Origin of the sequence: Streptomyces sp. NPDC047108 (assembly GCF_040643575.1) — a bacterium.
Taxonomy (GTDB): Bacteria; Actinomycetota; Actinomycetes; order Streptomycetales; family Streptomycetaceae; genus Streptomyces.
The window spans coordinates 281,316-329,154 of record NZ_JBEYUP010000008.1 but is presented as its reverse complement, the minus strand read 5'-3'; the positions used below and the strand labels follow the sequence as shown (position 1 = coordinate 329,154).

The 47,839-nt window shown below is 71.9% G+C and carries 44 protein-coding genes and 3 pseudogenes (1 of these 47 running past the window's edge); 23 read left to right on the top strand and 24 right to left on the bottom strand.

All coding sequences use genetic code 11. The features are described from left to right. Positions 1 to 259: 259 nt before the first annotated feature. Positions 260 to 997 carry a hypothetical protein gene (locus ABZ822_RS19385; RefSeq protein ID WP_360855065.1) on the bottom strand — a complete coding sequence of 246 codons (738 nt, stop codon included), beginning with the start codon at positions 995 to 997 and terminating at the stop codon, positions 260 to 262. Positions 998 to 1,336: 339 nt separating this feature from the next. Between ABZ822_RS19385 and ABZ822_RS19380 the strand changes: the two genes are divergently transcribed. Further along, positions 1,337 to 2,005: a CHAP domain-containing protein gene (locus ABZ822_RS19380; RefSeq protein ID WP_360855062.1), complete on the top strand. Its 669-nt coding sequence runs from the start codon at positions 1,337 to 1,339 to the stop codon at positions 2,003 to 2,005. A 182-nt stretch (positions 2,006 to 2,187) separates the two neighbouring features. Here ABZ822_RS19380 and ABZ822_RS19375 read toward each other — a convergent pair whose 3' ends face one another. The 4 genes from ABZ822_RS19375 to ABZ822_RS19360 form a co-directional block, all read right to left on the bottom strand. Further along, a complete protein-coding gene (locus tag ABZ822_RS19375; protein ID WP_360855059.1) occupies positions 2,188 to 3,249 on the bottom strand; it encodes a hypothetical protein in 1,062 nt (353 codons plus the stop codon). Between the two features lie 334 nt (positions 3,250 to 3,583). Further along, positions 3,584 to 3,985 carry an SgcJ/EcaC family oxidoreductase gene (locus ABZ822_RS19370; protein WP_360855056.1) on the bottom strand — a complete coding sequence of 134 codons (402 nt, stop codon included), beginning with the start codon at positions 3,983 to 3,985 and terminating at the stop codon, positions 3,584 to 3,586. Positions 3,986 to 4,206: 221 nt separating this feature from the next. Further along, on the bottom strand, positions 4,207 to 4,728 hold the full coding sequence (locus ABZ822_RS19365) for a GNAT family N-acetyltransferase (RefSeq protein WP_360855053.1): 522 nt from the start codon (positions 4,726 to 4,728) through the stop codon (positions 4,207 to 4,209). A gap of 159 nt (positions 4,729 to 4,887) precedes the next feature. Further along, entirely contained in the window at positions 4,888 to 5,589 is a 702-nt protein-coding gene (locus ABZ822_RS19360) for a FadR/GntR family transcriptional regulator (protein WP_360855050.1), read from the bottom strand. 658 nt (positions 5,590 to 6,247) lie between these two features. Here ABZ822_RS19360 and ABZ822_RS19355 point away from each other — a divergent pair. The 3 genes from ABZ822_RS19355 to sph all read left to right on the top strand — a co-directional run bounded on the left by ABZ822_RS19355 (position 6,248) and on the right by sph (position 13,107). After that, positions 6,248 to 8,872 (top strand): LuxR C-terminal-related transcriptional regulator, encoded by a 2,625-nt coding sequence (locus ABZ822_RS19355; protein WP_360855047.1) that lies wholly within the window; start codon positions 6,248 to 6,250, stop codon positions 8,870 to 8,872. Positions 8,873 to 9,198: 326 nt separating this feature from the next. Then, on the top strand, positions 9,199 to 12,018 hold the full coding sequence (locus ABZ822_RS19350) for an AAA family ATPase (RefSeq protein ID WP_360855044.1): 2,820 nt from the start codon (positions 9,199 to 9,201) through the stop codon (positions 12,016 to 12,018). 99 nt (positions 12,019 to 12,117) lie between these two features. Then, positions 12,118 to 13,107 (top strand): sphingomyelin phosphodiesterase, encoded by a 990-nt coding sequence (sph, locus tag ABZ822_RS19345; RefSeq protein WP_360855041.1) that lies wholly within the window; start codon positions 12,118 to 12,120, stop codon positions 13,105 to 13,107. A gap of 291 nt (positions 13,108 to 13,398) precedes the next feature. Here the strand turns inward: sph and ABZ822_RS19340 are convergent, their stop codons facing one another. The 3 genes from ABZ822_RS19340 to ABZ822_RS19330 all read right to left on the bottom strand — a co-directional run bounded on the left by ABZ822_RS19340 (position 13,399) and on the right by ABZ822_RS19330 (position 16,160). After that, the gene (locus tag ABZ822_RS19340) at positions 13,399 to 14,241 is read right to left on the bottom strand and encodes a MerR family transcriptional regulator (RefSeq protein WP_360855038.1); all 843 of its coding nucleotides are present in this window, start codon (positions 14,239 to 14,241) and stop codon (positions 13,399 to 13,401) included. A gap of 174 nt (positions 14,242 to 14,415) precedes the next feature. Beyond that, entirely contained in the window at positions 14,416 to 15,453 is a 1,038-nt protein-coding gene (locus ABZ822_RS19335; RefSeq protein ID WP_360855035.1) for a hypothetical protein, read from the bottom strand. A 239-nt stretch (positions 15,454 to 15,692) separates the two neighbouring features. Further along, the gene (locus ABZ822_RS19330; RefSeq protein ID WP_360855032.1) at positions 15,693 to 16,160 is read right to left on the bottom strand and encodes a lamin tail domain-containing protein; all 468 of its coding nucleotides are present in this window, start codon (positions 16,158 to 16,160) and stop codon (positions 15,693 to 15,695) included. Between the two features lie 580 nt (positions 16,161 to 16,740). Here ABZ822_RS19330 and ABZ822_RS19325 point away from each other — a divergent pair. The 4 genes and pseudogenes from ABZ822_RS19325 to ABZ822_RS19310 all read left to right on the top strand — a co-directional run. Continuing rightward, positions 16,741 to 17,727: an aminoglycoside phosphotransferase family protein gene (locus ABZ822_RS19325; RefSeq protein WP_360855029.1), complete on the top strand. Its 987-nt coding sequence runs from the start codon at positions 16,741 to 16,743 to the stop codon at positions 17,725 to 17,727. A gap of 88 nt (positions 17,728 to 17,815) precedes the next feature. After that, positions 17,816 to 18,460 (top strand): GNAT family N-acetyltransferase, encoded by a 645-nt coding sequence (locus ABZ822_RS19320; protein WP_360855026.1) that lies wholly within the window; start codon positions 17,816 to 17,818, stop codon positions 18,458 to 18,460. A gap of 165 nt (positions 18,461 to 18,625) precedes the next feature. Further along, a complete protein-coding gene (locus tag ABZ822_RS19315; protein ID WP_360855023.1) occupies positions 18,626 to 19,057 on the top strand; it encodes a protein phosphatase in 432 nt (143 codons plus the stop codon). A gap of 36 nt (positions 19,058 to 19,093) precedes the next feature. Continuing rightward, positions 19,094 to 19,384, top strand: a pseudogene (locus ABZ822_RS19310) (MFS transporter); the annotation flags it as partial. An 83-nt stretch (positions 19,385 to 19,467) separates the two neighbouring features. Here the strand turns inward: ABZ822_RS19310 and ABZ822_RS19305 are convergent. Then, positions 19,468 to 20,088, bottom strand: coding sequence for a TetR/AcrR family transcriptional regulator (locus tag ABZ822_RS19305; RefSeq protein WP_360855020.1), 621 nt, complete (start codon positions 20,086 to 20,088; stop codon positions 19,468 to 19,470). Between the two features lie 262 nt (positions 20,089 to 20,350). Between ABZ822_RS19305 and ABZ822_RS19300 the strand changes: the two genes are divergently transcribed. Continuing rightward, positions 20,351 to 21,340 carry an agmatine deiminase family protein gene (locus ABZ822_RS19300; protein WP_360855017.1) on the top strand — a complete coding sequence of 330 codons (990 nt, stop codon included), beginning with the start codon at positions 20,351 to 20,353 and terminating at the stop codon, positions 21,338 to 21,340. 221 nt (positions 21,341 to 21,561) lie between these two features. Here ABZ822_RS19300 and ABZ822_RS19295 read toward each other — a convergent pair whose 3' ends face one another. Both ABZ822_RS19295 and ABZ822_RS19290 read right to left on the bottom strand, forming a co-directional pair. After that, entirely contained in the window at positions 21,562 to 22,518 is a 957-nt protein-coding gene (locus ABZ822_RS19295; protein ID WP_360855015.1) for a M28 family metallopeptidase, read from the bottom strand. A gap of 398 nt (positions 22,519 to 22,916) precedes the next feature. Beyond that, positions 22,917 to 23,708, bottom strand: coding sequence for an inositol monophosphatase family protein (locus tag ABZ822_RS19290; protein ID WP_360855012.1), 792 nt, complete (start codon positions 23,706 to 23,708; stop codon positions 22,917 to 22,919). A 68-nt stretch (positions 23,709 to 23,776) separates the two neighbouring features. Between ABZ822_RS19290 and ABZ822_RS19285 the strand changes: the two genes are divergently transcribed. Next, on the top strand, positions 23,777 to 24,397 hold the full coding sequence (locus ABZ822_RS19285) for a GNAT family protein (RefSeq protein ID WP_360855009.1): 621 nt from the start codon (positions 23,777 to 23,779) through the stop codon (positions 24,395 to 24,397). On the opposite strand, the gene ABZ822_RS19280 is transcribed toward ABZ822_RS19285, so the two are convergent. Continuing rightward, positions 24,394 to 24,834, bottom strand: coding sequence for a thioesterase family protein (locus ABZ822_RS19280; RefSeq protein WP_360855006.1), 441 nt, complete (start codon positions 24,832 to 24,834; stop codon positions 24,394 to 24,396). The genes ABZ822_RS19285 and ABZ822_RS19280 overlap by 4 nt on opposite strands. 180 nt (positions 24,835 to 25,014) lie before the next feature. Between ABZ822_RS19280 and ABZ822_RS19275 the strand changes: the two genes are divergently transcribed. From ABZ822_RS19275 to ABZ822_RS19240, 8 genes and pseudogenes are all read left to right on the top strand, one after another. Beyond that, a complete protein-coding gene (locus ABZ822_RS19275; RefSeq protein ID WP_360855003.1) occupies positions 25,015 to 25,977 on the top strand; it encodes an alpha/beta hydrolase in 963 nt (320 codons plus the stop codon). Positions 25,978 to 25,987: 10 nt separating this feature from the next. Next, complete coding sequence (locus ABZ822_RS19270; RefSeq protein WP_360855000.1) at positions 25,988 to 26,530, top strand: hypothetical protein; 543 nt, start codon at positions 25,988 to 25,990, stop codon at positions 26,528 to 26,530. A 96-nt stretch (positions 26,531 to 26,626) separates the two neighbouring features. Then, positions 26,627 to 26,761: pseudogene (locus ABZ822_RS19265) on the top strand (LLM class flavin-dependent oxidoreductase); the annotation flags it as partial. Between the two features lie 363 nt (positions 26,762 to 27,124). Beyond that, positions 27,125 to 28,783: an FAD-binding oxidoreductase gene (locus tag ABZ822_RS19260; RefSeq protein WP_360854997.1), complete on the top strand. Its 1,659-nt coding sequence runs from the start codon at positions 27,125 to 27,127 to the stop codon at positions 28,781 to 28,783. 256 nt (positions 28,784 to 29,039) lie between these two features. Next, positions 29,040 to 29,360, top strand: coding sequence for a GNAT family N-acetyltransferase (locus ABZ822_RS19255; protein ID WP_360854994.1), 321 nt, complete (start codon positions 29,040 to 29,042; stop codon positions 29,358 to 29,360). Positions 29,361 to 29,379: 19 nt separating this feature from the next. Continuing rightward, complete coding sequence (locus ABZ822_RS19250) at positions 29,380 to 30,993, top strand: MFS transporter (protein ID WP_360854991.1); 1,614 nt, start codon at positions 29,380 to 29,382, stop codon at positions 30,991 to 30,993. 286 nt (positions 30,994 to 31,279) lie between these two features. Continuing rightward, the gene (locus tag ABZ822_RS19245; protein ID WP_360854988.1) at positions 31,280 to 31,942 is read left to right on the top strand and encodes an ATP-binding protein; all 663 of its coding nucleotides are present in this window, start codon (positions 31,280 to 31,282) and stop codon (positions 31,940 to 31,942) included. Beyond that, positions 31,939 to 32,655 (top strand): NAD(P)H-dependent oxidoreductase, encoded by a 717-nt coding sequence (locus tag ABZ822_RS19240; RefSeq protein WP_360854985.1) that lies wholly within the window; start codon positions 31,939 to 31,941, stop codon positions 32,653 to 32,655. Before ABZ822_RS19245 ends, ABZ822_RS19240 begins: the two co-directional genes overlap by 4 nt. 67 nt (positions 32,656 to 32,722) lie before the next feature. On the opposite strand, the gene ABZ822_RS19235 is transcribed toward ABZ822_RS19240, so the two are convergent. Together ABZ822_RS19235 and ABZ822_RS19230 are read right to left on the bottom strand one after the other, a co-directional pair. Next, entirely contained in the window at positions 32,723 to 33,160 is a 438-nt protein-coding gene (locus tag ABZ822_RS19235; RefSeq protein ID WP_360854982.1) for a (4Fe-4S)-binding protein, read from the bottom strand. A 113-nt stretch (positions 33,161 to 33,273) separates the two neighbouring features. Further along, positions 33,274 to 33,669, bottom strand: a complete 396-nt coding sequence (locus tag ABZ822_RS19230) for a VOC family protein (RefSeq protein ID WP_360854979.1) — start codon at positions 33,667 to 33,669, stop codon at positions 33,274 to 33,276. A gap of 184 nt (positions 33,670 to 33,853) precedes the next feature. Between ABZ822_RS19230 and ABZ822_RS19225 the strand changes: the two genes are divergently transcribed. After that, the gene (locus tag ABZ822_RS19225) at positions 33,854 to 34,015 is read left to right on the top strand and encodes a CsbD family protein (protein WP_360854977.1); all 162 of its coding nucleotides are present in this window, start codon (positions 33,854 to 33,856) and stop codon (positions 34,013 to 34,015) included. A 319-nt stretch (positions 34,016 to 34,334) separates the two neighbouring features. Here the strand turns inward: ABZ822_RS19225 and ABZ822_RS19220 are convergent, their stop codons facing one another. After that, positions 34,335 to 34,793 (bottom strand): SRPBCC family protein, encoded by a 459-nt coding sequence (locus ABZ822_RS19220; protein WP_360854974.1) that lies wholly within the window; start codon positions 34,791 to 34,793, stop codon positions 34,335 to 34,337. Between the two features lie 394 nt (positions 34,794 to 35,187). Between ABZ822_RS19220 and ABZ822_RS19215 the strand changes: the two genes are divergently transcribed. The 3 genes and pseudogenes from ABZ822_RS19215 to ABZ822_RS19205 all read left to right on the top strand — a co-directional run. Next, on the top strand, positions 35,188 to 35,952 hold the full coding sequence (locus tag ABZ822_RS19215; RefSeq protein ID WP_360854971.1) for an N-acetyltransferase: 765 nt from the start codon (positions 35,188 to 35,190) through the stop codon (positions 35,950 to 35,952). A 153-nt stretch (positions 35,953 to 36,105) separates the two neighbouring features. Next, on the top strand, positions 36,106 to 36,600 hold the full coding sequence (locus tag ABZ822_RS19210; protein ID WP_360854968.1) for a GNAT family N-acetyltransferase: 495 nt from the start codon (positions 36,106 to 36,108) through the stop codon (positions 36,598 to 36,600). A gap of 291 nt (positions 36,601 to 36,891) precedes the next feature. Further along, positions 36,892 to 37,206: pseudogene (locus tag ABZ822_RS19205) on the top strand (serine hydrolase domain-containing protein); the annotation flags it as partial. Between the two features lie 128 nt (positions 37,207 to 37,334). Here ABZ822_RS19205 and ABZ822_RS19200 read toward each other — a convergent pair. Then, complete coding sequence (locus tag ABZ822_RS19200; protein WP_360854965.1) at positions 37,335 to 38,168, bottom strand: endonuclease/exonuclease/phosphatase family protein; 834 nt, start codon at positions 38,166 to 38,168, stop codon at positions 37,335 to 37,337. A gap of 253 nt (positions 38,169 to 38,421) precedes the next feature. On the opposite strand from ABZ822_RS19200, the gene ABZ822_RS19195 reads away from it, so the two are divergent. Then, the gene (locus ABZ822_RS19195) at positions 38,422 to 39,330 is read left to right on the top strand and encodes a putative protein N(5)-glutamine methyltransferase (protein WP_360854962.1); all 909 of its coding nucleotides are present in this window, start codon (positions 38,422 to 38,424) and stop codon (positions 39,328 to 39,330) included. A gap of 136 nt (positions 39,331 to 39,466) precedes the next feature. Here ABZ822_RS19195 and ABZ822_RS19190 read toward each other — a convergent pair whose 3' ends face one another. From ABZ822_RS19190 to ABZ822_RS19155, 8 genes are all read right to left on the bottom strand, one after another. Next, positions 39,467 to 39,901: a GNAT family N-acetyltransferase gene (locus ABZ822_RS19190; protein WP_360855112.1), complete on the bottom strand. Its 435-nt coding sequence runs from the start codon at positions 39,899 to 39,901 to the stop codon at positions 39,467 to 39,469. A 56-nt stretch (positions 39,902 to 39,957) separates the two neighbouring features. After that, positions 39,958 to 41,979: an NADPH-dependent 2,4-dienoyl-CoA reductase gene (locus ABZ822_RS19185; protein WP_360854959.1), complete on the bottom strand. Its 2,022-nt coding sequence runs from the start codon at positions 41,977 to 41,979 to the stop codon at positions 39,958 to 39,960. Positions 41,980 to 42,184: 205 nt separating this feature from the next. Then, positions 42,185 to 42,754, bottom strand: a complete 570-nt coding sequence (locus ABZ822_RS19180) for a PadR family transcriptional regulator (protein WP_360854956.1) — start codon at positions 42,752 to 42,754, stop codon at positions 42,185 to 42,187. A 311-nt stretch (positions 42,755 to 43,065) separates the two neighbouring features. Beyond that, positions 43,066 to 43,680: an LAETG motif-containing sortase-dependent surface protein gene (locus tag ABZ822_RS19175; protein ID WP_360854953.1), complete on the bottom strand. Its 615-nt coding sequence runs from the start codon at positions 43,678 to 43,680 to the stop codon at positions 43,066 to 43,068. A gap of 194 nt (positions 43,681 to 43,874) precedes the next feature. Next, the gene (locus tag ABZ822_RS19170) at positions 43,875 to 44,300 is read right to left on the bottom strand and encodes a MazG nucleotide pyrophosphohydrolase domain-containing protein (protein ID WP_360854950.1); all 426 of its coding nucleotides are present in this window, start codon (positions 44,298 to 44,300) and stop codon (positions 43,875 to 43,877) included. A 111-nt stretch (positions 44,301 to 44,411) separates the two neighbouring features. Further along, the gene (locus ABZ822_RS19165) at positions 44,412 to 45,785 is read right to left on the bottom strand and encodes an FAD-binding oxidoreductase (protein WP_360854947.1); all 1,374 of its coding nucleotides are present in this window, start codon (positions 45,783 to 45,785) and stop codon (positions 44,412 to 44,414) included. A gap of 329 nt (positions 45,786 to 46,114) precedes the next feature. Next, a complete protein-coding gene (locus ABZ822_RS19160; protein ID WP_360854944.1) occupies positions 46,115 to 47,380 on the bottom strand; it encodes a cysteine desulfurase-like protein in 1,266 nt (421 codons plus the stop codon). A gap of 58 nt (positions 47,381 to 47,438) precedes the next feature. Then, positions 47,439 to 47,839 carry the end of a sugar isomerase gene (locus ABZ822_RS19155; protein ID WP_360854941.1) on the bottom strand. It continues 547 nt past the right edge of the window, so the window shows 401 of its 948 coding nt (coding positions 548-948); its start codon lies off the right edge, out of view; the stop codon is at positions 47,439 to 47,441.

The following is a 47,839-nucleotide window of genomic DNA, read 5'->3' as shown; positions in this document are numbered from 1 at the left end:
GGGGGGGGGGGGGGCGGCGGGGGGGGGGGGGGGGGGCCCCCGCCCCCCCCCCCCCCCGCGGGGGGGGGGGGGGGCGCGCGGGGCGGGGGCCCCGGGGGGGCCGGCGGGGGGGGGCGGGCCCACCCCTCCGTGGTGGCACGGCCCCCGGGACGCGCACGATGACGCGTGATCCCGGTCCGGCCCGGGGGCAGCCGGGGCCGGACCGGACTCGCCGCCGCTGTCCGGACCGGACATCACGACCAGGTGTCCGGTCCGGGTCCTACAGCGGCGAGGCCAGTGCCACGGCCACGTTGTCGCGGCCGATGGTGAGCTTGCTCTGCGGAAGGTTGCTGGCGTAGCAGCTGTACTGGGCGAAGCACAGGTTCACCGACCGCGCCATGTGCGAGTAGTACGGCGATCCCGCACCCGTGGTGTTGAGGCCGATCGGCCCGCCCGCCGGGGCGAAGACCGCGTCGGTGAGGAGTCCCTGGGGATAGGCGACCGAGGACTTGTCGGTGAAGTAGTCGCTCCGGTTGTACGGGGCGGCGGAGACGACCCGCGTGGCCTCCGCGCCCGGGACCGTGTTCGCGGTGCACCACGAGAACGCGTGGTGCCAGGTGTAGATCGTGGAGCCGAGGTAGCTCGTGAGCGTCAGCGGGTAGTCCACCGACCGGCAGAGCTGGTCCGCCGAGGCGGCCGCGTCGGCTCCCGCCTTCGCCGAGGTCCGCGCCCCCTGCGCGGACTTCCCGGCCGGCGGGGCCGCCTTGCCGTAGACGGGCTTGCCGACCTTCACGCGTACCGGCACAGTACGGGCCAGCACGGGATCGTTCTTGATCACGGCGAGGTCCGCCGTGGTCGCCTTGCCCGCGATCGCGTGCCGGATCGCGGTGTCGACGCGCTGTCGGCCGGGCTGGTCGGTGACGGGCTTCTCCGCCGCCGACGCGACTCCGGGATGACCCAGGATCATCAGGGCGGCGGCCGCACCGGCCGCGCCCAGAGTGATACTGCGTCTGTTCATGGTTCCCCCCTCGGGAAGCCGGGAGCCTGGTCTCGACCCCCGACCAAATGCGGATCTGATGGAAAAGATCATCACTTTTCGCGAGCTCCGGACGAGAGAGCAGCCACTACTCAACTCACCTGCGGGGACGTTCCCTTGAACTGCGGCGGCGGGGACGGGATCGAGGCCGCGTTCGAGGTGAGTAGTCCCGACTCACGCTCCGGCGGGTACCGGATCACTACGTTCCGTGTCGCGGGGGCCACGCGCTCGCTCGGCGGCGGCGGCGCGACGCAGCACGCACCCATCGGCCTGTGCGGGGCTCCCTGCGATGCCTTCTCCCCCCACAACGAAGGGCGACTCGTGTTCTCCACACCCCTGCACAGCCGGCTGACGACCCTCGGATGTGTCGTCGTCCTCTGCGCCACCGCGGCTCCGGTCGCGATGGCGACGCAGCCGCGGACCGAGGTCCATGCGACGGCGCCATCGGTGTCCGCCGACGAGCAGGAGGACGAGCGGGCGGCGATCGCGGATCGGGCCCAGGCCGCCTTGACGACCCCCCAGGACTTCCGTCTCACGGCGGAGGGCCAGACCCTGCAGAGCCGGCCGGGCGATCCGCAGGACACCAACTACCTGGGCCAGGACGGCAGCAACGCCGACCGCAACGAGTACAACGACTTCAACGGCCTGGCCTGGTGCGGCTACTTCGCCGCGGCGATGTGGGACCACCAGGACGTCCCGGACCACTACCCCGGCTCGCAGTCCTGGCGTACGAGTCTGGGCGAGCGCTTCCACGCGTACTCCGCCGATGAGCTGCCGCAGGTCGGGGACGTCCTGGTGTGGACGAACCAGGACAACGCCGCCCACGGCCACGTGGGCGTGGTGACCGAGGTCTCCGGCACGTCGGTCACGACCGTCGAGGGCAACACGGGCCACAACAGCGACAGCGTCGCGGAGCGCACCTACGAGTGGAGCGGCGCGGGCCCGGTCCACGGGGACAAGCTGTTCCGCGGTTTCGCCTCGCGCTTCTGAACCGCTCCGCGTGCGTCCCGGCGCACTCCTCGGCATGACGAAGCCCGCCCGTCCTCCCCTCGCTCCTGGGGCGGACGGGCGGGCCTTCGTGCCCGGTCATCAGGGACGGCTGCGACCGGGCGTCAGCGGCTGCGAGGCATGGTGGCCGGTCCTCACAGCCGCCGAGTCCACGTCGGCGGGCCTCAGCCCACGCGGCCGGAGTCGTCGTCGGTCTTGAGCCCGGAGGCGTCGACCGCCTCGAAGTCCGAACCCTTCAGGTCCTTCAGGGCGTTGAGCTGCTCGTTGTCCCAGCGGTCGTCCTGGTCGCCGGACAGGTACCAGGAGGAGCCGTTGTCGGCGACGATCGCGCCGTACTTCTTCAGTGCCTCCGCGACGACACGGGCCTGCTTGGGCATGCCCGAGGTGTCGACGCCGTCCTTGAGGCGCAGTCGCAGGCCCATGGGCGGCAGGTTCTTGTTGTCCTCGGCGCCGGCCTGGTGGCGGGCGGGCCAGATGTACGAGCGGTCCGACTCCGGCACGGTCATGCGGATCGCGTGGTCGATCCGGCCCGAAGCCACCTCGTCGTACCGGACGAGCCCGGGGAGGATCGCGAGTCCGGCGGCGTCGGCCGAGGTCCAGCCGTCCGGGCGGAGCTTGTGGTCCTTGAGGTCGAAGACGGCGCCCGAGCCGGCGTGCCAGGAGCCGTTGCCGCCCCGCTTGGCGTCGTACAGCTCGTACGCGTTGCAGCGGTGCTTGTCCCAGACGATCACGTGCCGGTCGCCGTCGCCGTTGGCGCCGCCCTCGACCCTGGCGTCGTTCGGGATGCGGTAGCCGGACTTGTCGCTCTCGTCGGCGTAGTCGAAGGACACCTTCGCCGCGGCGACGTCCTCGTCGACGGTCGTGACGGGGATGCCGAACGGCTTGCCGTCGATGAGTCCGGAGCCGAAGTCGGGGTGGACGTTGTCGCCGGGGCCGATCGCCGACACGTACGCGGAGGACTTCGCGTGCACGGGGAGGCCTGCGGCCTGGGCGCGCCAGAAGCTGTCGCCGAGCGAGGTCGCGCACGCGCCGTCGGCCGCGGCGGCCGCCGCGGGCTTCTTCGCGGGCTTGGCCTTGGGCTTGGCCTTGGGCTTCGCGGACGGCTTCGTGCTCTTGGCCGCCTTTGTCTCCTTGGCTTCCCGGGTCGGGGACGGGGAGGCCGCGGGACGCTCCTCCGCCGCGCTCGCGGCGTCTTCGGCGCAGCCGGTCAGAAGCGTCAGCGCCATCGCTCCGACGGCCGTGCTCGCTATCAGAGGCCGACGGTGTGTCGCTGCTCTGCGCATGCTTCTCCTCGGGATCCGGTTGGGGGCCGCGCCGGGCGGTACATCTCCTGGCCCGGGCGCTGGTCGGCCCGGACCGGCCACACCCTCCCGGCGGCCGGCCCGGACGCCACCGAGGTTATTGCCGCCGGTGCGCCCGCACGGTCCGCTATGCGGGTGGGGAGGAGACTTGAGCAGTACTTGCTCAGGCGGCCGTCCCGAAGCGCGCCGCGCACGAGGTCGCCAGCGGGGTCGGACGCGCGCGCCGGGGCGGTTCTCCGTGATCCCGGGGGTCGTTACGTCAGGTCTTGTCCGGGAACGAGTGGTGTTCGTGCGTCACGGTCCAGCGCCCGTTGTCCTTGCGCAGTCCGACGGTCAGGCGCAGCCGGTTCGCCGGGTCCTCCTCCAGTTCCTTCGGCGTACCGCAGCGCAGCAGCGCATGGGCGAAGGCGACGTCGCCCCCGGCGGTCACGTCGAGCGAGAGGATCTCGAAGGCGGCGCCCTGGCGCTGCCATTCGAAGAACGGCGGCCAGCTCTTGCGGTAGGCGTCGATGCCCCGCACGCCGTCCTCGGGCGGCGGGACGTCGAACATCACGATGTCGTCGGCGTGATCGGCGAGCACGGTGTCGAGGTCGCCCTCGTGCACGGCCACCGCCCAGCGCTCGATCAGGGTCCGGATCTGTGTCGCGTCGTCGTCGGCCACGATGGCGTCCCTTCCACGATGCCGCCCACCGGCGGGGGCCGCCGGTGGCCGTAGGTGTCCTGTCGGTCCTGTCGTCACACCAGTGAGGACCGTGGGCGCACCCGTAATTCATCGGTACCGCGCGGACGCCCCGATGGCGCGGCGAGGCCCGCAGGGCGAGACCGAAACGTCCGCTCTACGGGACGGGCGCCGGGACGAGGCGCCGTCGTGGGCATCCGGCGTCAGCGGAGTTCGCCTTCCAGCAGGCCCATCGTGAACATGTCGTACCACTGTCCGTCGCGCCGAAAGGACTCGCGCAGCCTGCCCTCCTCCACGAAGCCGACCTTCCGGTAGACGTGGTGGGCGGCGTGGTTCTCGGTCACGACGGTGAGCTTGATCTTGTGGAGCCGCATCTTCTCGAAGCCGTAGCGGCAAGCGGTGCGCATCGCGTCTGTGGCGTATCCGCGCCCCCAGTACTCCTTCTCACCGAGGTAGATGTCCAGCTCGGCGCAGCCGGTCTCCGGCTCGGCGCCGTGCATGCGGACCAGGCCGATCAGGGTGCCGCCGCTGCGCACCTCGATCGCGAAGAGGACGTCGTCGTACGCGTTGCGTGGACGGTCCTGCAGCCACTTGGCGACCTGGTCGCGGGTGTCCGGGTACCCGTCGCTCAGCCAGCGCATGACCTCGGGGTCGCTGTTCCAGCGCCACAGCGCCTCGGCGTCCCCCGCGTCCATGGCCCGCAGTTTCACCAGATCTCCGAACACCGTGCCTCCCCAGCCCCTCGTCCGTCGTCACGATCGGCGATCGCGAACGGGGACATGGGTAACACGGTGCGCGCCCTGTTCACCACGTGATATTTCCGGTCTCAGCCGATGAACGGCCTCAGGAGTTGCGCGGCGACCGGGCCGCGCACCGGAACGGCGTCAGTCGCGCGACGGGATGGCCGCCATCATGATGCGCTCGGTTTCGGCCATATAGGTCTCCGACGCCTTGCGTGCCGCGTCCGCGTCACCCGTACACACCGCCTCCGCGATCGGGCGCAGACGCCCCGCCGCAACCTCCGGGTCGCGGAACGGATCGGCGAGCAACTGCCGTACGGGCATATAGGAGTTGAGGAAGGTATTGGTGAGCAGGGTGTAGACGCGGTTGTGGGACGCCACCGCCAGGATGCGGTGGAAATCCGCGTCCGAGAGCTGGACGTCGTCGACGTCCTTCCCGGCCGCGACGAGCTCCACCTGATCACGCAGCGCCCTGCGGTCCTCGTCGCCGCAGTGGTGTGCGGCACGCACGGCGATCAGGGCGCCGACACTCTGCCTGACCTCGAACACCTCGGCCATCCAGCCCGGGTACTTCACGACGAGCGCGGGCAGCAGATCCACGCTGCCGACCCGCATGAAATCCCGCACCCGCGTGCCGATGCCGTGACGCGTTTCGACCAGTCCGGAATGCACGAGCCGGACGAAGGCGTGCTTGAGTGTGGTCCGGTTGACGCCATAGCGTGCCGCGAGTTCGCGTTCCGGGGGCAGCAGGCTGCCGACGGCGTACCGGCCGTCGAGAATGTCGTCACGCAGGTGCCGTTCCAGCGCGTCCACCGCGGTATCACGCGGTATGGGTTCCACTGCCACCGCTGCCCTCAGCCCCTTCGCTCCGCATGTCGGACACCGATTCTCGCAGTGGCTCAGTCACTGCACAAGCAACGTCCGAGGCGGGAAGGATGTCCCACATCTGATCATGCACGAATCTTGACGCTTAATAGTGAGGTGTGCATGACTTGGGCAGTCACCAAGTGGCTGGACCACTGAGCCACTAGCACGATACGGATTCGCAGCACGGAGGAGTTCAATCATGTCCTTGTGCTCGGGGTTCCTCCCGGCATCGGACACCTGGGGACAATGCGCCGTATCCCGTCCCTGGCGTGCTCCGGTCCTCGAAACGATGGCCTTCCGGTACGCGATCGGCTGGGTCTAGCTGCGCTGCCCCCTCCGACGGGTGCCGCGCCCCCACGAGCCTGAACCAGGCCACCGACGGCCCTCCGGACCACCGGACGACCACGGCCGCACCGCACGCACCCGCCGCCGGCCCGCGTACGACGGGACCCGCACGCCGGGTCCGCCGCGGACCGCACCTCCGACCCCACCCGCCGGGCGCCGCCCGGCAGGCCTCATTGCCCCCACTCGCTGCGCCGCTCCCCACAGCCCTCGCACACACCCCCCACCGATGTGATCGGGCGTCAGGAACGTGCACCACCCGTCGTCCGTCCACCGCAGAGGGAGAACTGCCCCCATGACCACCCGCTCCTGCCCCCCGGAGTGGCCGCTCGTCGGACGGGCGGACGAACTCGCCACGGCCACCCGGCTCCTGACCGCTCCCGATGCCCGCGGCATCGTCGTCACCGGACCCCCCGGCGCCGGCAAGACCCGGCTCGCGCACGAATGCTGGAAACGCGCCGTGCAGCGGGGCCACCCCGGCGTCCGCACCGCGGCCACCCGCGCCTCCCGGTCCGTCCCGCTCGGCGCTCTGGCGCCCCTGCTGACCCCGCGCGCACACGGCCGCGGCACCTCGCTGCACTTCCGGCAGCCGCGGGTACGCGGCGCGCGCCGGCTGCCCACGGTGCTGCTCATCGACGACGTCGACCTGCTGGACGACGCGTCCGTCGACCTGCTCCGGCCCCTGCTGGCCTCCCGGGAGCTGCTGCTCATCGGGACGGCGAGCGACGAGGGAACGGCTGCCGGACCCGGTTCCGCCGTCGTGGAGGACCTCCTCCCCGTACCCGTACGGCCACTCTCCGTGGCCGCCGTCGGGCGACTGCTGGAGCAGGTGCTGCGCGGTCCCGTCGAACGCCGCACCCTGCGCGGGCTCCACACGGTCGGCGGCGGTCGGCCGCTCTACCTCCGCGAGCTCGTCAGCGGTGCGCTGGCCGGCGGCGAGCTGGTCTGCGAGACCGGTCTGTGGCGGCTCACCGGCGACCCCGCCCCGCCCCAGCGCCTGGTCGAACTCGTCCGGTACCGGCTCTCGGCCGTCCCCGAACAGGACAGCGCCGTCCTGGAGGACCTGGCCCTCTGCGGTCCCGAGGACCCGGAGCTCCTGCCCGCCGAGAGCCTGGCGCGGCTGAGGGCGGAGGGCCTGGTCCGCACCCAGCGCGAGGGCGAGCGGCGCATGGCCGCGGTCGCCGACCCGCTGCACGCCGAGGTCCTGCGCACGACCGTGCCCGTCCAGCGTGCGCGGCGGATCCTGCTGTCCCGCGCCGAGCGCACCGAGGCCCGCAGCGGCATCGGGGACGACGCCCGCCTGCGGTGCACGCTCTGGCGGGTCGAGGCGGCCGACGCCGTACCGGCCGAGCGGCTGGCCGAGGCGGTCGAGCTGGCGCGCGCCGACCACGACTTCCCCGCGGCGCTCGGTCTCGCCGAGGCCCTGGTGCGGGCGCGCGCGGACGCCCACTCGTACCTGCTGCTGGGAGAGTTCCGGCACGCCTGCGGCCGCCCGCAGGAGGCCGAGCAGGCGCTCGCCCGGGCCTTGGAGCTCGCCACGACCGACGACGAGCGGCTGTTCGGCGTCGTCCTGCGGACCCAGAACCTCGCGCAGGGCCTGCTGCGCCTCGGTGAGGCCTTCGACGTCAACGCGGCCGAGGTCCGCGGTTCCACGGACACCGAGATCCAGGCCGTGCTGCGGGCGAACGAGGCGGCGCTGTGGACGCTGGCCGGCGACGTCGACCGCGCGAGCGCCCGTCTGGAGAGCGCCATGGCGCACGAGTCGGACCGCCCGGCGATCGTCGCCGCGGTGCCGTCGGTGTACTGCCTCACCGAGTCGGGGCGGTCGGACGAGGCGCTGGCCGTCATGGCCGAGCACGCGGAGCGGCCCCCCTGCACCCGCGCCAACAGCATCGCCCACCCCTCGCGCCTGCTCACCGCCGGAGCCCGCGCCCTCGCCGAGTCCGGACGGCTCGACGAGGCCGAGCGCATGGCCCACGAGGCGTACGACAGCGCCGTCGACAGCCGGGCCGGCTCCGCGCAGATCCGTGCCGCGACCGACCTGGGCTGGATCTGCTACCTGCGCGGCCACATGGTGCAGGCACGCTGCTGGTTCGCCTCCGTCGTCTCCGTCTCGCGCGAGCACGGCTACCTCTCCGGCCTCTGGGCCGGACTGGCCGGACGCGCCCTGGTGGACGCCGTGACCGGCGACCTCGAGTCCTCCGACGAGTCCTGGGCTGCGGCGCGGGCGCTGCGGCGCGACGCCTGGCTGCGGCCCGAGGCGCAGCTCGTCCAGGCATGGCGGAGCGCCGCCCTGGGGCGGGTCAGCCAGGCCCGCTCGCTGCTGCTGGGCGGGGCCCGGTCGGCGGCCCGTACGGGACTGCTCGTGCTGCGGTCGCACCTGCTGTTCGACGTCGCCCGGCTCGGCGACCCGCACGCCGTGCACGAGCAGCTCGCCCAGCTCGCCCTCCTCTCCACCAACCCCTGCGTGGCGCTGCGGGCCCGGACCGCCGGTGCTCTCGCGGCGGGCAGCGGCGAGGAGTTGGAGCGCCTCTCGGGCGAGTGGGAGGAGATCGGCGCGCTGCTGATCGCGGCGGAGACCCGTACGGCGGCGGCCGGTGCCCAGCGAGGCCCCGGCGCGCACCGCCGGTCCGCCCGGTGCCGGGAGGAGGCCGAGCGGCTCGCCGCGCTGTGCGACGGCGCCAGAACGCCGGGGCTGACGCCGCACACGGTGCGCGACAGCCTCACCGGCCGGGAGATGGAGATCGCCCTGCTCGCCGCCAACGGGCTGGGCAACGCACAGATCGCCGAGCAACTGCTGCTGTCCGTCCGCACGGTCGGGAACCACCTGCAGCGCGTCTATTCCAAGATCGGCATACGGGACCGGCGGCTCCTGCGCGACGCCCTGCGGCGCGAGCCCCTCGTCCCGGGCCGGGCGTGAGCGCCACGGGCGGGGGGTGAGGTCCGGGCAGGGCGCGAGCCACCGGAGGGGCGCGGCCGGACCATGAGCCGCGCCGTGCTCCTCACTGCTCACGGACGCCGGCCGAAGGGGCCGGGCCTCGAGGGATCCGGTCGGCTCCCCGGCACCGTACTGCCTGCTGAGGTCGCGTCCGGCGCGCCTTTTCGGACGAGCAACGCCCCCGCGGGCCTGGATGAGTAAGGACTGCTCATGCGCACAGGCATTCCGGACCATCAAGCTCTGCAAGGGTTGGCAGTAGTCGTACGGTGCGGCGCTCACCCGCGTATCGCGCCGGCCTGGAGCAGCACGTGAAGCCCACCCCACGCACGTACACGAGGCCCGCGAGAATCCCCGCGAGCCGCCCCGTCGGGGCCCAGCCCTCCGGCCGTGAACGCTGGCCGTTCACCGCCCGGGACACGGAGCTCGATGCCGTGTCCGCCTGCCTCGACGAGCCGTCCACCACCGCCGTCCTCATCCACGGGGAAGCGGGAGTGGGCAAGAGCCGTCTCGCCCATGAAGCACTGCGGCTGGCGGCCCGTAAGGGGCACCGTGTCGAGCGGGCGGTCGCGACCTCGTCCGCGGCCGCCCTGCCGCTCGGCGCGCTCGCCCATCTGCTGCCGCCCGACGCCGTCGCCCATGACCCCGTCACCGCTTTCCACGCCGCGGCCAAGGCGTTCGGGATGCGCGCGGAGGGCGGCGCCGACGGAAGGTCACCGGAACGCAGGACGGTGCTCCTGCTGGACGACCTGCATCTGCTGGACAACGCGTCGGCGGTGCTCCTCGGCCATCTCCTGTGGGCACGGGCCGTGTTCCTCATCGCCACCGTGCGCGACGGGGCTCCCCCGTCGGACGCGGTCGCGGCGCTCGACCGCGCGGAGACGACCCGCCGTATCGCGCTGCGCCCCTTCAGCCGGTTCCAGGTGCGCGAAGTGCTGCGCCGCCGCCTGGACCACAGGATCGAACACGCGGCGCTGGACGCCCTGTTCACCTGGTCCCGGGGCAACGCCCTGTTCCTGTACGAGCTGGTCACCGGCGCCGTCGACGACGGAACCCTGCAACTGGGCGACGGGCTGTGGCGGTTGACCGGCAAGCCCACCGGCACTCGCCGGCTCACCGCCATCGTCCGTCAGCGGTTGCAGGGCCTGACGCCCGCCCGGGAGGCCCTGGTCGAACTCGTCGCCCTGTGCGAGCCCCTGCCGATGGGCGCCCTCCGCTCCACCGTCTCCGACACCACGGATCTGGAGTGGCTGGAGAAACGCGGCCTGATCCAGCTCCACACCGCGGGCCGCAGGACGTACTACACGCTCGGACACCCCCTGTACGGCGAGGTGGTCCGTCACCGCATCGCCCCCGAGCGCCGCCGCGAGATCTACACCTCGCAGGTCAGATCCCTGGAGAAGCACGGGGTCCGGCGCCGCGAGGACGCGCTGCGCCTGGCCTCCTGGCAGCTCGCCGCCGAACTGCCCGTGGAGCACGCGCTGCTGGTGTCCGCGGCCGCGATGGCCCGTCACGTACGGGACTTCCCCACGGTGCTGGAGCTGCTGTCCGGTCTGCCGGAGCGCTCGGAGTCCTTCGAGGTGTGGCTGATGCGCGGTGAGGCGTACCACCACACCGCGCAGTGGGAGCGCGCCGAGGAGTGCCTGCTCCACGCCGAGGAAGTCGCGCAGGGCGACCGCGAGATCCTGACGGCCACCATGGAACGCACCCAGAACCTCTTCTGGGGGTACGGGGACATGGCGCGCACCCTGGCGGTCAACAGCGCGGCCAGTGCGCGGCTCGGGGACAGCGGACGCCAGGTCCTGCGCATCAACGAGGCCGGGTACCGCATGTACTGCGACGACATCCGCGCCGTCCTGGAGCTGCTCGACGACGCCGAAGAGGTGCCGGTGCCGCGGCTGCGGATGTGGGGTCAGCTCCAGCGGTCGCTGGCGCTGTCCTACCTCGGACGGACCCGGGACGCGGCCGAGCTGAGCCGTCGCGTCCACGAGGAGATGAAGGAGGCCGACCGGGGAGAAGGCCGGTCGGATCCTTCGTCGCACTGCAGCGGTCCGGCGATCTACCGCGTCGTGGCGCTCTCCGAGGCGGGGCGGACCAACGAGGCGCGGGTGGTGGGTGACGACGCCTTCGCGTGTGCCGTGGCCGCCCAGGCTGTGCATCTGCAGGCGTGGATCGCCACGCACATGGGGCGCTGCGAACTGATGGCGGGGCGCCTGGAACAGGCCCGCGACTGGTTCGCCGAGGCCGTCTCGCTCGCCCGCGCCCACGCCTTCTCCCGCCCGCTGGCGTTCAGTTGCGCGGGGCTCGCCGCCGTGCACGCGCAGCGGGGGTCGCTCGGTGACGCCCGGAAAGCGCTGGAGGCGGCCCGCGAGGCGCCGCCGGACCAGCAACAGGCGGTCGGTCTCATCACGAGTCTGGCGGCGGCCTGGGTCGAGGCCGCGGCCGGCGGCACGGCCAAGGCGCGCTCGATGCTGTCGGAGACGGCGCGCCGGGCGCGGGGCATGAGCATGCACAGCTACGAGGCGTGGCTGCTGAGCGACTTGGCCCGCCTCGGCGGTGCCGCGGAGGCGCACGAGCGCCTGGCGGAGCTCGCGAACGCGAGCGACAGCGAACTCACCCGCGCCAGGGCGGACTCCGCCCGCGCGTACGTCACGGGCTCCGCCGCCGAACTCCGTGTCGCGGCCGACCTGTGCCTGCTCGCCGGGGCGGAACTCCTCGCCGCCGAGACCGCCTGCGAGGCGTCGAGGGCCGCGGAGCGGGAGGGAGACCCGAGGGCGGCCGCGGCGGCGGCCGTCCTCGCGGGCCGGTCACTGGCCCGCTGCGGAGGCGCGAGGACGCCGGGGCTCAGCGACGGCAGGGCCCGCCCGCTGACGCGGCGCGAGTCGGAGATAGCGGTGCTGGCCTCCGGCGGTCTGACCAGCCAGGAGATCGCCGACCGGCTCGTGCTCTCGATCCGTACGGTCGACAACCACCTGCTGCGCGCCTACGCCAAGCTCGGGATCGCCTCGCGCACCCAGCTTCCCGCGGCGCTCGCGGGACAGGCCGAGATCCGGGCCTCGCGCTCCGGGGCCGCCACCGCGAACGGCACGGCGAAACAGATTCGGCCGGAAGAGAGTGGCGACTACTCATGACGGTTCGTACTGGGGAGTAGAGACTCGGAGGACGAGACCGAACGACGACATCAGGGAGGCTCGTCCATGCGGTTGCCAGCCGCCGCCATCCTCACGGCCGTGAGCGTGCTCGCAGGCTCGTCGATGGTCGCCGCGTCCGCGAGCGCGGCCCAGGAGAAGGACCGGTCACCCGCGGCGAGCAAGCCCGCCGCCGCGACCGGCGATTCAGCGGACGCGGCCGGGACATCGGCCGCCGTTCCCCGGCTCGACGTGCTCTCGCTGAACGCGATGCTGCTGCCCTCCTTCATCACCGACGGGTGGGCGCAGGACGAACGCGGCGGTCTCATCGGCTCCGCACCGCATGTGCAGGGCCACGACGTCGTCGTGTTCCAGGAACTGATGGACAACAGCTCCTCCGGCATCCTCATGGACAAGCTGCAGGGCTACCCGTACCGGACGCCGGTCGTGGGCCGCTCGAAGAGCGGCTGGGACGACACCCAGGGCGACTACTCGATGTTCGCTCCGGAGGACGGCGGTGTCGCCATCGTCAGCCGCTGGCCCATCACCAAGCGCATCCAGTACATCTACGACGAGGCGTGCGGTACGGACTCGCTGTCCCAGAAGGGCTTCGCCTACGCACGGCTGAACGTGGGCGGCTCGCCCGTGCACGTCCTCGGCACGCATCTGCAGGCCGACGACTCGATGTGCAGCGACGGGGAGGCGGCCGAGATCCGCACCTCGCAGCTGAAGGAACTGCGCTCGTTCGTGGACGGCCTGAACATTCCGCGACACGAACCGGTGCTGTTCGCGGGCGACATGAACGTCAATCGCTACGGATCCGAGTACGGCGGGATGCTCGGCACCCTCGACGCCGAGGCACCCGCGTACGACGGTCACCCCTACACCATGGACCCGGTCAAGAACGGTGTGGCCCGCGAGCGTTACGCGGGCGAGCCCCAGGCCTGGCTCGACTACATCCTCTACGACCGCCGGCACGCCCGTCCCGACGGCTGGCGCAACACCGGGCTCACCCCGGCGTCCCCGCCGTGGGAGCTGGACGGCGACACCTACCAGGACTACTCCGACCACTACCCCATCCAGGGTTCCTGAGCGACGGACGTCCGGCGGGACCGCCGCACCGGTCCCGCCCCCGCGCACCCGCAACCCTGACGCGGTACGGCTCCGCCCTGCGCCGGAGCCCCCTGCGCAACCTCCTCCGGCCCGCGACCAGACCCCCCACCTCGGGCCGGGGGAGGTTCCTTTTTGCCGGGAGTTCGGAAGACCCCGCGACGTTCTCCCGCCGACGACGCTCCCCGGAGTCCGCGACGTCCACGCCCGCGACAGGCATCCGCGGGCCGCGCCCGCGCCGTGGCGGCGCGGGCGCGTGACACGGGTCTCCTCCTACGCCTCGCCGCGTTCGGCCGGGGACCAGCCGGCCAGCTTGAGGCCGATCAGTTCGGCGCAGCGCCGCTGGGCGGGCGACTCGTCCGTGGGGAGGTTGCCGAACGGTTCCAGGTCGGGGAGGGTCGACCGCCCGGACTCCGGGTCCGTCTCGACCCGCAGCTCCGGCTCCTCGGACTGCGGGAATCCGGCGGACCGTTCGATCTCGGCCATCGCCTGGATGTGCGCGAAGAACTGCGCGGCCAGTTCCTCGACGCGGGGATCGTCCGCGTCGGCGTGCCGGAGTTCGGCCATCTTCCGGTCGATGCGGTCGCGCTCGGCGCGCAACTCCTCGTGCGTGGCGAGGATCCGGTGGCCCTGCGCCTGGAAGGCGGCGGCCTCGGGGCCGAAGAGGTGCTCGGTCACGAGCAGCGTGTCGAGGTCGGCCTGGCTCAGTGCCCCGGCGCCGAGTTCCGTCAGCAGATCCGTGACGTTCGGGGCAAGGAGGCCCAGGTCACTCCCCGTCTCGCGCAGCCGGCGCAGCGCCTGGCGCTGCCGGCGGATCGTCTCCTCCTGCGCCGCGAGGGTCTCGTCGAGTTCGTCCAGCAGCGTCTGCCGGTCTTCGTCGTTCCGGGCGGCGAGCGCGGTGCGTATGTCCTCCAGCCTCATGCCGAGTTCCGTCATGCGGCGTATCCAGAGAATGCGCACGATCGCGTCGTATCCGTAGCGGCGCCGTCCGTCGTGGCCGCGTTCGGGCTCGGGAAGCAGGTCGATCTGGTGGTAGTGCCGGATCGCGCGTGGTGTGGTGCCGGTCAGCTTCGCGGCTTCGCCGATCTTGACGGTCCGGTTGCGGGGGGTGTTCATGGCAGGTACGGCCTTTCGTTTTCACCGCCTCCACCCCATCAGATGACGTTGCGGCATGTGCAAGCCATTCCGCTCCCCATTTCCTCTGTGTCGCTGCTCCATTTCCCGCCGGGTCGCGACGCCGGGCACGACGGCGGAATGCGGAATCGAGCGCCCCGCTCGGGGAGGCACACCTCAGGACGACACGGAGAGTGCGATGACGATGATGTTGGCGATGAGGTAGAGGCCCGTCGTGAGGGCGAGGATGCGGTTGTTGGTGCGCCGCACCCCGGGCCGGGCCATCGATTCCTTCAGCAGCCGCAGGATGTAGGTGGTGGCCGCAACGCCCACCAGGACGTAGAGCAGGCTGATGAAGTGGATCTCCTCGACCAGGGTCACACCCAGGTCCGACCCCAGCTCCTCGTCGGACTGCCGCAAGTTGAGCACGATCGTGAAGAGGGCCGTACCGAGAATCCCGAGCCGGGCGACCATGGTGACGTCGTCGTCCTTCGACCAGATCAGAAACGAGATCACGGAGATCAGGAAGGCCACATAGACGGGCAAGACCTCCCTGCCGAAGCTCGTGATGTCCTGCCGGGTGATCGAGAACTGGATCACCAGCTGGGAGTACTTGCTGCCGACTCCTTGCTCCAGCCGGGGATCGCCGAAGTTCGTCGCGTAAGGCGCGTCCACGATACCGATCCGGAATCCTGAGATCCGGAAGTCGGGAAGGTGGATCCGGCGGTTGTAGCCGGAGTTGGCGGTATCCGCCCGGTAGACGAACCGTGACTCGTCCAGCTCGTCCTCCTCGATCTGGATCCGCACGACCTGCTTGTCGAACGGGAAGTCGGTCCAGTCGAAGTTCTGCCGGAAGGTCCCGGACACCTTGACCTGCGTCCAGTACGCGTTGCCCACCTTCTGGCTGGAGGGATCCGTCAGCGTCGTCCTCGTCGCGTTGATGAACTCGAACCGCTTGACGGCGGCCAGATCCTCCCGCGGGCACAGGCTCCACAGCCACAGATCCGCGTCCACGGTACGCCTGGCGGGATCCACCGCGAACAGGTCGGTGACATACGCCCCGACGCGGCAGCTGGGGACGGCCGCCGCAGCCGGTGTTCCCGTGAAGAGTGCGGTGAGGACGGCGAAGGTGACCGCGAGCAGGGCGACCGCCCTCGCCAGGGGACCGGACCGGAAGCCGCGGCCCGCCGTCGGTCGGCCTGTGAAACAGGGCATACCCGGCGAGCCTCCAAGAGCACCGGTCAGAGCGGGATGAACCGCAGAGAAACGGCGGTTCCAGGCGGGACCCTAACGCGGCCGCCGGTGCGACGCCCCGATCGTGGCGGCCCGTCGGAGATGCATGGCGCAAGGTGCACCCGTTCAGGCTCGCGTGCCGCGGTCCGCTACCGCACGCCGCTGCCCCCGCCCCCCGGGCGAGGGGACGGGGGCAGCGATGTCACCTGCCGGGTACGGGATCAGCAGCCGGTGTGGCCGCGGTCCCTCCAGCTCCAGGAGCAGCGGTCGACGGGCGCGCCGTCGCCGTTGCGGAGGACCACACCCCCGCGGACGTTGCTGTAGATGTGGTGGTCGCGGTCCTGGAAGCGGACCAGCCGCTGGTCGCGGCCGAATCCGGTGTGGACGACGACCTCCTGGCCGGCCCACAGGCGCAGCCGGTCGAAGCGGTAGGTGTGGCGCCCGTCGGAGACGGTGTAGTTCCGGAGCTGGACCGGGCGCCGGGAGTTGTTGACGACGGTGAAGTACTCGCCGTTCACCGACCGGTTGAAGCGCCGGTCCGGCCCGGGTGCGTCGAACTGGACCTGCCCGATCTCCACACCGCGGTGACGGTGGCGGTCCTCGTGGGCGGCGGCCGGCACAACGGCGGCGGAGAGCAGGGCACCGGCGATCAGGGCGGTGGCGGTGACGGTACGAGAAGTGCGGGACATGGAGATCCCCCAGCTTTCTGGAGTGGCCCAGCCGCACCGAAGCGGCTGTGGCCGGTTCAACCCGGACCGGGCGGCCCGAGGCGAGACCTACAGTGCGGCCCGCGGCACGCCATTGAGCGATCAACCACTTGTCGTTACACAACACGGACATTTACGGAACAACCGCCGCTCGCCGCTCCGGGTGTGCCGCACACGCACCACAACTCCCGTGTGCGATACAGCGACCCAAGCGGATACGGGTCCGCCACCGCACCAGCCGCGCAACGCCTCGGGGCCGCGCGTCCGCCAGCACGGAACGACACACCCTCGACCGGTAACAACATCAGGTCACCCCAACGGCTCAACCGCACCCGGATCCGGCCGTGTCGCGCCCCCAGTTCGGGCTCGGGCCAGTCCTCAACTCAACGCCATCCGGCGTTCCATGACGCATCGTCATGTGCGATCCGTCTCGGTGACGAGAACCACAGCCACGCGGCCGGACGAACTCTCCCCAGGTGGCGCGGCGGTTCGCCCGCACACGGCCCGGACGGGCCGGGGAGAACGGGCGGAACGCCCTCCCGCGGGTGGGTATGGTGCCGGGATGGCCGAGAGCGGGACGATGGATTTCCTGGGCGCCGGAGTGGACGAATGGGGTCTGTCCCCGACCCGCGCCTGGGTCGACAAGCAGCTTCCCGACGGGGACCGGATCGCCGGCGTCGAACCGCTGCGCGGCGGCTGGACGTCGGACATGCGCCGCCTGCACGTCACGGGACCCGGTGGAAGCCGGTGGCTCGTCCTGCGCTCCTTCGTCAAGCCCTTCTACGTCCGGCACGCGGAAGGGCTGCTGAGACGCGAGGCGCGGACGCTGGACCTCCTCCGCGACACCGGCCTCCCCGTCGCGACGCTCCAAGCCGTCGACGCGACGGCCGAGTTCTGCGAGCACCCCTCGCTGCTGATGTCCCTGCTCCCCGGCACCGTACGGCTGGACGACGATCAGGCGGAGCTGCGGGCCGCCCTCCTGGCGCAGGAGTTGGTCAGGATCCACCGGGTGCCGGTACCGGAGAGGGCCCGCCCGCGCTCGTACCAGCCGTGGACTGCGCCCGAGCGGGTGCTCCTGCCCGGATCCACCGCGCGCGGCGAGGTGTGGGAGCGGGCGGTGGAGGTCCTGCGCCGCGAGCCCCCGCCGTACCGCGGCTGCCTTCTGCACCGCGACTTCCACCCCGGCAACGTCCTCTTCACCGGCCACGGGATCGGGCTGCGCGTCAGCGGCATCGTCGACTGGGTCGAGACGTCGTGGGGGCCTGCCGACCTGGATGTGGCGCACTGCTCCTCCGCCATGGCGCTGCTGCACGGTGCCCGTGCGGGCATGGAGCTGGCCGAACGGTACGCGGCGGCGGGCGGCCGGCTGGACCCGGACCCGGCGGCGCAGCTGTACTGGCGGGTGCTGGACGCCCTGGCGTTCGGCCCGGACGCCGAGAAGGTCGCCGGGCCCTGGCGCGAACTCGGGCGCACCGACCTCACCCCGGCCCTGCTCACCGCCCGCCTGGAGGACTACCTTCAGGCGCTGTTCGACCGGTACGACGGCTGACGGCGACCGACGGGCCCGCGGGCCGGGCACCGAGGAGCGTTCGGGAACTCGGCTGCGCCGGACGGGCCGCTCTTGAGACGATGCGGACATGCCGTCCCTGACCCCGCCCGTCGTCCCCGCCGGACGGCTCGGGCGGTCGGAACAACCGTCCCTCACCGTGCCCGGCGGGCTGCGCCTGCGCCCGTGGCGTCCCACCGACGCGCCCGCGGTCGTCGCGGCGTTCACGGACCCCGCGATCCAGCAGTGGCATGTGCGCCGCGCCGACTCCGAGGAGGAGGCCGGGGAGTGGATCGCGCGATGGCGGCAGGCGTGGCGGTCGGAGACCGGCGCGCACTGGGCGATCGTCAGGGCCGGGGACGACACCGTGCGCGGCCGGGTCGCCCTGCGCACCATGTCCCTCGTCGACGGCCAGGCCGAGTGCGCGTACTGGACGACGGCCTCGGCCCGCGGTGCGGGCGTCGCGCCCCGGGCCGTGACGGCGCTGGCGGCATGGGCCCTGGAGGAGGTGGGCTTCCATCGCCTGGAACTGGCTCACTCCGTGGCCAACCCGGCCTCGTGCCGGGTCGCGCTCAAGGCCGGTTTCGCGCACGAGAGCACCCGGCGCCATGCGCTCCTCCACCCCGACGGATGGCATGACATGCACGTCCACGTGCTGATCGGGGGCGACGGGCCGGCGCCCGGGACCGCGCCCGCGGACCCGCACCCGCGCCCGCGCCCGCGCCCGGCGGACTGATCACCGCCGCGCACCCGCCACCGCCCCGTTTGCGAGACATGCGCGGGGCCCCAACCATGGTTCGTACGGGCCGGTATGAGACCGGTTTCACCCCGTGAGAGTGGCCACTACTCAACAGTACGTATCGGCACCGCATCCTCACCTCTCACCCCCTACGGTGATCTTGTGACCGTGACATGGAAATCCAATGACGCCGGGGTGCTGCGCCTCCCCTCCGGACGCCTGGTGCGCGGACGCGGTCTGCGTGATCCACTCCCCCAGGGGTCCGAGCCGACCTTCGGCGTCTATCTGCTCGGGAAGGAGCCCCCGGAGGTTCCGTGGGATTCCCGCTGGCTGCGCTGGCCGGACTTCCGGGTGCCCAGCAGCCGCGAGGAAGCGAAGGCCGTCCTCGAGGACGCCTATCAGCGCGCGGAGACCGACCTGGTCGAGTTCGCGTGCGGCGGCGGCCGCGGGCGGACCGGCACCGCGCTCGCCTGTATCGCCGTCATCGACGGAGTGCCGCCGTCCGAGGCGGTCGCGTTCGTCCGCCGCCGCTACGACGCCCACGCCGTGGAGACGCCCTGGCAGCGGCGGTTCGTCAAGCACTTCGCCGACTGACCCCGGACCGACCGCGGACCCCACTGGACGATCACCTTCTACGCGATCGGCACCGCGGCGGGCGGCATCAGCGGCCCGCTGCTGTTCGCGTAGCTCACGGAGTCGTGCGTCGTCGCGGACACGGTCCTGGCGTTCCGGATCGGTGCCACCCTGATGCCCCTCGCCGGACTGGTCGCGGCCTTCCTCGCCGTACGGGCGGAGCGGCGGTCGCCGGCGGACATCGCCCCGCCGCTTCCGCCGGTTCGGCGACGGCGGACGCGCCGGGGCGCACCGCGGGCCCGGCCGCGTTCTGACGCCGCGCCGCGGGCGGTAGCCGGGAGAGGCTGAGCGGCAAGGGCGGAGAGCCGCGTCAGCGCGAACAGCCTCTGATCAGGACCGACTTGACCAGGCTCACGCCGGGTCCGCCCTGATCAGGGAGCGCGGCGGCCCTTGCTCCCCTTCCGCCTTCCAGGACTCGGAGCAGGCCCCAGCTCCACCTCGAGCGCACCGCGCAGCACATCCCGTACGCGGGACAGCGCGGCCGAGCCGCTGAGCCAGCGTTCGCTGAGGCCTTCCACCAGCGCGGTGAGGCGCTCCGCCGCATCCCCGGCGACCACGCTCTCCGCGACCGTGCCCGCTTCCTGCGCCTGCCGGATGAGGCCGGCGGCGTAGTCGATCCACTCGTCGGTGGACTCGCGGAGCGCTTCGCGCAGGGCGGGGTCGAAGACGGACGTGGCCCTCAACTCGCCCCAGGCTGTGCTGTTCTCCACGACGTCCGGCGCGTCCTGGAGTTCGAGCAGCAGCATCTCCTCCAGATGTCCGCGCGGGTCTGACTCCGGACACGCCTCGGGTTCGGTGTAGCGCTCCGCGCGCGTGCTGATGAATTCCAGCGTGTGCCGCATCAGTCCGGCGCGACCGCCGAAGTGGTAATAGATGAGCGCCGTGGAGACTCCCGCCTCCTCGGCGAGTTCCTCCACGCGCAGGCCGCGCACCCCACGACGGGCGATGACGCGGGTGGCGGCCTGCAGGATCAGAATTCGGCGTTCGGACACAGTCACACACCGTACCCGCGGGTTCGGTGCGGTCCGGTGTTAGCCTGAGATCCTGACTGAAATTTCAGTCAGGATATTGATCCCCTCGGCATCAAGGAGAGACGTCATGAGCACACATCCACGGCGAGCGGTCCTGCGTTCCGGTGCCGCGGCGGCACTGGGCGGAGCGGGGCTCTTCGCCTCGGCCTGCCGGTCCACCGCCGCGGCAGACTCGGAGTCGGCAAGGGACTCGCCGCCGCCCCGATCGCGGCCAGGTGTCCGTATGCCGGCGGAATCCCGGCCGCACGAGCGGACGTTGATGGCCTGGCCGCCCCGGGACTCGCTATGGGCCGGCGACGCCCCGGCGGTTCAGCGCGACGTCGCGCGCATAGCCCGGGCCGTCGCCGAGCACGAGCCGGTCGAGCTGTTCGCCGCCCCGGAGGAGGCGGAACGCGCGCGGCGGGCGTGCGGTGCCGGGGTCGAGGTCGTACCGGTCCCCGTCGACGACCTGTGGATGCGCGACAGCGGACCGACGTTCGTCACCGGACCTGACGGGGTGTCGGGCATCGACTTCCACTTCAACGGGTGGGGCGGCAAGCAGGAGCACGAGCGCGATGCCCGGGTCGCGCGCCGGGCCCTGGGGCGCCACCGCGTTCCCCGGACGTCGGCCGGGATCACGGCCGAGGGCGGCGCGCTGGAGGTGGACGGCGCGGGCACGCTCCTGGTGACCGAGAGCTCGCTGGTCAACGACAACCGCAATCCGGGCCTGTCCCGGGCGGAGATCGAGCGCCACCTCAAGGACCTGCTCGGGGTCTCGGAGGTGATCTGGCTCAAGGGCGTACGGGGCCGGGACATCACCGACTACCACGTGGACGCCCTGGCCCGGTTCGCCGAACCGGGGGTCGTCCTGCTGAGCCGTCCGCCCGCCGGCACGGCGCGCGTGTGGGTCCGCGCATACGAACAGGCTCGCGGCGTCCTGGAGTCGGCACGGGACGCACGGGGGAAGACCCTGGAGATCGTTGAGCTCGACGAGCCGGACCCCTCCGAACTGGGGCGGCGCGGCGCGGAGTTCCTGGGCTGCTATGCCAACTACTACGTGGTCAACGGGGCGGTGATCATGCCGCGCTTCGGCGACGCCAAGGCGGACGACCGCGCCGCGTCCATCGTCCGGGAGCTGCACCCGGGGCGTGTCGTCGTGCCGATCGAGATCGACACCCTGGCGGAGGGCGGCGGCGGCATCCACTGCGCGACCCAGCAGCAGCCCACCGCCTGACGCGGAGAGCCGGATCGGTGGTGCGTACGACTGCGGACGTGGTGGCCGTGGCCGTACGCCCCCGGTCCGCCCGGGGGCTCCGCCGAGTCTGTCGAGGCCGTCGGGAACCCGGTCTGCTGGGCCGCCGCCGCACACACCGCACACACCGTCGGGCCCGCATGAACATGCGGCCCGGACACCGTGGTCGGGCGTCCGGGCCGCAGGCCCGTGTCACTGCACGATCAGGACGTGAGCTTCCAGATGGCGTTGGCTATCGCGTCCGTGTTGACGTCGAGAGCCTTCTCGTCGATGTTGGACTTGTCGTCGCAGGACTGGTGGTAGCAGGGGTCGAACGGCTCGCCGGCCTTGCCGCCCCAACCGGACGCCTGCTCCTCGGTCTTCTCGTAGTCGGCACCGGAGAAGATGCCGCCGACCTTCACTCCCTTGTCCTTGAACGAGGCGTGGTCGGAACGGCCGTCGCCCTCCGTCTCGGGCTCGGTCTTCAGGTCCTTGCCCTTGTAGAAGTCGGTGAAGACCTTCTCCAGCGCCGGGTCGTCGTCGTAGACGAAGTAGCCGGGGTTCGGCGAGCCGATCATGTCGAAGTTGAGGTACGCGTCGATCTTCGACACGTCACCGGACTCGAGGCTGTCGACGTAGTGCCGCGAGCCGACCATGCCGTCCTCCTCGTCGCCCCACCAGGCGAAGCGGAGCTGCTTGGACGGCTTGAGGTCGGCCTTGGCGACGGCGAGCGCCACCTCGAGGATGCCGGCCGAGCCGGATCCGTTGTCGTTGATGCCCGGGCCGTCGGCGACCGAGTCGACGTGCGAACCGGCCATCACGACCTTGTCGCCCTCGCCCTTCGGCCAGTCGGCGATCAGGTTGTAGCCCTTGGCGCCACCGGACTCGAACTCCTGAAGCTTCGTCTTGAAGCCCGCGTCGTCCAGTTTGCCCTTGATGTACTCGACCGAAGCCTTGTGGCCGGGCTGGCCGTGCGCGCGGTTGCCACCGTTCGCATCGGCAATCTTCTGGAACTCGGCCAAGTCGGCCTGGACGGCCGCGACGTCGATGTCGGGCGCGGCCTTGACCGTGGGAGCGTCGGTGGCCTGGGCCCCGACGGCTGCACTGAGGATGCCGACCGCCAATGCGGCGGACGTACCGGCTGCGAGCGCACCACGGCGCACGTTCTTTGCAGTGAACACTGTTCGGCTCCTGAAGTGGGGGGTTGGAGCAGCACGTTGTGGGGACAAGAGACTGACCATATTGGCGTCAATCGTCAAGAGCGAATATCGGACGCATGGGTTCCATGAGCGGACCATTTCCTTCCCGCGGGCGTCGACGACGCGGTGAACACCCGTCTCTCCCGGGCTCGGACGGGCTCATCGAATCGCCGTGTGTGATCCCGGAAACATCGGGGCGCATGTCGGGCGAACGTGAACCGGAGCGTGTGGTCGAACGGTTCCGGGGAAGGCGACGACGCGAGTCGTGAAAGCGGAGTTCGGGAGGCGGAGCCTTGGAGGCGGAGGTCACGACCGCCGAAGGGGAGGTGGTGATGTCCCGCTCGCCGGGGAGTCGTTGCCGGGAACGGCGAGCTCGCGCACTAGCCCCGGATCAGGGACAGCAGCATTCCGTGGGTCTCGGCGTCCGCGGCCGCGACGAGCCCTCGGCCCGTCCGCCCGAGCGGAGCGCCGTCGATTCCGGTGACGACGCAGCCGGCGGCCCGGCATACGGCGATACCGGCGGCGAAGTGCACGCTGCCGGTCAGGTCGCCGCCATCGGTGACGTAGGCAGCGCGCCTGCCCACAGCGACCCAGGCCAGCGCCAGGGTCGTGGACACGACCCGCGGGCGGAAGTGCGCGGAGAATCCAGGACGGGCCAACAGGTCCACAGCCCTGAATCCGGGTGCGCTCGGGAAGGGAGGGTCCAGGTTGATGTCCACCAGGCGCGTGGACGGTGTGGGCACCAGCAGGGTGTCGCCCTCGTCGTGCCGCACCCGAGCGGTGGCGCCGTCGGTGAAGAAGACCTCGCCGCTGAACGGGTCCGCCACCGCCGCAGGACCGTTGCGCAGTGCCACGTTGACGGCGACCAGCATCGAGCCGACGGCGTAGTTGAGGGTGCCGCACAGGGGGTCCACCCACCACTGGCGCGCCCCGTCGGCCGCTCCCTGCTCGCCACCCTCCTCGCCGAGCACCGCGTCGTCGGGCCGGGCGGCACGGATGACATCGAGGATCGCCTTCTCGGCCTCCACATCGGCATCGGTGGCGAAGTCCCCCGCGCCTTTGTCGATGCGGGTGAGCCGCTGACCGTACCTGGCGCGCACAACCTCCGCGCCGGCGCGCGCAGCGGCGATCGCCACCTCGGCGTCGTCAAGGCTCGCAGGTGAGTTGATCACAGCGCGCAGCGTACCGGGCGACGCGATAACCCGGTGAACGTACGCGACGGAGTCACTAGGGTCCGGCCATGGACCTCGCCTTTCGACGCTGCCTCGCGTCCGATGCGGACGATCTGGTCGCTTTCCTCACGGGCGACCGCTGGCCGTACCACAGTTCCGCTACGGTCGACGCCCGCGAGGCGCGGCGGTGGATCGCCGAGGGCCGCTTCGACAGTGACGAGACCAGGTCCTTCTGGGTCACCTCAGGTGACGACAGCATGGGGCTGATCCGCCTCATGGACCTGGGCGACGACACTCCCCTCTTCGATCTGAGGATCCTCGGCCGGTATCGGGGGCGCGGCGTCGGCGCCCGCGCCGTCGCGTGGCTGACCCCCTATCTCTTCACCGCGTTCCCGGAGATCGGCCGTATCGAGGGCACGACGCGTCAGGACAACGTGGCGATGCGCCGGATCTTCCGGCGATGCGGCTATGTGAAGGAGGCGCACTACCGCGAGGCGTGGCCCGCGGAAGGGGGCGCGCTCCATGACGCCGTCGGGTACGCCGTTCTGCGGCGCGACTGGCACTCGGGCACCGTCACGCCGCCGGACTGGAACGACGAAGCCGGGGTGCTCGGCCGTCACCACGTGGACGGTGACGCGGGCGGCGCGCGGCGCATCGGTCCCGGGAAGGGCAACAGGGACAGGACCTAGTCGGCCAAGGGGTCGACGTCGGTCACCAACGCTCGGGCCCGCTCCACGTACTCCTCCGGCATCGGGCAGGAGCGTCGCTCCTTCGCATCGATGTGCACGCCCGTCAGCACCGCGACGGCGGCGACCTCGCCCGTCGCCGCGTCCTCCATCCAGTGGCAGAAGCGCATCACCTTGCTGCGCACCTCCAGGAAGGCCGAGCGGACCAGGACGACGTCTCCGGCGCGCAGTTCCCTGCGGTAGGAGATCCGCTGGTCCACGGCCACCATGCCGCGACCGCTGGTGCGCAGATACTCCGGTGTTATGCCGATGCCGGAGACGAGCTGCCAGGTGGCCTCGTCGAACTTGCCGACGTACCACATCACATTCATGTGCCCCATGTGATCGCAGTGCCAGGGATAGACCGTCCCGCGATACGTCACATCCATGCCGGTGGTCATGTGCGTCTCCCCCACTCCCGCGATCAGCGCTCCTGCGGAGCCCGTACGCGGACGATGTTAGTGAACGTTAACTAGCGTCGCCAGTGTTTCTCTGCATCGCCCATCCATCCCCGCCCGCCGGTGCACGGGACGCGTCGTATTCGGTTGCCACCGCCACCGACGGATCATGAGGATGAGGCCGTGCCCACGCTCACCGCCTCCGACGGAACACCGCTCACGTACGACGTGGTGGGCCGCGGCGAGCCGCTGCTCTGCCTTCCCGGCGGACCCATGCGCGCCTCCGCCTACCTCGGCGATCTCGGCGGGCTGCAGAACCATCGGTCCCTGGTCATGCTCGACCTTCGCGGCACCGGCGGTTCCGGCGTCCCCGCCGACCCGTCGACGTACCGGTGCGATCGCCAGGTCGACGACGTCGAGGCGCTCCGTTCACACCTCGGACCGGACCGGGTCGACCTGCTCGCGCACTCCGCGGGCGGCGACCTCGCGCTGCTCTACGCGGTGCGCCATCCGCGGCGCGTCCGCAGCCTGACCCTGATCACCGCTCACGCGCGGGCGCTCGGGGTCGATTTCACGGCGGAGCACCGCCGGGAGGCCGCCGCGCTGCGCGCGGACGAGCCGTGGTTCGGGGAGGCGCATGCCGCATACGAACGGGTGTGGGCCGGCACGGCGAGCGATGCCGACTGGGATGCCATGGCGCCCTTCTTCTACGGCCGTTGGGACGCCACCGCCCGAGCCCACGCGGCCACGGAGGTGGAGCAGAGCAATGACGAGGCCGCGGAGATCTACGCCTCGCCCGGCGCGTTCGCCCCCGCCGCCGCTCGATCCGCCGTCCGGGCCCTGGACGTACCGGTGCTCCTCCTGGCGGGCGAACTGGACAGCGGGCCGCTTCCCCGGGTCGCGGCGGACATCGCGGAGTTGTTCCCACGGGCCGAGTTGATCGTCCAGCAGGGTGCGGGCCACCACCCCTGGCTGGACGATCCGGACGGGTTCGCGCGAACCGTGGCAGCATTTCTGGCGCAGGCAGCACGGGCGGAGCCGAACCAGGGCGGGCCGAACCGGAGGCGGCCGGAATCGCGGGCGGCCGGAATCGGGGGCGGCCTGAATCGGGGGCAGCCTGAATCGGCTGATGAACCGATCAAGTAGTGTCATCCCCATGCACGTGAGCGGGCGCATATGGGGCGCAACTCTTGCGGAACAGCAAGCGCCGTATCCCTGCGACGCGATCCTCGAGGTCCCCTACGAGAGCTGGACGCGGGCCGTCGACGTGGCCGCCCCGTGCGATCTCGTCTACCGCTGGACCCGGCAGCTCGCCATCGCTCCGTACAGCTACGACTGGATCGACTTCGGCGGCAAGAAGAGCCCCGACCGCCTCACACCGGATCTCCCGCCACCCGCCGTCGGACAGAGGTTCCTGGTCTTCGACATCGTGGAGTTCGAAGCCGACCGGCACATCACCGGTGTCCTTCCGGAGCGGGAGGCGTCGCGGTACGGACGGATGACCGTGACCTACGCGGTGAGCCCCCGGGATGCGGGCGGGTGCCGTCTCGTGGTCAGGGTGGACACCGAAGCGCGCACCGCGCTGCACCACAGGATGCTCCGGCGGTTCCTCGCCTGGGGCGATCTGATCATGATGCGCAAGCAGTTGCTCACCCTCAGGCGCCTCGCCGAGCGGGACGCCGCCGAAGCGAACCCTTAGCCCGTAGCCTCGGGGCCCTCACCCCGGCACGGGAAGCCCACGGGACCGCTCCTCAATACGTTTGCGCCGGGTGACGTGGCGAGCCACCATGCCGGGGTGCGCTTCTCGGTGAACCTTCCGAACTTCGGCGACTTCGCCGACCCCCGGTCCGTGGCGAGCGTCGCTCGGGCGGCCGAACAGGCGGGCTGGGACGGGCTGTTCGTCTGGGACCACGTCGTCCACCGGCGCCACGCGGATCTGGACCGGCTGGACGCCGTACTGCGCCGGGTCGAGCACGGGCCACCGTCCCTCTGACGGCCGGACGGGCAACAGGAAGCGGCCCGTCGTGACAACGGCGTACGCCCGTCCTGCCCGACCGCCCCTCCCCCGCCGCCTGTTACCGAATTCGCATCCACGCCCCGCAACCTCCGCACCCCGTCCCCCATCCCCCTGAGTGCGACCTCTCAGGAGTGACGACGAGGACATCCGCCCAGGCCGGACCGGACTCCCGCCGCCCTCCCGCGGTCGCGCAAGCCACAGGCCAACTCCGTTGCGCGGCTCACTCACTCGGCCGCGGAGAGGCCCGGAACGATCCTCACGGGGAGGGGACCTCGCGTGTCCGACAGCGCAGCCCGTACCGAACTTCCGCACTTTCCCGCGCTTCCCGCGCAGTCCCCGCCCGGCGCGGGCCCGTCCGTGACCGGCGGGTCCGGCGACGGTTCGGCCACCGCGCCGACCGCCCGCTCCGGCAGCAGGCGCCGCGACGTCCTGCGGGCCGGGCTGGGCATCGCCGCCGCGGCCTGGGTGCCGGCGTGCACCACCAGCGCGGCGGCCGCTCCTGCCGCCGGGCCGGACTGGTCCGGATTCGCACGGGATCTCGACGGTCTGCTGGTGCGTCCGGGCCAGCGGCAGTACGACGCCGCGCGGCATCTGTTCCAGCCGCAGTTCGACGCGATCAAGCCGGCCGGGGTCGCCTATCCCTCGCACCGGGACGACGTACGCACCTGTCTGGCCTTCGCCAAGCGGTACCGCATACCCGTCGCCGTCCGCGGCGGCGGCCACAGCTACGCGGGCTGGTCCTCGGGGCCCGGACTGGTCGTCGACGTCAGCGCCATGAAGAAGGTGTCCTCCGGTTCCACCGCCACCATCGGCGCCGGAGCGCGCCTGATCGACGTGTACGCGACGCTGAATCGCAACGGGCGGACGATTCCCGCCGGTTCCTGCCCCACCGTGGGGGTGACCGGTCTCGCGCTGGGCGGCGGTGTCGGCGTCACCAGCCGTGCGTACGGGCTGACCTGCGACAGTCTGACCGGCGCGGAGATCGTGACCGCCGACGGCCGGGTCCTGGAGGTCGACGAGCGCCACCACGCCGATCTCTTCTGGGCGCTGAGGGGAGGAGGCGGCGGCAACCTCGGCATCGTCACCGAACTGCACTTCCGTACCCACGCCGCTCCCGACTGCAGTTACGCCTTCCTGTCCTGGCCGTGGCCGAAGGCGGCCGCCGTCCTCCGCGCCTGGCAGAAGTGGGCGCCGAAGGCCCCCGACGCGCTCTGGGCCAATCTGCACCTCACCGGGACCGCGGGCACACCGCGCGTGGGCATCGGCGCCAACTACCTCGGTACGCAGTCAGGTCTGCGCAACCACCTGGACCGGCTGGTCGACGCGGTGGGCGCGCAGCCGACGTCGTCGGTGGTGCGGACGCGGTCGCACTACGACACGATGCTGGTGATGGCGGGTGCCAGTGGGTGGACGTCCGCCCAGTGCCATCTGCCGGGCAAGCTCCCCGGCCAGAACCCCGCGGGCCGGACGGCACGGGCCTCGTACGCCGCCCGCTCCGCCTTCTACACCCGGCCGCTGTCCGCCACCGGCATCGCTGCGCTGCTCAAGCAGGTCGAACGCTATGCGCGCATCGCCCCCTCGGGAGGCAGCGGCAGCATCGCCTTCGACGCCCTGGGCGGCGCCCCCAACCGGGTCAGGCCGCAGGACACGGCCTTCGTGCACCGCGACTCCCTCTTCCTCGCGCAGTACATCGCCAACTGGCCGGGCAACGCGTCCTCCTCGGGGATCAAGCGCAGCCGCGCGTGGCTGGACACGCTGCACGACGCGATGCTGCCGCACGCGAGCGGACAGGCGTACCAGAACTACATCGACCCGCGGCTGTCGGACTGGAAGAGGGCGTACTACGGCGCCAACCTCGGCCGCCTGACCGAGGTGAAGTCGGCCTACGACCCGGGACGGGTCTTCCGGTTTCCTCAGGCGATTCCGACGCGCTGACGTCCTACCCTCCGCGAGGGGCGTACCGACCGGGCGCCCCTCGCCGTGAACCGGCCCCGGGTCCGGACCGGACTGGCGGGGTTGTCGCGCGTCCCGGTTCCCCGCAACCCCCGGTGAGCAGTCCGTGCACTGTCCCGCCTCCCCGGGGCCTCGGATCCTCGACGGTTGACACGTCAACGACAATGCCTATGGTTGTCACATCACTCGTCAAACGCTGGGCCGGCGCACCCCTCCCGCACCGACCCGAGGAGGCGCCATGACCGGGGCCGAACCATCCGCAGAGGTGACCGACAACACCGGCGAGGCGCGCTACGAAGTCCGCGTGGGGCCGGATCTCGCGGGCTTCGCCGAGTACCGCGCCAGGAACGGGCGCATCGTCTTCACCCACACCGAGATCGCCCCTGCGTTCCAGGGGCGGGGACTGGCCGGCGCACTCGCCGGAGCCGCGCTCGACGACGTACGTGACCGAGGGCTGACCGTCACTCCGCTGTGCCCGTTCATCGCGGACCACATCCGCAGGAACCCCCGGTACGCCGCCATCGTGGACCCCGCCCACCGCGGCGGATTCACCGGCTGACGGGGAGGCGAAGGACTCCATGAACCAGCCATCGCAGCAACGGAAGCACAACGCACCACCACCGCTCCCGGGGCGGCCCCGGCCGGCCGGCGGCCTCCGCATCGGGGAAGCGCGGGGCCGCTGGACCCTGCTCGCGACCGTCCTCGGATCGGGCATGGCGATGCTGGACGCGACGGTGGTGAACATCGCCCTGCCCGCACTCGGCCGCGACCTCCGTGTGGACGTGGCGGGACTGCAGTGGACCGTCAACGCGTACACGCTGACCCTCGCGGCGTTCATCCTCCTCGGCGGATCGCTGGGCGACCGCTACGGCCACCGGCGGGTGTTCGTGCTGGGCGCCGCCTTCTTCGCCCTGGCCTCCCTGCTGTGCGCGGTCTCCCCGGACGCGACGCTGCTGATCCTCGCCCGCGCCCTGCAGGGCATCGCCGGCGCGCTGCTCACCCCGTCCAGCCTGGCGATCATCGCGGCGACCTTCCACCCCGACGACCGGGGCCGGGCCATCGGCGCCTGGTCGGGGCTTGGCGGGGTGGTAGCCGCCGTCGGGCCGTTCCTCGGCGGCTATCTCGTCGAGAGCGTCGGCTGGCGCTGGATCTTCCTCATCAATCTGCCGATCGCACTGGCCACGGTCGCGGTGGCGCTGCTCCGCGTACCGGAGACCTCCGACCCGGCCGCACCCTCCCGCCCCGACGTGGCCGGGGCCCTGCTCGGCGCCCTGGGCCTGGCCGGGGTGACGTACGCACTGATCGCCGCCGCGGAGAACGGTGCGTCCGCGGGCGTGTGGGTGAGCGCCGCGGTCGGCGTGGCGGGGTTGGTGGCGTTCCTCGCGACGGAGCGGTTCAGCCGCAGCCCGATGATGCCCCTCGGCATCTTCTCCTCCCGGCAGTTCAGCGCGGCGAACGCCGTCACGTTCGCCGTCTACGCGGCACTGGGCGGGATCTTCTTCATCCTCGTGCTCGACCTGCAGGTGGTCGCCGGGTTCTCGCCTTTGGCCGCCGGCGCGGCGCTGCTGCCGGTCACGGCGGTCATGCTGCTGGGCTCGCCCCGCTCGGGCGCGCTCGCCCGGCGGATCGGGCCGCGGGCGCCCATGACCGTGGGGCCGCTGGTGAGCGCGGGCGGTGTCCTGCTTCTCCTACGGGTCGGGCCGGACGCCTCGTACACCACCGAAGTCCTCCCGGCGATGGGGGTGTTCGGCCTCGGGCTGACCATCACCGTCGCGCCGCTGACCGCGGCGGTGCTGGCGGCCGTACCGACCCACATCTCCGGGCTGGCGTCGGGCGTGAACAACGCCGTGGCGCGGACGGCGGGGCTCATGGCGGTGGCGGTGCTGCCGCTCGCGACCGGCCTGTCCGCGGACGACTACCGCCAGCAGGCCGCGTTCGACGCCGCGTTCCGCGTGGCGGTGCTGCTGTGCGCGGTGGTCCTCGCGGCCGGCGGGCTCCTGTCGTGGGCGCTGATCCGCAATCCGCGGGCGGCGGAGGCCGGGGCGAGGGCGGACGAGGCGGTGGAGGGAGCCGTCGCGGACGGAGAGGCCACTCCTGGGCACGGGGCTCCCGAGGACGAGGAGCGGAGGGAGAAGCCGCGGCACCGGGCGTTCTGCTCGATCGACGCGACACCGCTCGAACCACATCGCTGAGCGTCGACGCCTGAGGGCCGACGTCGATGGCCGTCCCGTTCGCCCCGACTCCCGTTCCGCCGCCGCTAGTTGAGCTGTCGCCGGGCTCGGCGTCGGCCTGCCCCCCGATGCGCGCTCCCTCCGCCCCGCTGCACCTCCGCCCCGTATCCCTGCCGCCGCTGACCGGCGGCAGGGATCGCATCCGGCGGGCCCTCTCGATCTCCTCGAACCAGCCGGTGAAGGCGGGTGCGAAGGGACGGATGAGCTTACGGTTGACACGTCAACCTTAAGTGTTACCGTGCCCGTAGTGGACATATATCGCCCACCCGTGGAGTTCATGCCCCCTCCGATCGGCACCACCATGACCACTTCCCCCACATGCCCGGCCCTGCCCGTCCGCCGAAGAGCCCAGTTCCGGCTGCCGCGGACCACGACGGCACCCCGCTCCGCCCGGCGGCTCATCGACACCGTGCTCGACGCGTGGCACACACCGGGCGATGTCGCGGACACGCTACGTCTGCTCGCCGTCGAACTGATCACCAACGCCGTGGCCCACGGCAACGGCAGGATCGAACTCGCGCTCGCCCTCTCCCCGTGCGCCGCCCCCTCGTACGGCGCCTCCTCGCACGCCGTCTCCTCGCACGACGGCGACCACCCGCTCACGGGCGCACGCCCGTACGCCGTCCTCCGCGTGGAGGTCTCCGACGACTCCCCCCTCCCCGCCCGGCGCGGCAGCCGCCGGGAGGACGAGGAGCACGGGCGCGGGCTGCTCCTCGTCGAAGCCCTCTCCGACCGCTGGGGGCAGCAGGCCCGCGGGGAGGGAAAGCACGTGTGGTGCGAGTTCGCGCTGCCCGGACCGCCACCGCGCCGCGCCCGCCGGGCAGGTCCGTGCGGCACCGGCACCGGCACCGACACGCGCACCGGCATCGCAGAGAGCCACAACACTCCGACCAGAAGGGTCCGATCATGACGGGTCTCCCCCGCGTACCGGATGGGCCGGACGGCAACGGCAACGGCAACGGCAACGAAGCCATTCACGCCGACCGGCACGCCCTGCGCGTCTTCGTCCTGTCCGGATCCCACCGGACGAGTTCCGTGAACGCGCGGCTGGCCGCCGTCGTCACCGGGATCGTCGGCAGGACCGGCGCCACGGCCGAACTCGCCCATCTCGGCGACTTCCCGATGCCGGCCTACGACGGCGACGCGGAGGCCGCCGGCGGCCCGCCCGACGGTGCCGTGGCGCTGCGCGACCGCATCGAGTCGGCCCAGGGCCTCGTCATCGCGTCGCCCGAGTACAACGCCTCCGTGCCGGGGGTGGTGAAGAACGCGATCGACTGGGTGTCGCGGCTGCGGCCGCAGCCCTTCAAGGACAAGCAGACACTGCTCGTCTCCGCGTCCCCGTCGATGGTGGGCGGCAACCGGGGGCTGTGGGCCCTGCGGGTGCCGCTGGAACACCTCGGAGCCCGCGTCTACCCGGACATGTTCAGCCTGGCCCAGGCGCACCAAGCCTTCACGGACGACGGCGAGTTGGCAGCGGCCGGACGGCGGGAACGCCTCACGGCGACGGTGGAGTCCTTCCTCGACCTGGTCGAGGCGGACACCATGTACCCGTGCCTGCAGCGGCGCTGGTACGAGTTCCTGGGCGACGAGACGAGCGCACCGGTCACGCAGCGCGCGGAGTGACGCAGGAGGCGGGAAGCGGCGGAAGAGCTGCCGGAAGCGCAGTCTCGGCCGTACGCGCGATCGCCGGCTACGCGGTGCGCGCCCGGTCGAAGCAAGTTCCGCTGCGGTCGCAGAAGGGCCGGTTGGCGCTCGCCCCGCAGGCGCACAGCGCCGCCCGGGTCTCGCCGGACCCACCATCCTCCTGCTCCTGCCCCTGCAGACGCAGATCACCGCGCACCAGCAGCGGGCCCTCATCGGCCACCCGCACGGTCGTCGGCGTCTCGGGACGCTCGGCGGGGCCACCGTCCAGCACGTAGTGGAGCGCGCCGGACGGGCATCGTCGTACCACGTCGGCGACTCGTTCGGCAGGCGCCTGCGACGCGAGGATCCACGGGCGGCGGCCGGGGTCGAACACCTCGGGCAGGCCGCGTACGCACTCCGCGAAGTGGACGCACCGGCCCGCGTCGTAGTGGACGGTGACGCCCTCGCCCCGGTACGACTTCCCCGGCGGTGTCGACTGGTTCATGGCGCCTCCTGTGCGGACGCCGCCCCGCGCCGGGCCGGTGCGGGGCGATGTCGCACGATAGGCACGGTACGGTTGACGCGTCAACCGTACCGTGGGCGGGCGACCTGGCGGGGCTACTCCCCCAGTCGCCCTTCGCCCGCCGCCAGCGTGAAGGAATGGCCCGCGGGGTCGGAGTAGACCCGGACGTCCCGCGGGCCGGAGTTGTCCTTGGCTTCCACCGGTGTCGCGCCGAGGCCGATCACCTCGCGCTCCGCCTCGTCCATGTCGGCCTGCGACACGAGGACTTGGAGGTGCGCCTGGTGAGAGTCCTCGGGGCGAGGCCAGCTCGGCGGAGTGAGTCCGTGGTCGCGGCGGATGGCGAGACGTACGCCGGTGTGGCCGACGATCTCGACGTAGTCGGGGTGCTCCCCGCGCCTGGCCTCGGCATCGAGCAGCCGTGCGTAGAAGTCGGCCAGGGCTTCGGGCTCGGTGCAGTCGAGAACGAGGACACAGGTCTTGGCGACGGTCATCGTGTTTCCCTCCCCCGCAGGCCGGCGCCCGCGTCTGCACACGGGTACCCCCGGGGCCCGGTCGGCACGCCCGCGCCGCATCCACCGCGAAGGTGCTCAAGCGATATGCGGGGCAACGGGTTTGGGCGGGGAATTGCCGGATAGCCGGAGGGAGACCGAAGATTTTCCAGGGTGAGGAGCCTCCGTGAGCTCGACGCAAAAGGGCAAGGCGAAGATCGAGCAGGCCAAGGAAATGGCAGGCCGTTTCTCCGGTCATGAGCGCACCACGGCCGACGGCCGTGCGGATCGCAGCAAGGGTGACCTTCGCGAGGCGGTGCTGAAGCTCAAGGACGCTTTGAAGCGCTGACTTCCCGCGGCGGTGGTGAGCCCCTTCGCACCGCGCGGTACGCGTGCACCGCACGCGTGATGGACGAGGAATGGCCTTCCGGCGGCTGGGCGCCGGGAGGCCATTCCTCATGCGCCCATGAATCCTCATGTACCCATGAGCAGAAATGCTCCGCCGGTTCGACGGATGCCTTGCTGGATCCTGGATCGGGGTGCATTGATGGATCGCCGCGGGGTGCACGTCACGCGGGGCCGGGCCGTATGCGGCCCGGCCCCGCGTCCGCCGGAGTGCGTCCACCGGAGCGCGTCCGCCGGAGTGCGTCCGGCCGCGAACTCCCGGTTCAGCCCGGGGAGATACGGCCTCGCCAGCCCCCCGATGCGGCGCCGCGGTGCTCGATGAACTCCTTGAACCGCTTCATGTCGCCCTTCGTACGCCGATCCAGCACGCCGAGCGCGTCCCCGGCCTTGTCCGTGATGCCCTCGGGCTCCACATCCATCACCAGGTCCACGCGCGTACGGGTTTCGTCCAGGGGCTGGAAGGTGACCAGTCCGCGCTGACGCACGTCCCCGCCCGTCGTACGCCAGGCGATGCGCTCGTCCGGGAGCTGATCGATGATCTCGGTGTCGAACTCCCGTTGCACACCAGCGATTTTCGTCGTCCAGCGACTACGGCTCGCGTCGATCTGCGTGACGCGTTCCACGCCTTCCATGAAGTTCGGGAACTCCTCGAACTGCGTCCACTGGTCGTATGCGGTGCGCACCGGGACCTCGACCTGTACGGACTCTCGCACGATACCCATGAATGGAGTCTCCTTCCCTCGGCGCCGCACAAGCGCCGTTCGGTGATGTACGGCGCATTGGACCGTCGCCGGTGCCGGGTGCCCTTCGGGACGTACGTCAACCCGGCATACAGGGAGAGCCAATTCACCGCCCGGGGGAGGAATGGCGTCATGCGCGTCGGGCAGGCGAATCATGGGTTCTCTGTCAGGGCGCGGAGCCTTTGCGGGCGATCGTGATGATCTCCTTGCTCGCATCGGTGAGCGGTCCGCCGCTCCAATCCCCGTATCGCTCCTCGACCTCCAGTCCCGCCCCCGTCAGGAACGAGGACAGCTGCCTGTGCAGCGCGACGCGCCCGGTGGCCGCGACCGGATAAATCGGTCGCGGCCGTACGGATGCGATGGCAGGGTCCGCAGCGTGGAAGACATCGACAGCATCGAGATCACCGCGCTCGCCGAGCGTCCCGCCCTGGTGGGCCGGCTGCATGAGATGACCGAGACCTGGCCCCGTTTCATCTCGGAGGACGCGGTCGCGGGGTCCCTGCTGCCGCTGGTCCCGGAGGAGTTCCCGGAGTACTGCGTGGTGGCGACCCACGGCGACAGGGTCGTCGCCAAGGGGCTCGCCGCGCCCTTCCGCGCGGACCTCCCGGACCGGGAGGAGACGCCGGACGGGGGCTGGGACACGGTGCTGACGTGGGCGTTCACCGACCGGAGGCAGGGCAGGGCCCCGACCGTGGCCAGCGCTCTGGAGATCACGGTGGACGCCGCGTACCTCGGCCGTGGCCTCTCGCCCCGCATGCTGTCCGGGCTCAGGGACGCCGCCGCTCGGCAGGGTCACGACACCCTGCTCGCGCCCGTCCGCCCGAACGCCAAGCACCTGGAGCCGCGCGTACCCATGGGCGACTACGCGCGCCGGGTGCGGGAGGACGGTCTGCCCGCCGACCCCTGGCTGCGGGTCCACGTCAGGGCCGGTGGCAGCGTCGTGAAGGTCGCCCCCGCGTCCATGGCCGTCAGCGGGTCGCTGGCCCAGTGGCGGGAGTGGACCGGTCTCCCCTTCGACCACGACGGGGACGTCGACGTGCCCGGCGCCCTCCTCCCGGTACGGTGCGATACGGCGCACGACTACGCGGTCTACGTCGAACCCAATGTGTGGGTCCGGCACCGTACGCGCCGCACCGCCTGAGGGTGGCCGGGTGAGGCGCGCGACGGCGTCGCGGCGCGCTGCGTGGTCGCGGCCGGGAGCCGGAGCGGGGCGCCCCGGGGTGTGCCGCCCGCCCTCAGCGGGCGGCATCAATTCCGGTGCGGCTCCTCCCACCCTTCGGCTAGCCTCCGGCGCATGCCCTGGCTGCCCGATGACTTCGCCCATCCCGTCCGCGTCGACCTGCCCGGCGGTCACCACCTGCGCCCCATCACCGGAGCCGATGCCGACCTCGACTACCCGGCGGTGATGGGGTCGCGGGAGCGTCTGTGGTCCCTCTACGGCACGGCGTGGGGCTGGCCGCCCGCCCATATGACGTACGAGCAGGACCGTGAGGACCTGGAGCGGCACGCGGTGGAGATCGCGGCGCATCAGTCCTTCAACTACGCGCTGTTCGACGCCGCGGAGTCCGCGCTGCTCGGCTGCGTCTACATCGACCCGCCCGAGAAGCGGGGCGCGGACGCCGAGATCTCCTGGTGGGTGGTCGACGACCGGGTCGGCACGGAGCTGGAGCGGGCGCTCGACGCCCTCGTCCCCCGGTGGATCGCCGAGGACTGGCCCTTCGAGCGGCCGCGCTACGTCGGACGGGACCTGTCTTGGGAGGAATGGCTGGCCCTCCCGGACCTGTCCTGACCTGGGCTGTCCTCACCAGAGCTGACCTGGGGCTGACTGGGGCCGACCTGAGCTGACCTGGGCTGAGCGGGCCGACACCGTCCCGAGCGGACCGGGCCGGAGCGGTCCCTCAGCGGATCCCGCCCAGCGACCTTCCTGAGGCCGCGAGCCCTCCGACGTCCCTCCCCTGGGCGCCCGGGGCCTCACCCCGGGTGCCGCGAAATTCCGTCGCGGCCGCCCGACCGCTCCTCCTGTCGTGATCCGGCCGACGGCCTGACGGGGGCCGTGCGCGCCCGACACGAGGAGAGAGCGGTGCGGCACAGCGGATGGGCCGACGAAGGGTTCGGGACGGTCGCCGACGCGTTCGGCCGGAACTTCACCGAACGGGGTGAACTCGGCGCGGCTCTGGCCGTGTTCGTGGCCGGCCGCAAGGTCGTGGACCTGTGGGGCGGCACGGCCGACCGCCGCACCGGCCGCCCCTGGGAGCGGGACACCGCGCTCCCGGTCCTCTCCTGCAGCAAGGGCGTCGTGAGTTTCACCGCCCATCTCCTCGCGCAGCAGGGACGTCTCGACCTCGACGCCCCTGTCGCGGACCACTGGCCGGAGTTCGGGCAGCACGGCAAGGAGAGCCGAGCGGCTCATCGCGGCGGTACGGGAGGCCGTCGGCTCCTGACCCGCACCGCCGCACGTCCGGCACCGGGGCTGAACACACTGGGCCTCCGGCGGTTGTCCGGAGCCGGTGAACTGCCGTGCCGCTACGTGGGGTCGACCCGTTCCGCCGCCAGCTCCGCGACGACCGCGGCGTGATCCGAGGGCCACACCCCGTCGACAGGCCGGTCCCCGGCACGGCGTACGGAGGTGATCCGGCCGGTGCCGTCCGGACCGGGCAGCCCGACGTGGATGTAGTCGATGCGCACGCTGGGGCTGAAGCTCGCCGCGACAAAGGGGTTGTCGGCGCTCCAGGTCGCCGACGGCGCGGCGGGGTCGGCGTACTCCCAGGCGTCCAGGAGGACGTGGCGTGGTACGGCGGGAGCGGTCTTGTAGCCGCCGAAGAGCCGGATCTCGTCGGAGTCCGGCCAGGCGTTGAAGTCTCCGGTGACCACCGGAGGGAACGGCGTGCCGCCGCGGTACTCGGCCACGAACCGGGCCAGAGCGGCGGCCTGCCGGCAGCGCACCGCCGAACCGTGGATCGCGGAGTTGAGGTGCGTGGTGAAGAACGGGACGCGGTGCGGTTCCGCGTCCACCAGCGCGTAGAGGGCTGCTCGCCCGTCGTCCTGGTCCTCGTCCGCGGGCAGGCGCAGCGTGGCGGTGTCCACGATCGGCCACCGGCTCAGCACGGCGTTGCCGATGTCGACCTCGGTGTCGCCCAGGCGCTCGCGCCACCGCTCCGGCGCTTCGGACGGCGCCCAGGTCCAGTGCATGCCGAGCTCGTCGGCCAGCCACGCCGCCTGATGCTCACCGCCCCGGGCCCACACCTCCTGCAGTCCGATGACGTCGGCCCGTATCTCGCGCAGCGTGGCGAGGACGGCCTGCTGTCGCTCCTCCCACGGGCCGAATCGTCCCCACACATTCCATGTCAGCACGCGCATCGGCTCATCCCTCTCCTCAGGTGCCGGACCATCCTGATGGGTCCGCCCGCCACCCGGGGTGCCGAAGCGGAGATCGGGTCGCCGACCCGCGCATGCGCGCATCGTCGGGTACGATGGCGGGCTCCAGCAGGAACTTCCGAGGAGGTGGGACCGATCACCGCTGTCGCAGGCCGGGTGCTCTCCTCTCTCAGCCGTACGGTTCACCTCGCATAGGTGGCCTCGAGGGCGCCCTTCGGCATCCCGGAAGGCTCTCATGTCGGTTCCCTCCTCCCCTCCGCTGCTCTCCTCCTCGACCGTGATCTCCCGGCTGCGCGAGGCCGGTTGTGTCTTCGCCGAGGACGAGGCGCGGCTGATCCTCTCCACCGCGCGTACACCCGCGGAGACCGCCGCGATGGTGGAACGACGTGCCGCGGGGGTGCCGCTCGAGCACGTGCTCGGCTGGGCCGAGTTCTGCGGTCTGCGGGTCGCGGTGGAGCCGGGGGTGTTCGTACCGCGCCGCCGCACCGAGTTCCTGGTCGCAGAGGCCGTCGCGCTGCTGCGCGAGGCACGTCCGGTGCCGCGGCGGGCGGTGGTCGTCGACCTGTGCTGCGGCTCGGGCGCGGTGACGGCCGCGCTGCGGGCGGCGGTGGAGGCCGCGGTGGCGGAGGCTGCGGCAGTGGAGGCTGCGATGGGGCCGGGTCCGGTCGAGTGGCACGCCGCCGACATCGAGCCCGCCGCGGTGCGCTGTGCCCGCCGGAACCTCGGCTCGGGGGCGGCGGTGTACGAGGGCGACCTCTACGATCCGCTGCCCGCCCGGCTGCGGGGCCGGGTCGATGTACTGGTCGCCAACGCCCCCTACGTCCCGACCGATGCCTTCGGGCTGCTCCCGGCGGAGGCGCGGTTGCACGAGCCGCGGGTGGCGCTCGACGGCGGAGCGGACGGGCTGGACGTTCAGCGGCGGGTGACGGCCGATGCGGTGTCGTGGCTGGCGCCGGGCGGCCGGTTGCTCGTCGAGACGAGTGAGCGTCAGGCGGCGGGCACGGTCGCGTCGTTCCGGCGTGACGGGCTGAGCACGCGGGTGGCGCGCTGCGCGGACCTGAGCGCCACCGTGGTCATCGGGTCCCGGCCGGACGCCCGGAGCGGGCGGGTGCGCGGCATCCGGCCGCTTCGAGGGGCGGAGTGATCCGGACGGAGCACCGTCCGCCTCATCGCACCCACATGCGGGAAAGCGCGAACTCCCGTCATCGGGGGTCGATTCGGTGCTCCGGTCACGTCCGATCCCGTTCCGCGCCGGACCTGCCGACTCCGCAATCCGCCCTTCAGGACAACGGGTTGTCGAGTCCCGTCTGCAACAGGCGTGGGGAGAGCGCGAATCCGTGGCGTTCGTACGCGCCGATGGCCCGGGTGCTGGAGTGGACGGTGACCCGTTCGAGCCCCGACTCCCGCGCCAGCTGAAGGAGCGCCTCGATCAGGACGCCGCCGAGGCCGGTGTTCCGCTCCTCCGGCACCACGTACACGCACTGCACGTCACCCGAGGCACGCTCGAGCGCGCGGGGGCTCGGAACGCGGCTGGTGACGGCCAGCCAGCCCATGCCGATGACGGTGTCGTCGCGGACCGCGACGAGACAGCGGTGCGAGGCCGCGTTCCCCTCCGCCCAGGCCGCGAAGTGCCGCACGAATTCCTCGCGTGTGCTGACGGGCGCCGCGCCGTTCTCCCGGACCCACTGCCACCGCAGCCCGGCCGCGGCGACCATGTCGCCGGGCCGGGCGGGGCGTACGGCGATTCCGCCGCTCCCGGCGCGCACCCCGCTCAGAGAGCGGCCGCCAGTTCGGTGCCCTGCAGGATGGCGCGCTTGGCGTCGAGTTCGGCCGCTACGTCCGCGCCACCGATGATGTGCGCCTCGCGGCCCTGGGCACGCAGGTCCTCGTACAGGTCGCGCCGGGGCTCCTGCCCGGTGCAGACCACGACCGTGTCCACGTCGAGGATCCGGCGTTCCCCCTCGATCGTCACGTGCAGCCCCTCGTCGTCGATCTCGTGGTACGTCGCACCGGCGACCGTCGTCACGCCGCGGTGGCGGAGTTCGGCGCGGTGGATCCAGCCGGTGGTCTTTCCCAGTCCCGCGCCGACCTTGCCGGTCTTGCGCTGGAGCAGGTGCACGGTCCGGGACGGCTTCGTACGCCGCGGCTCCTGCAGCGCACCGGGCGTACGGTACTCGGTGTCGACGCCCCACTGCTCGAAGAACGCCTCGGGTGTCAGGCCGTCCTCGTGGCCCTCGTCGGTGAGGAACTCCGCGACGTCGAACCCGATGCCGCCGGCTCCCAGGATGGCCACCCGTTCCCCGACCTTCGCGTCGTCGCGCAGGACGTCGAGGTAGCTCACCACGCTCGGGTGGTCGATGCCCGAGATGCTCGGGATCCGCGGAGTGACGCCGGTGGCGAGGACGATGTCGTCGAAGCCGTGCGCGACGAGGTCCCCGGCGGTCACGGCGGCGCCCAGCCGGACGTCGACGCCCAGATCCTCCAGGCGCCGCCGGTAGTAGCGCAGCGTCTCGTCGAACTCCTCCTTGCCCGGGATCCTGCGCGCCAGGTTGAGCTGCCCGCCGATGGCGCCGTCCGCGTCGAAGAGCGTGACGCGGTGTCCGCGCTCGGCGGCGGAGACGGCGCAGGCGAGGCCGGCCGGTCCCGCACCGACCACGCCGATGTGCTTGCGGTGCCGGGTGGGCGAGAGCACGAGTTCGGTCTCGTGGCACGCCCGGGGGTTGACGAGGCACGAGGTGATCTTGCCGCTGAAGGTGTGGTCCAGGCAGGCCTGGTTGCAGCCGATGCAGGTGTTGATGGTGTCCGCCGCACCCTGCCGGGCCTTGGCGACGAAGTCGGGGTCGGCCAGGAACGGGCGGGCCAGGGAGATCATGTCCGCATGGCCCTCGGCTAGCAACTGCTCGGCCAGCTCGGGGGTGTTGATGCGGTTGGTCGTCACCAGCGGGACGGACACCGACCCCATGAGCTTCTTGGTGACCCAGGCGAAGGCACCCCGCGGCACGGACGTCGCGATGGTCGGGATCCGCGCCTCGTGCCACCCGATGCCCGTGTTGATGATCGTGGCACCGGCCGCCTCGATCTCCCGGGCCAGGGTGATCACTTCGTCCAGGGACGATCCGCCCGGCACGAGGTCGAGCATCGACAGCCGGTAGATGAGGATGAAGTCCGGTCCGACGCGCTCGCGGACGCGGCGGACGATCTCGACCGGGAAGCGGATCCGGTTGCTGTACGCGCCGCCCCAGCGGTCGTCGCGGTGGTTGGTGGCGGCGGCGATGAACTCGTTGATCAAGTAGCCCTCGGAGCCCATGACCTCGACGCCGTCGTAGCCCGCGGACTGCGCCAGCTCCGCGGTCCGTACGAAGTCCTCGATGGTCCGCTCGATGTCCGCCTCGCTCAGGGCGCGCGGCGTGAAGGGGCTGATGGGGGCCTTGATCGCGCTGGGCGCCACCAGGTCCTCGTGGTAGGCGTACCGGCCGAAGTGCAGGATCTGCAGGGCGATCTTGCCGCCCTCGGCGTGGACGGCGGCGGTCACCTTCCGGTGCCCCTCCGCCTCGGCCTCCGAGGTGAGCATGGCGCCGCCCTCGAAGGGGCGCGCCTCGGGGCTGGGGGCGATGCCTCCGGTGACGATGAGGCCGGCACCACCGCGGGCCCGGGTGGCGTAGAACTCGGCCATCCGCTCGAAGCCCTGCGGGGCCTCCTCCAGACCTATGTGCATGGACCCCATGAGCACGCGGTTGGGCAGGGTCGTGAAGCCCAGGTCGAGCGGGCTCAGCAGGTGGGGGTACTCGGTCAAGGTCAGCGCCTCCTCGCGCTCTTGGGTCGGTCCGGCCGTGGGCCGGGCCCGTGCCGCGGGGCCGTGGGCGGTCGGTGCGGCGTCGTCAGGGGTGCGCGCCGGGGATGCGGCGCGAGGCGTGCGCGTCAGAGGCGCGGTGGGACGGGCTGGGTGCGGTGAGTGCGGATGTGCGGGCCGACCGGGGCGGCCGTGTAGGCGTACGAGGTCACGGTCCGGCGCGAGCGGCCTCCCGGGCGCGGAGGATCCCGGCCGCCCGCAGGCACCAGTCACGGTGCTCCTCCTCGAACTCCAGGCCGCGGAGGCAGGTCAGATACGGGCCGATGTGCTCGCCCTGGCGCAGGAACTCCTCTTCGGGGAGTTCGCCGCGGAGATGGCGGAGGGTCCTGCCGTAGATCTCGATCCTGGCCGAGGCGGTGAGTGCTCGCTCCTCGAGCTGCGCGATCACGGGTTCGGCGTCGATGCGGTCGACGCCCTGGACCTTGACCAGCAGATCGTCGCGGATGAAGGACGGCTTGGAGGCGGCGGCGGCGAACCGCTCCAGCTCGGCGACACCGGCGTCGGTGACGGTGAACAGGCGCTTGTTGGGCCGGGTCTCCTGGATGACCTGCCGCCCGGCGACGAGCCCGTCCTTCTCCAGCTTGCCGAGTTCCAGGTAGAGCTGCTGCGGCAGGGCGTGCCAGAAGTTGGCGACGCCGGTGTCGAACGCCTTGGCCAGCTGGTAGCCGCTGTACTCACCGTCCAGCAGCGCCGCCAGCACCGCGTGGCGCAGGGCCATCCCTCACACTCCCTCCCTGTGGTCGCACTCTTGGATAGTCACTTAATTGAGTAACCAGGAATGTGACCGTACAGTACGGTGCGGCGTCAGGGGAAGAGCGGCCGGGAATCGGCGAGCGGGAACGGCGCACGGGCGGAGCGAGAGTCCGGCACACGGACACGCGGAGCACGCAGAGCCGCGGACAACAAGAAGACCCCGGTGTCGTCACGGGGTCTCGGGTGCACCGGAGGGAGACCGTTCTCCCCGGCGTGAGTGCCGCGCCGGCCCGGAGGTTGACCACCGGACCGGCGGGGCGCAGCGCCTCGAGTACGTCAGGAGCGCGCGGTGCGACGCTTGCGCGTGGCGAAGAGGATGCCGCCACCGGCGAGCACGACCACGGCGGCCGCGCCGGCGATCAGCGGGGTGCTGCTGGACGCGCCGGTCTCGGCGAGGTCGCCCGGCGCGGAGGTGCTGGGTGCCGGAGCCTCGGCCGAGGGGGTGTCACTGGCCGGGGGCTCCTCCGACGGAGTCTCCGAAGGGGTCGGCGTCTCGGACGGCGAGGACGGGGTCTCCGACGGGGTCGGGGTGTCCTCGCACACCGGCGAGACCTTGGTCTCGTCGCGCGAGAACTTGTCGCCGTCCCCGGCCTTCACGACGAGACGCACCTGCGCCTCGCTGCTGTGGCTCGGGATCTCGAGCTTCTTGTGGAACTCGCGCCCGAAGGTCTCCGTCGGCAGCAGCTCCTTGCCGTCGACGGTTATGGTCACGGTGTTGCTGACCTTGTCGTTGTAGGCGGTGAGATCGACGCTCACCTCGGAGCAGTCCACCGTCCACTTGGGGGTGTGCGCCGACGCCGGAGTGGCGGTGAGTCCGACCCCGATGAGGCCGACCGCGACGGCCGTCGTCACAGCGGCCGAACGCCGCCACGATCTGCTGGATACGCTCATGAATCCTCCGGGCATGTACGTCGGTCGAGTGACCGTGCGAGCGCACAGTACTGCCCCGCCCCGGAGGTCTCATAGGCACCCCCGCCCCCATCCTTCACAGGACCGCGGAGCCGTCCGCTCCGCCCCGATTTCTTCCGTCGGGCAGGGGCAACACGCGGGCGTTCAGGGCGAGGTGGCCCCTCCCCGGGAGGGACTCAGGAACGTCCGGATCCGGACCCGCCGGGGATCGGAGGGACGGCTTCCGTACCGGCGGGATCCGGATGGGAAGGACCCGGTCCGCCCGGGTACCCGTCGGCGCCGTCCAACTGCCTCGCGACGGCCGTCTCCAGGGTGTCCATGGTGCGATCGAAGGCGGAGGCAAGATCGACCTCGTGGAGCCGGGCCAGGATCAGCACGGACCACAGGCAGTCGGCCAACTCGTGCTCCAGCGCCGCCCGTCCGCCGGGCACCTCCCGGGCGCCTTCCTCGGCCATGACGAGCTTGGCCAGGTCCCCGACGTCCCCCACGAAGCCGAGCATGAACTCCTCGCGCGTCCAGACGCGTCCGCGCTCGCGCAGGTTCAGCTCGTCGTAGAGGGCGTGGACCCGGAGGGCCCGCTGCTGCGCCTGCTCAAGATCCATTCCGCTCCCGGTCGTTGGTGGTGGACAGCGCCCAACCTGTCCACCACCGCCCCTGCCGCACCCCGGGACGGGGAATCGCAGGGCCCTCACGACCTCGGAAGCGCTCCGGGGCTACGCCGGCTCGATGTTCTGGTTCGCGTGGAAGAGGTTCCCCGGGTCGTACGCCCGCTTGATCCGGGCGAGCCGGTCGAAGTGGTCCCGGTAGGTGGCCCGTACGCGGTCCTGCCCCTCGTCCATCATGAAGTTCACGTACGCCCCGCCCATCGAGTACGGGTGCAGCGCCTCCCAGTACCCGACGCACCAGTCCCTGATCGCCCCGGCGTTGGCCGGGTCCGGGTCGATCCCGGCGAAGACGCCCGACCACGTCGCGTCGCGGTAGCTCCAGGCCGTGTCATCGGGCCCGACGCGGTGGGCGGCGCCGTCGATCGGGTAGAGGTGCATCGTCGACAGCCCGGTCGGCAGCGCCTCCCCGAACCGGGCGTGCACGTCGAGCGCCTCGTCCGTGATCCGGTCGAAGAAGTCCCCGCGCCAGTACCACTGCAGCCCGGACGGGAGCAGTTCGTCGAACATCGTCTGCAGCATCGGGTACGGCATCGGCGTCGTGAAGTGGAACGCCGGCCGCCCCGCGTCGCCCACCCCTGCCAGCTCCTTGTCGATCTGCTCCGGCTCGCCCGCCCAGCACCACACCACGCCGCACGCCTTCCGCCCGTGGAGTTCCTCGGGGAAGGGCGGGCCGGGCGGCACGGTGAGGATGGCGAAGAACCCGTTGAGGTCCTCGGTCGCCTGCGGCAGGAACTCCCGGTACCAGCGCAGCACGTCGGGCGTCTGCTCCACCGGCCAGACGGTGATGCCGACCCCGACCGTGCTCACGGGGTGCAGGCGGTACGTGAAGGAGGTGACGACTCCGTAGTTGCCGCCACCTCCGCGTAGGGCCCAGAACAGGTCCGATTCGTGGTTCTCGTCCGCCGTGACGAAACTGCCGTCCGCCAGGACGACGTCCGCCGACACCAGGTTGTCCACCGTCAGCCCGTACGCGCGGGTGAGGTGGCCGTGGCCGCCGCCCAGCGTCAGGCCGCCGACGCCGGTGGTCGAATTGATCCCGCTGGGCGTGGCGAGACCGAAGGCGTGCGCGGCGTGGTCGAGGTCGCCGAGCTGGGCGCCACCGGCCACCTGCGCCGTCCCGGCCATCGGGTCGATGCGGACCCCGCGCATGGCCGAGAGGTCGATGGTCATGCCGTCCTCGACGAGACAGAGCCCGGCGCCGCTGTGGCCGCCGCCCCGTACCGCGATCTCCAGGCCGTTCTGCGCGCCGGACCGGACCGCCGTCATGACGTCCCCGGCGTCCGCGCACTGCACGATGACGCCGGGGCACTTGTCGATCATCGCGTTGTAGATCGCGCGGGCCGCGTCGTAGCCCGGCTCCCCGGGCGCGGTGACGGGGCCGCGGATGCTGTCCCTGAGCGAGTCACGGATTGCCGTGTCCATCACGAACTCCTTGCCACGTGCGGGTGAAGCTCCACGTGAACAGCTCCGTGACGTCGCTTCGGTTGCTCACTGCCCCCTGCTCACCGATCAGTTCCGAGGAGCGCCCGCTGAAGGGCGTCGACAGCCGGGACACCGTTGAAGCCGCTCGCACCTTCCAGCATGCGCCGATGGCGGAGCCCCTGCTACGTCAACGGGGTGCGGGCGGCCGGAGTGCGCTCGAGCCCTCACGCTCGGCCGACGACGGTCGTACGGAGCGTGGGCGGGCCGCGGCCGCCACGGAGGCTCCTGCCGCCCGCCCCGCTCCCCCATCACTGCCCGAGGAAGTCCGCTCACTGCCCGAGGAAGTCCGTCAGCGCGTCGAGCAGCCGGTCCACGTCGTCCGCGCTCGTGTACGGGGCGAGCCCGATGCGCAGTCCTCCGTGGTCCCCGAGTCCGAGCCTGCGCGACGCCTCCAGCGCGTAGAAGGATCCGGACGGGGCGCTGACTCCGCTGCGCGCCAGATGGTGGCAGGCGTCGACGGTGCTGCGCCCGTCGAGCGTCAGCAACTGGGTCGGCGTACGGTCGGCCGCCCGCGCGTGGACGGTCACGCAGGCGAGCCCCGCCAGTCCCTCGTCGATCCTGCGCCGCAGCCCGTCCTCGTGCCGGGTCAGGGCGGCGTAGGAGGAGGCCAGCCGCTGGCGCCGTCCGCTCGCGCCTCCCGGGGCGAGACCGGCGAGGACGTCGACCGCGGCGCGGGTCCCGGCCAGGAACTCGTACGGGAGGGTGCCCAGCTCGAAACGTTCCGGCACCGCGTCCGTCGCGGGCAGCAGCTTGTCCGGCCGCAGGCTCTCCAGCAGGCTCTTCCGGCTCGCGAGGACACCCAGGTGCGGCCCGAGGAACTTGTACGGGGAGCAGACGAAGAAGTCCGCGCCCAGCGCGTCGATGTCGGTGAGGGAGTGGGCCGCGTAGTGCACGCCGTCGACGTACAGCAGGGCACCGGCGGCGTGCGTCGCGCGGGAGATCTCCGCGACGGGCGGGCGCGTGCCGATCAGGTTCGACGCCGCGGTGACGGCGACCAGCCGGGTCCGCTCGGACAGCGCGGCCCGGACGGCGTCCGCGGTCAGCTCACCGGTGGCCGGATCGAACTCGGCCCACCGCACCTGGACCCCGGCTCGGGCCGCGGCCTGCACCCACGGCCGGATGTTGGAGTCGTGGTCCAGCGTTGAGACCACCACCTCGTCGCCGGGCGACCAGGTCGCGGCGAGGGTCCGCGCGATGTCGTACGTGAGCTGGGTGGCGCTGCGCCCGAACACGACGCCGGAGGGGTGTGCGCCGAGCAGATCGGCCAGCGCCTCCCGGGCACCGGAGACCAGTGCCTCCGCGTTCCGCTCCCCCGGTGTGACCTGCCCGCGGTTGGACAGGGGGCGCGTGAGTGCGTCGGTGACGGCCTGGACGACCGGCAGCGGCGTCTGCGTACCGCCCGGGCCGTCGAAGAAGGCCGTTCCCGACTCCAGCGCCGGGAACTGCGCGCGGACGGCGTCGATGTCGTAGGGGGTGGCGTCGGGAACGGTGTCGGGTGCGGTGTGGGGGCGGTCGTGCGGAAGGTCGCGGGGCATGCGGACTCCGGCTCCTCTCGGTGGCGTCTGCATCACCTCTCCCCCGGCGTGCGGCGGCTCAGGCCAGGATGACCGAGCGGGTGAGGTGGCGGGGACGGTCCGGGTCGAGTCCGCGGGCCGACGCGAGAGCCACGGCGAGCCGCTGGACGACGATCAGATCGGCCAGCGGATCACGTCCGGGAGCGATCAGCCGGCCACCCGTGCGGGCGATGTCGTCCGCGAGTCCGGCGGGGAGGGCGGCGCGGTCGCCGAACCACCAGACCACCCGGCCAGGTGCCGCGATGCTGATCGGCCCGTGCCGGTACTCCATCGCCGGGTACGCCTCGGTCCAGACACGCGCCGCCTCACGGAGCTTCAGCGCGGCCTCCAGCGCGACGCCGTAGGCCCAGCCCCGGCCGAGGAAGGTGAACTGCCCTGCGGCGAGCAGACCGTGGAGGCTCGTGGGCCCGCCCGCGGCAG

Coding starts and splice junctions, on each gene's coding strand:
- ABZ822_RS19300 (WP_360855017.1), top strand. CDS start 20,351: ATGCCGGCGGAATCCCGGCCGCACGAGCGGACGTTGATGGCCTGGCCG.
- ABZ822_RS19325 (WP_360855029.1), top strand. CDS start 16,741: ATGGCCGAGAGCGGGACGATGGATTTCCTGGGCGCCGGAGTGGACGAA.
- ABZ822_RS19230 (WP_360854979.1), bottom strand. CDS start 33,669: ATGACCGTCGCCAAGACCTGTGTCCTCGTTCTCGACTGCACCGAGCCC.
- ABZ822_RS19285 (WP_360855009.1), top strand. CDS start 23,777: ATGGACCTCGCCTTTCGACGCTGCCTCGCGTCCGATGCGGACGATCTG.
- ABZ822_RS19235 (WP_360854982.1), bottom strand. CDS start 33,160: ATGAACCAGTCGACACCGCCGGGGAAGTCGTACCGGGGCGAGGGCGTC.
- ABZ822_RS19160 (WP_360854944.1), bottom strand. CDS start 47,380: ATGCCCCGCGACCTTCCGCACGACCGCCCCCACACCGCACCCGACACC.
- ABZ822_RS19280 (WP_360855006.1), bottom strand. CDS start 24,834: ATGACCACCGGCATGGATGTGACGTATCGCGGGACGGTCTATCCCTGG.
- ABZ822_RS19250 (WP_360854991.1), top strand. CDS start 29,380: ATGAACCAGCCATCGCAGCAACGGAAGCACAACGCACCACCACCGCTC.
- ABZ822_RS19320 (WP_360855026.1), top strand. CDS start 17,816: ATGCCGTCCCTGACCCCGCCCGTCGTCCCCGCCGGACGGCTCGGGCGG.
- ABZ822_RS19210 (WP_360854968.1), top strand. CDS start 36,106: ATGCCCTGGCTGCCCGATGACTTCGCCCATCCCGTCCGCGTCGACCTG.
- ABZ822_RS19240 (WP_360854985.1), top strand. CDS start 31,939: ATGACGGGTCTCCCCCGCGTACCGGATGGGCCGGACGGCAACGGCAAC.
- ABZ822_RS19175 (WP_360854953.1), bottom strand. CDS start 43,680: ATGAGCGTATCCAGCAGATCGTGGCGGCGTTCGGCCGCTGTGACGACG.
- ABZ822_RS19335 (WP_360855035.1), bottom strand. CDS start 15,453: ATGCCCTGTTTCACAGGCCGACCGACGGCGGGCCGCGGCTTCCGGTCC.
- ABZ822_RS19330 (WP_360855032.1), bottom strand. CDS start 16,160: ATGTCCCGCACTTCTCGTACCGTCACCGCCACCGCCCTGATCGCCGGT.
- ABZ822_RS19165 (WP_360854947.1), bottom strand. CDS start 45,785: ATGGACACGGCAATCCGTGACTCGCTCAGGGACAGCATCCGCGGCCCC.
- ABZ822_RS19255 (WP_360854994.1), top strand. CDS start 29,040: ATGACCGGGGCCGAACCATCCGCAGAGGTGACCGACAACACCGGCGAG.
- ABZ822_RS19375 (WP_360855059.1), bottom strand. CDS start 3,249: ATGGCGCTGACGCTTCTGACCGGCTGCGCCGAAGACGCCGCGAGCGCG.
- ABZ822_RS19340 (WP_360855038.1), bottom strand. CDS start 14,241: ATGAACACCCCCCGCAACCGGACCGTCAAGATCGGCGAAGCCGCGAAG.
- ABZ822_RS19170 (WP_360854950.1), bottom strand. CDS start 44,300: ATGGATCTTGAGCAGGCGCAGCAGCGGGCCCTCCGGGTCCACGCCCTC.
- ABZ822_RS19200 (WP_360854965.1), bottom strand. CDS start 38,168: ATGCGCGTGCTGACATGGAATGTGTGGGGACGATTCGGCCCGTGGGAG.
- ABZ822_RS19190 (WP_360855112.1), bottom strand. CDS start 39,901: ATGGTCGCCGCGGCCGGGCTGCGGTGGCAGTGGGTCCGGGAGAACGGC.
- ABZ822_RS19220 (WP_360854974.1), bottom strand. CDS start 34,793: ATGGGTATCGTGCGAGAGTCCGTACAGGTCGAGGTCCCGGTGCGCACC.
- ABZ822_RS19270 (WP_360855000.1), top strand. CDS start 25,988: ATGCACGTGAGCGGGCGCATATGGGGCGCAACTCTTGCGGAACAGCAA.
- ABZ822_RS19385 (WP_360855065.1), bottom strand. CDS start 997: ATGAACAGACGCAGTATCACTCTGGGCGCGGCCGGTGCGGCCGCCGCC.
- ABZ822_RS19195 (WP_360854962.1), top strand. CDS start 38,422: ATGTCGGTTCCCTCCTCCCCTCCGCTGCTCTCCTCCTCGACCGTGATC.
- ABZ822_RS19180 (WP_360854956.1), bottom strand. CDS start 42,754: ATGGCCCTGCGCCACGCGGTGCTGGCGGCGCTGCTGGACGGTGAGTAC.
- ABZ822_RS19355 (WP_360855047.1), top strand. CDS start 6,248: ATGACCACCCGCTCCTGCCCCCCGGAGTGGCCGCTCGTCGGACGGGCG.